49 protein-coding genes and 2 pseudogenes (2 of these 51 running past the window's edge) are annotated in these 57,671 nt (G+C 61.6%); 37 read left to right on the forward strand and 14 right to left on the reverse strand.

What is annotated here, in order from left to right; translation table 11 throughout:
- Window positions 1–1,103: the 3' portion of an AI-2E family transporter gene (locus GV035_RS01775; RefSeq protein ID WP_159832823.1), read on the forward strand. 37 nt of this gene lie to the left of the window's left edge; the window shows 1,103 of its 1,140 coding nt (coding positions 38–1,140); its start codon lies beyond the left edge, outside the window; its stop codon occupies window positions 1,101–1,103.
- Between the two features lie 172 nt (window positions 1,104–1,275).
- Here the strand turns inward: GV035_RS01775 and GV035_RS01780 are convergent, their stop codons facing one another.
- The 3 genes from GV035_RS01780 to GV035_RS01790 are packed head-to-tail and all read right to left on the reverse strand — an operon-like array spanning window position 1,276 to window position 3,946.
- A complete protein-coding gene (locus tag GV035_RS01780) occupies window positions 1,276–2,490 on the reverse strand; it encodes an acetate/propionate family kinase (protein ID WP_159832824.1) in 1,215 nt (404 codons plus the stop codon).
- A 4-nt stretch (window positions 2,491–2,494) separates the two neighbouring features.
- A complete protein-coding gene (locus GV035_RS01785; protein WP_159832825.1) occupies window positions 2,495–3,433 on the reverse strand; it encodes a phosphate acetyltransferase in 939 nt (312 codons plus the stop codon).
- A gap of 39 nt (window positions 3,434–3,472) precedes the next feature.
- Window positions 3,473–3,946 carry a DUF3141 domain-containing protein gene (locus GV035_RS01790; protein ID WP_159832826.1) on the reverse strand — a complete coding sequence of 158 codons (474 nt, stop codon included), beginning with the start codon at window positions 3,944–3,946 and terminating at the stop codon, window positions 3,473–3,475.
- 381 nt (window positions 3,947–4,327) lie between these two features.
- Between GV035_RS01790 and GV035_RS01795 the strand changes: the two genes are divergently transcribed.
- The 9 genes from GV035_RS01795 (at window position 4,328) to GV035_RS01835 (ending at window position 14,715) form a co-directional block, all read left to right on the forward strand.
- Window positions 4,328–4,870 carry a DUF4142 domain-containing protein gene (locus GV035_RS01795; RefSeq protein ID WP_159832828.1) on the forward strand — a complete coding sequence of 181 codons (543 nt, stop codon included), beginning with the start codon at window positions 4,328–4,330 and terminating at the stop codon, window positions 4,868–4,870.
- A 173-nt stretch (window positions 4,871–5,043) separates the two neighbouring features.
- The gene (gene deoC, locus GV035_RS01800) at window positions 5,044–6,051 is read left to right on the forward strand and encodes a deoxyribose-phosphate aldolase (protein WP_159832830.1); all 1,008 of its coding nucleotides are present in this window, start codon (window positions 5,044–5,046) and stop codon (window positions 6,049–6,051) included.
- A 37-nt stretch (window positions 6,052–6,088) separates the two neighbouring features.
- The gene (locus tag GV035_RS01805; protein WP_159832832.1) at window positions 6,089–8,479 is read left to right on the forward strand and encodes an aldehyde dehydrogenase family protein; all 2,391 of its coding nucleotides are present in this window, start codon (window positions 6,089–6,091) and stop codon (window positions 8,477–8,479) included.
- 75 nt (window positions 8,480–8,554) lie between these two features.
- Entirely contained in the window at window positions 8,555–9,028 is a 474-nt protein-coding gene (locus GV035_RS01810; RefSeq protein WP_159834915.1) for an RbsD/FucU family protein, read from the forward strand.
- On the forward strand, window positions 9,025–9,960 hold the full coding sequence (rbsK, locus tag GV035_RS01815; RefSeq protein ID WP_159832834.1) for a ribokinase: 936 nt from the start codon (window positions 9,025–9,027) through the stop codon (window positions 9,958–9,960). Before GV035_RS01810 ends, rbsK begins: the two co-directional genes overlap by 4 nt.
- Entirely contained in the window at window positions 9,957–11,000 is a 1,044-nt protein-coding gene (locus GV035_RS01820) for an ABC transporter permease (protein ID WP_159832836.1), read from the forward strand. The genes rbsK and GV035_RS01820 overlap by 4 nt, the downstream gene beginning before the upstream one ends.
- 65 nt (window positions 11,001–11,065) lie before the next feature.
- A complete protein-coding gene (locus GV035_RS01825; RefSeq protein WP_159832838.1) occupies window positions 11,066–12,070 on the forward strand; it encodes an autoinducer 2 ABC transporter substrate-binding protein in 1,005 nt (334 codons plus the stop codon).
- A 57-nt stretch (window positions 12,071–12,127) separates the two neighbouring features.
- On the forward strand, window positions 12,128–13,657 hold the full coding sequence (locus tag GV035_RS01830) for a sugar ABC transporter ATP-binding protein (RefSeq protein WP_159832840.1): 1,530 nt from the start codon (window positions 12,128–12,130) through the stop codon (window positions 13,655–13,657).
- Window positions 13,658–13,695: 38 nt separating this feature from the next.
- A complete protein-coding gene (locus GV035_RS01835) occupies window positions 13,696–14,715 on the forward strand; it encodes an ABC transporter permease (RefSeq protein WP_236572527.1) in 1,020 nt (339 codons plus the stop codon).
- Window positions 14,716–14,755: 40 nt separating this feature from the next.
- Here GV035_RS01835 and GV035_RS01840 read toward each other — a convergent pair whose 3' ends face one another.
- From GV035_RS01840 to GV035_RS01865, 6 genes are all read right to left on the reverse strand, one after another.
- Window positions 14,756–15,484, reverse strand: a complete 729-nt coding sequence (locus GV035_RS01840) for a DeoR/GlpR family DNA-binding transcription regulator (RefSeq protein ID WP_159832844.1) — start codon at window positions 15,482–15,484, stop codon at window positions 14,756–14,758.
- Between the two features lie 133 nt (window positions 15,485–15,617).
- Window positions 15,618–16,037 carry a hypothetical protein gene (locus GV035_RS01845; protein WP_159832846.1) on the reverse strand — a complete coding sequence of 140 codons (420 nt, stop codon included), beginning with the start codon at window positions 16,035–16,037 and terminating at the stop codon, window positions 15,618–15,620.
- 108 nt (window positions 16,038–16,145) lie between these two features.
- The gene (locus tag GV035_RS01850) at window positions 16,146–16,976 is read right to left on the reverse strand and encodes an alpha/beta fold hydrolase (protein ID WP_159832848.1); all 831 of its coding nucleotides are present in this window, start codon (window positions 16,974–16,976) and stop codon (window positions 16,146–16,148) included.
- A gap of 59 nt (window positions 16,977–17,035) precedes the next feature.
- The gene (locus GV035_RS01855) at window positions 17,036–18,298 is read right to left on the reverse strand and encodes a LysR family transcriptional regulator (RefSeq protein ID WP_159832850.1); all 1,263 of its coding nucleotides are present in this window, start codon (window positions 18,296–18,298) and stop codon (window positions 17,036–17,038) included.
- A 61-nt stretch (window positions 18,299–18,359) separates the two neighbouring features.
- Window positions 18,360–19,196, reverse strand: coding sequence for a siderophore-interacting protein (locus GV035_RS01860; RefSeq protein WP_159832852.1), 837 nt, complete (start codon window positions 19,194–19,196; stop codon window positions 18,360–18,362).
- A gap of 12 nt (window positions 19,197–19,208) precedes the next feature.
- A complete protein-coding gene (locus GV035_RS01865; protein ID WP_159832854.1) occupies window positions 19,209–19,943 on the reverse strand; it encodes a PadR family transcriptional regulator in 735 nt (244 codons plus the stop codon).
- 259 nt (window positions 19,944–20,202) lie between these two features.
- Between GV035_RS01865 and GV035_RS01870 the strand changes: the two genes are divergently transcribed.
- From GV035_RS01870 to maiA, 5 genes are read left to right on the forward strand one after another with little or no spacing between them, the layout of a single operon-like run.
- Entirely contained in the window at window positions 20,203–21,897 is a 1,695-nt protein-coding gene (locus GV035_RS01870; protein WP_159832856.1) for an FAD-dependent oxidoreductase, read from the forward strand.
- 7 nt (window positions 21,898–21,904) lie between these two features.
- On the forward strand, window positions 21,905–22,111 hold the full coding sequence (locus GV035_RS01875; RefSeq protein ID WP_159832858.1) for a DUF2783 domain-containing protein: 207 nt from the start codon (window positions 21,905–21,907) through the stop codon (window positions 22,109–22,111).
- A 27-nt stretch (window positions 22,112–22,138) separates the two neighbouring features.
- The gene (gene hmgA, locus GV035_RS01880; RefSeq protein ID WP_159832860.1) at window positions 22,139–23,467 is read left to right on the forward strand and encodes a homogentisate 1,2-dioxygenase; all 1,329 of its coding nucleotides are present in this window, start codon (window positions 22,139–22,141) and stop codon (window positions 23,465–23,467) included.
- Window positions 23,468–23,469: 2 nt separating this feature from the next.
- Window positions 23,470–24,759: a fumarylacetoacetase gene (gene fahA, locus GV035_RS01885; RefSeq protein WP_159832862.1), complete on the forward strand. Its 1,290-nt coding sequence runs from the start codon at window positions 23,470–23,472 to the stop codon at window positions 24,757–24,759.
- Window positions 24,756–25,415, forward strand: a complete 660-nt coding sequence (gene maiA, locus GV035_RS01890) for a maleylacetoacetate isomerase (RefSeq protein ID WP_159832864.1) — start codon at window positions 24,756–24,758, stop codon at window positions 25,413–25,415. Before fahA ends, maiA begins: the two co-directional genes overlap by 4 nt.
- On the opposite strand, the pseudogene GV035_RS01895 reads toward maiA, so the two are convergent.
- A pseudogene (locus GV035_RS01895) lies at window positions 25,412–27,035 on the reverse strand (IclR family transcriptional regulator). The gene maiA and the pseudogene GV035_RS01895 sit on opposite strands and share 4 nt — an antisense overlap.
- Window positions 27,036–27,206: 171 nt before the next feature.
- Here GV035_RS01895 and GV035_RS01900 point away from each other — a divergent pair.
- A complete protein-coding gene (locus tag GV035_RS01900; protein WP_159832866.1) occupies window positions 27,207–28,166 on the forward strand; it encodes an MBL fold metallo-hydrolase in 960 nt (319 codons plus the stop codon).
- A gap of 114 nt (window positions 28,167–28,280) precedes the next feature.
- Window positions 28,281–29,609 (forward strand): MFS transporter, encoded by a 1,329-nt coding sequence (locus GV035_RS01905; RefSeq protein WP_159832868.1) that lies wholly within the window; start codon window positions 28,281–28,283, stop codon window positions 29,607–29,609.
- Between the two features lie 247 nt (window positions 29,610–29,856).
- Here the strand turns inward: GV035_RS01905 and GV035_RS01910 are convergent.
- A pseudogene (locus GV035_RS01910) lies at window positions 29,857–30,494 on the reverse strand (LysE family translocator).
- A gap of 267 nt (window positions 30,495–30,761) precedes the next feature.
- On the opposite strand from GV035_RS01910, the gene GV035_RS01915 reads away from it, so the two are divergent.
- The 13 genes from GV035_RS01915 to GV035_RS01975 all read left to right on the forward strand — a co-directional run bounded on the left by GV035_RS01915 (window position 30,762) and on the right by GV035_RS01975 (window position 47,092).
- On the forward strand, window positions 30,762–32,492 hold the full coding sequence (locus GV035_RS01915) for an ATP-binding protein (RefSeq protein WP_159832870.1): 1,731 nt from the start codon (window positions 30,762–30,764) through the stop codon (window positions 32,490–32,492).
- Window positions 32,493–32,645: 153 nt separating this feature from the next.
- A complete protein-coding gene (locus GV035_RS01920) occupies window positions 32,646–33,803 on the forward strand; it encodes an MFS transporter (protein ID WP_159832872.1) in 1,158 nt (385 codons plus the stop codon).
- Between the two features lie 370 nt (window positions 33,804–34,173).
- Window positions 34,174–36,672 (forward strand): glycogen/starch/alpha-glucan phosphorylase, encoded by a 2,499-nt coding sequence (locus tag GV035_RS01925; protein ID WP_159832874.1) that lies wholly within the window; start codon window positions 34,174–34,176, stop codon window positions 36,670–36,672.
- Window positions 36,673–36,697: 25 nt separating this feature from the next.
- Window positions 36,698–38,749: a glycogen debranching protein gene (locus GV035_RS01930; protein ID WP_236572387.1), complete on the forward strand. Its 2,052-nt coding sequence runs from the start codon at window positions 36,698–36,700 to the stop codon at window positions 38,747–38,749.
- 103 nt (window positions 38,750–38,852) lie between these two features.
- A complete protein-coding gene (locus tag GV035_RS01935; protein WP_159832878.1) occupies window positions 38,853–40,442 on the forward strand; it encodes a TrkA C-terminal domain-containing protein in 1,590 nt (529 codons plus the stop codon).
- 55 nt (window positions 40,443–40,497) lie between these two features.
- Entirely contained in the window at window positions 40,498–41,493 is a 996-nt protein-coding gene (locus GV035_RS01940; protein WP_159832879.1) for a 2-hydroxyacid dehydrogenase, read from the forward strand.
- A 5-nt stretch (window positions 41,494–41,498) separates the two neighbouring features.
- Window positions 41,499–42,191 carry a hypothetical protein gene (locus tag GV035_RS01945; protein WP_159832880.1) on the forward strand — a complete coding sequence of 231 codons (693 nt, stop codon included), beginning with the start codon at window positions 41,499–41,501 and terminating at the stop codon, window positions 42,189–42,191.
- A 601-nt stretch (window positions 42,192–42,792) separates the two neighbouring features.
- Entirely contained in the window at window positions 42,793–44,016 is a 1,224-nt protein-coding gene (locus tag GV035_RS01950; RefSeq protein ID WP_236572388.1) for a DUF3300 domain-containing protein, read from the forward strand.
- 9 nt (window positions 44,017–44,025) lie between these two features.
- The gene (locus tag GV035_RS01955) at window positions 44,026–44,958 is read left to right on the forward strand and encodes a DUF2950 domain-containing protein (protein WP_236572389.1); all 933 of its coding nucleotides are present in this window, start codon (window positions 44,026–44,028) and stop codon (window positions 44,956–44,958) included.
- A gap of 62 nt (window positions 44,959–45,020) precedes the next feature.
- Window positions 45,021–45,485, forward strand: a complete 465-nt coding sequence (locus GV035_RS01960) for a glycine zipper domain-containing protein (RefSeq protein ID WP_236572528.1) — start codon at window positions 45,021–45,023, stop codon at window positions 45,483–45,485.
- Between the two features lie 43 nt (window positions 45,486–45,528).
- Window positions 45,529–46,116 carry a hypothetical protein gene (locus GV035_RS01965; RefSeq protein ID WP_159832883.1) on the forward strand — a complete coding sequence of 196 codons (588 nt, stop codon included), beginning with the start codon at window positions 45,529–45,531 and terminating at the stop codon, window positions 46,114–46,116.
- Window positions 46,117–46,167: 51 nt separating this feature from the next.
- The gene (locus tag GV035_RS01970; protein ID WP_159832884.1) at window positions 46,168–46,680 is read left to right on the forward strand and encodes a hypothetical protein; all 513 of its coding nucleotides are present in this window, start codon (window positions 46,168–46,170) and stop codon (window positions 46,678–46,680) included.
- Between the two features lie 13 nt (window positions 46,681–46,693).
- Window positions 46,694–47,092, forward strand: a complete 399-nt coding sequence (locus tag GV035_RS01975) for an RT0821/Lpp0805 family surface protein (RefSeq protein ID WP_201303886.1) — start codon at window positions 46,694–46,696, stop codon at window positions 47,090–47,092.
- 20 nt (window positions 47,093–47,112) lie between these two features.
- On the opposite strand, the gene GV035_RS01980 is transcribed toward GV035_RS01975, so the two are convergent.
- Window positions 47,113–48,105 (reverse strand): hypothetical protein, encoded by a 993-nt coding sequence (locus GV035_RS01980; RefSeq protein ID WP_236572390.1) that lies wholly within the window; start codon window positions 48,103–48,105, stop codon window positions 47,113–47,115.
- Window positions 48,106–48,349: 244 nt separating this feature from the next.
- Between GV035_RS01980 and GV035_RS01985 the strand changes: the two genes are divergently transcribed.
- From GV035_RS01985 to GV035_RS02000, 4 genes are all read left to right on the forward strand, one after another.
- Window positions 48,350–48,562, forward strand: a complete 213-nt coding sequence (locus GV035_RS01985) for a DUF2964 family protein (RefSeq protein WP_159832886.1) — start codon at window positions 48,350–48,352, stop codon at window positions 48,560–48,562.
- A 101-nt stretch (window positions 48,563–48,663) separates the two neighbouring features.
- Window positions 48,664–48,921 (forward strand): RNA recognition motif domain-containing protein, encoded by a 258-nt coding sequence (locus GV035_RS01990; RefSeq protein ID WP_159832887.1) that lies wholly within the window; start codon window positions 48,664–48,666, stop codon window positions 48,919–48,921.
- Between the two features lie 113 nt (window positions 48,922–49,034).
- On the forward strand, window positions 49,035–49,865 hold the full coding sequence (gene ppk2 / locus GV035_RS01995) for a polyphosphate kinase 2 (protein WP_159832888.1): 831 nt from the start codon (window positions 49,035–49,037) through the stop codon (window positions 49,863–49,865).
- Between the two features lie 47 nt (window positions 49,866–49,912).
- Window positions 49,913–51,634, forward strand: coding sequence for a SulP family inorganic anion transporter (locus GV035_RS02000; RefSeq protein WP_159832890.1), 1,722 nt, complete (start codon window positions 49,913–49,915; stop codon window positions 51,632–51,634).
- A gap of 32 nt (window positions 51,635–51,666) precedes the next feature.
- Here the strand turns inward: GV035_RS02000 and GV035_RS02005 are convergent, their stop codons facing one another.
- Window positions 51,667–52,257, reverse strand: a complete 591-nt coding sequence (locus GV035_RS02005; protein ID WP_159834918.1) for a BPSL1445 family SYLF domain-containing lipoprotein — start codon at window positions 52,255–52,257, stop codon at window positions 51,667–51,669.
- 640 nt (window positions 52,258–52,897) lie between these two features.
- Between GV035_RS02005 and GV035_RS02010 the strand changes: the two genes are divergently transcribed.
- Window positions 52,898–53,956: a 3-keto-5-aminohexanoate cleavage protein gene (locus GV035_RS02010; RefSeq protein ID WP_159832892.1), complete on the forward strand. Its 1,059-nt coding sequence runs from the start codon at window positions 52,898–52,900 to the stop codon at window positions 53,954–53,956.
- Window positions 53,957–54,071: 115 nt separating this feature from the next.
- Here the strand turns inward: GV035_RS02010 and GV035_RS02015 are convergent, their stop codons facing one another.
- On the reverse strand, window positions 54,072–55,073 hold the full coding sequence (locus GV035_RS02015) for an AraC family transcriptional regulator (protein ID WP_159832894.1): 1,002 nt from the start codon (window positions 55,071–55,073) through the stop codon (window positions 54,072–54,074).
- Window positions 55,074–55,363: 290 nt separating this feature from the next.
- Here GV035_RS02015 and GV035_RS02020 point away from each other — a divergent pair, with 290 nt between their 5' ends.
- Window positions 55,364–56,686, forward strand: coding sequence for an MFS transporter (locus tag GV035_RS02020; RefSeq protein WP_159832896.1), 1,323 nt, complete (start codon window positions 55,364–55,366; stop codon window positions 56,684–56,686).
- A gap of 77 nt (window positions 56,687–56,763) precedes the next feature.
- On the forward strand, window positions 56,764–57,671 hold the 5' portion of the coding sequence (locus GV035_RS02025) for a quinone oxidoreductase family protein (RefSeq protein ID WP_159832898.1). 73 nt of this gene lie beyond the right edge of the window; 908 of the gene's 981 nt are visible here — the first part of the coding sequence; its start codon is at window positions 56,764–56,766; the stop codon falls past the right edge of the window.

Genomic DNA, 57,671 nt, shown 5'->3' on the forward strand with positions numbered 1-57,671 from the left:
GGGAACTGCTCGACGTTCTGATTCGGGCAGGTCTCATCACTGTCCTTGTCGTGTTCTGCTTCCGCATTGTCGTCCCGTTTCTCGATCTCATTGTCTGGGCGCTGATTCTGGCCATCACGCTGTATCCGTTGCAACTGCTGTTGCGCAAGCCGCTCGGCAACAGGGACGGCCTCACGGCTACGCTCATCATTCTCGTCGCATTCGGCGTCATTCTCGTGCCGACGTATCTGCTGGGCGTCGCCATCGTCGATTCCATCGAGCATGCGATGACGCTGGTCAGAAGCGGCAGCTTTCGCATTCCCCCGCCGGCCGAGTCGGTTGCAGGCTGGCCGCTGATCGGCCAGCGCGTGTTCGACTTCTGGCAGCAAGCCGCGACAGATTTGACCGGTCTCGCGCAGCGGTTCTCGCCGCAACTGAAGCAAGCGGGCCTTGCGTTGCTCGGCACCGTGACCGGTCTGGGCGCCGGACTGCTTGTCTTCTTCGTCGCGCTGATCGTCGCGGGCATTCTGATGGCATATGGCGAAAGCGGGTACCGTAGCGCGCTGGAAATTGCATCGCGCATATCCGGCCCGGAGCGCGGAGTGCAGATCACCGATCTCTGCACCGCGACCATCCGCGCGGTCGCACAGGGCGTGGTCGGCATCGCGTTCATTCAGATGCTATTGATCGGCGGCGGGTTCGTCGTGATGGGCATACCGGCGGCGGGTTTGCTCGCGCTCGCGGTGCTTCTCGTCGGCATCATGCAATTGCCCGCGACGCTGATCACGCTGCCCGTGATCGCATTCGTCATGCTGACGAGAGGTGTGGGCGCCGCCACGATCGCGTTCTCGGCCTATGTGTTCGTCGCGGGTCTCGCCGATAACGTGCTCAAGCCCTTGTTGCTGGGACGCGGCGTCGCCGTGCCGATGCCCGTGGTGCTGATCGGCGCGCTCGGCGGCATGGTGACGGGCGGCGTCATCGGGCTTTTCATCGGGCCTGTCTTGCTTGCCGTCGGATACGAACTGTTCTGGAGATGGGTAAGAGACCAGCCGCAAGCCGAACGGACGGACCGGCTCGAGCAGGCCGAAGTGACCGAACCTATCAGCGTGCAGAAGCATTCCTGATGCTTCGGGACTTCTTGTCGATCAGGCGTGGCTCGTACATGTGACGGTCGTCGTTGGTCAAGCGACCGCGAGCGTCGTCGCGCCGAGTTCGCGAAACGCTTTTGCGCATCCATATGGGATCGAACGTGCGTTTTCATTGGTCTCCGATGCCACCGGCATCACCGCATGTGCTTCAGGCAGGCAGAGGCGCGGTGTCACCGGATGACGCCGTTGCGTTGATGGCCGCGAGGGTATGCTGGCCGATCATGAGTTCTTCGTCGGTCGGTATCACCCAGACCGACGCCTTGCTCGACGCCGTGCTGATGCAGGGTCCGCCCGAGACGTTTGCGGCATGATCGAGTTCCATTCCGAGCCACGCGGCATCGCGCACGACGCGCTCGCGGATGATGCTGGCGTTCTCGCCCACGCCGGCCGTGAAAACGAGTGCGTCGATGCCCTGCATCGCGGCTACGAGAGAGCCGAGTTCGCGAGCGATGCGGTACGTGTGGAGGTCGATGGCGAAGCGTGCGCGCGGCGCCTCGCTTGCGAGCAGTGCGCGCATGTCGCTCGAAATGCCCGATACGCCGAGCAGACCCGATTGCCGGTAGATCAGATCTTCGATGTCCTGCTTCTCCATCTCCAGTGCGGACATCAGGTAGAGGATCACGCCGGGGTCGAGATTGCCGCAACGCGTGCCCATCGGCAGGCCGTCGACAGCGGTGAAACCCATCGTGCTCGCGATGCTCTTGCCGCCTACCATCGCGCACATGCTCGCGCCGTTGCCCAGATGCGCAACGACCGTGCGGCCCGTTGCTGCGGCGGGCGCCATGCGCGGCAGCACGCTTGCGATGTACTCGTACGACAGACCGTGAAAGCCATAACGGCGCACGCCCTTCTCCGCGATGAAGGCCGGCAGTGCGTAGGCTTGCGCGACTTCCGGCGCCGAGCGATGAAACGCCGTATCGAAGCAGGCCACTTGCGGCAACTCCGGGCGAGTTCGCGCGATGATGCGGATCGGACTCAGGTTGTGCGGTTGATGCAACGGAGCAAGCGGCACCAGTGCTTCCAATTCGTCGAGCACCGCTTGCGTCACTCGCACCGGCCCGGCGTACGTCTGACCGCCATGCACGACACGATGACCCACGGCGATAAGCCGATGCCCTTCACCGTGATTGCGCAGAAAAGCGCCGATGTGCTCGATCGCGCCCTCGTGATCGAGGCCAGTATGGGCGCCCATGTCGTCGCTCGTCTTGTTGCCGGCGCTGTCGACGGCGCTAAAGCGTGGCGCCGTGCCGAGTCCGTCGACCTGTCCGCGCAATACGAGATGCATCGTCGTACCGTCCACGCCGAAGGCGCGGAACTTGATGCTCGACGACCCCGCGTTCAAGACCAGAATGACGTCAGCCATGGCGCTACCTCAACACGTTATTGCGCTTGCGGATTGCTTCTGCCACCAGAACGGCTACCGCGCATGAAGCGAGGCGCGTCAGCAGGGCGTCGGCGCGGCTCGTCAGGATGATCGGCACGCGTGCGCCGAGCACGATACCCGCCGCGTCCGCGTGGGCCAGAAACGACAGACTCTTCGCGAGCATGTTGCCCGCTTCGAGGTTGGGGACCATCAGCACGTTGGCGCGCCCGGCCACCTGCGAATCGATTTGCTTGATGCGCGCGGCTTCGAGATTGATCGCGTTGTCCAGCGCAAGAGGACCGTCTACCAACGCTCCCGTTACCTGGTGCCTGTCGACCATCTTGCACAGCGCGGCGGCTTCTATCGTCGAAGGCACTTTCGGATTCACGGTCTCCATCGCCGACAGAATTGCGACGCGGACTTGTTCGAAGTGCAGCGCGTGACCCAGATCGATTGCGTTTTGCAGGATGTCCATCTTCACGTCGAGCGACGGCGCGATATTGATTGCAGCGTCGGTGACGATCAGCGCATGCTCGGTCTGCGGCACATCCATGACGAAACAGTGGCTGATGCGCCGTTCGGTGCGCAAACCCGACTCGCGGTTGACGACCGCGCTCATCAGTTCGTCGGTATGCAGGCTGCCTTTCATCAGAGCTTCGGCCTTGCCTTCCCGCACGAGCTGCACGGCGGCTATTGCGGCGGCGTGACTGTGCGCGGCATCGACGAGCGGATAGTCGGCAATGGGCACGCCTGCTTGCTCGGCCGATGCTTCGATGCGGTCTTTCGGACCCACCAGTATTGGTGCAATCAGCCCCATGCGCGCCGCTTCCACAGCGCCCTGGATCGAAGTCGAATCGCACGGATGCGCGACCGCCGTTTGCATCGGAGGCAAGCCCTTGCAGAACTCGATCAGCCGTTGATACTTCGCGTGTTTGTTTTCCATCGTGACTCCCATCGAGAAGACGAGCGTAGTCGATATTTGTCAAACCATGGCCATGCCAGCGAAGCGGCGATGCGGCTGCGCGTGGGCTTCGCCGTGAGGATCTCGCGGGTGCGATCGAGTGTGGCCCGCTGCGCTTGTGTCGGGCTGTGCGTTCTTCAGAAGCGCGTAATTAACTGGCCTTTCGAACTTGCGGCCTTTAAGGACGAACGCGTAGTCGAGGTGCAGCATCGGTTTCGGTTCATGCCGGCTTCTTTCGTAGAATGCGGTGCCGCGCGTGCGCAGCGTATCCCGGAAGATGATCGAACGCTGAAACGTGTTTAGTCCGCAGGACCAGGTGTCCAAGAGAGTCGGAACATGCGGGTTCATTTCGGGCGCGGCGCAACTGCTTTTGCCGAGTGCAGCCTGCTTCCCATCGGTCAAATGCTCCTGCGCCCTTTCGATATGTCTGTTCGAGATGCGCGCAAGCTTCGCGTCGATCTTCCGTCTGCGCGACGACGCGTTTGCTGCGTCCATGGCGTGAACCTCGCGATAAGAGGGGGGCCGAAAGTCTGTCATTTCCTGTCTGTTGCATATATACCTTTTTCCGAACTCAGCAAAGAAGAAATGCGCTCGGATTTACTCGTCGGTCCAATGGTCTCTATTAGTGCATCGCTGGTTGATTGGCAAGTCGTTACCTCGGCTCGTCAGCCCCGTTGTCCCGAGGGATGGGTAACACAGTCACCCTCGTCGCTAACCTACACTTCCTAGAAGCGCGATAACGTGCGCGCGGCGCCTAAGCGTGCTTTTCTCGCCTGAACGCAGCCGCGCCCCGGAACGCATCTTGCTCGGTTCGTGTGCCTTATGTTGATGCGGTAGCGTAAGCGCAATTCATGAGGCTTCACAGGAGAAAGCGAGATGCGCCGAAACATTACCCGCGCCAGCAGGCACCATATCTACAACGTCTTTCGCGCAACGATATTTGCATTGATCGCAGCGTCGGCTCCGCTGTCACAAGCGGCGACCAGCGACAACGCCGAGAGGTTTCTCGGCGATGCGCTGCAGGATGGCCGCGCGGAAATAGAGACTTGCCAGCTTGCGCTGAAAACCTCGCATGATGCAGCGGTGCAGGCGTTCGCCAAACGCATGATTCAGGATCATCAGGCGATGGATGACCGCATCGTCGCTCTGGCGAAACAGAAAGGTTACCGCTTGCCCGACAAACTCACTGTTACTCAGCGCGCGACTTACATCGCGCTCAAGCCTCTGAGCGGCCATGCGTTCGACAGCATGTTCATGAAGCACAATGTCTCCGACCACGAGTCCGATATCAAGGTCTTCAGCGATCAGGCGGTTCATGCGAGCGATGAAGACGTGCGGGCGCTTGCCGGCGACGGAGTCGCGACTTTGCGCGAACACCTTCAGCTTGCGAAGCAAACGGACGCTGCAATCAAGAAGTGAATGCCCTCGCATCTCACGGGACTGCTTCAAAGCACATTGAACGACGAGGGCATCAATAGACGTCCCGTCTCCGCACTTTCCCTATGTTACGATCGTAACAACGATGCTATAAACTGAGATCAACTTATCACAAAGCTGTTGTGCGTCGCGCAAGAGCACAGCCAAACGATCTCATGCTGGAAACCGCATCGAAGTCCATCGTCGCGTGGCCCGGAAGGACTCAGTCGGCCATCAGTGCGCGCAATCCCGGCGTACCTTTCGATCTCGCATGGCTCGATGGGCTGCGCGTGAATCAATCCGCAGTCGAACGCCGGGCATTGAGTTTCGGCTTGCGTCGCTCCGTCAAGAAAGACGCGCAAGCGGCGTGGCTGCTCAAAGCGATTACCTGCATTGACCTCACGACGTTAAGCGGCGATGACACCGCGGCGCGCGTTCAACGTCTCTGCGCCAAGGCATGCCGCCCGCTGCGCGAAGATTTGCTCGACGCACTCGGCATGTCGGATCAGCCGATCACGACGGGCGCAGTGTGCGTCTATCACCGCTTCGTCAAGACTGCGGTCGACGCCTTGGGCGGTAGCGGCATTCCCGTCGCGGCCGTTTCCACTGGATTTCCCGCAGGTTTGAATCCGCATGGGCTAAAGCTGCGCGAAATCGAAGCATCGGTTGCGGACGGCGCTAGAGAAATCGATATCGTGGTCACGCGCGAACATGTGCTGACCGGAAACTGGCAAGCCCTCTATAACGAAATGCGCGACTTTCGCGCGGCTTGCGGCGAGGCGCACGTCAAGGCGATTCTCGGCACGGGCGACATACGCACGCTGTCCAACATCGCTAAAGCGTCGATGATCTGCATGATGGCAGGCGCCGATTTCATCAAGACATCCACGGGGAAGGAAGGCGTCAATGCGACGCTGGATGTCTCGCTCGTGATGGTGCGCATGATTCGCGAATATCTGACGCGCACTGGCGTGGCAATCGGCTTCAAGCCTGCGGGCGGCGTGTCCACGGCGAAGTCGGTTCTCCAGTATCAGATTCTTATGAAGGAAGAGCTGGGGCGCGAATGGCTCGAAGCGGACTTGTTCCGCATTGGGGCGTCGAGTCTGCTTGCCGATATCGAGCGGCAATTGGAGCATCACGTGAGCGGGCGCTATTCGGCGTTCAATCGTCACCCGGTCGCGTGAGCGTCGCCTGAATAAAGCCACTTCAAACTAAAGCCTCATGAGCGTAGCCGAATACTTTTCTTCGATGGAATACGGACCCGCACCGGAAGACGATCGCGCCGTGCGCGCATGGCTCGATCAACACGCCGGCCGCTTCGGTCATTTCATCAACGGCGCATGGCGCGATGGAGCGGACGACCTTCGCTTCGATTCGCGCGAACCGGCTACGGGCCGCGTGCTCGCGTCCATTGCGCAAGGTGCAAGCGCCGATGTCGACGCCGCCGTGCAAGCCGCGCATGACGCGCTGCAATCATGGCAAGGCATCGGCGGTGCGGGCCGCGCGCGGCATCTGTATGCGCTCTCGCGCATGGTGCAAAGGCATAGCCGCCTCTTTGCCGTGCTCGAATCGCTCGACAACGGCAAGCCGATTCGCGAATCGCGAGACATCGATATCCCCCTTGTTTCAAGGCATTTTCTGCATCATGCGGGCTGGGCGCAGTTGCAGGAACGCGAGTTCGCGGACTGGGCGCCGCTCGGTGTGATCGGCCAGATCGTGCCGTGGAATTTTCCGTTGCTGATGCTCGCCTGGAAGATCGCGCCCGCACTTGCGCTCGGAAATTGCGTCGTGCTCAAGCCGGCGGAATATACGTCGCTGACGGCATTGCTCTTTGCAGAGCTGGCGCATCGCGCCGGCTTGCCCAAAGGCGTGCTGAACGTCGTAACGGGCGATGGCCGCACGGGCGCCGCGCTCGTCGAACATCCGCGCGTCGCGAAGATTGCTTTCACAGGCTCCACTGAAGTGGGGCGCCAGATTCGCGCAACGACCGCTGGCTCGGGCAAATCGCTTACGCTGGAATTGGGCGGCAAGTCGCCCTTCATCGTATTCGACGATGCCGATATCGACTCCGCAGTCGAAGGCGTGGTCGATGCGATCTGGTTCAATCAAGGTCAAGTGTGCTGCGCGGGTTCGCGTTTGCTCGTGCAGGAAGGTATCGAAGCGCGCTTCATCGAAAAGCTCAAGCGCCGCATGGAAACGCTGCGCGTCGGGCCGTCGCTGGACAAGGGCGTCGACATGAGCGCCATTGTCGATGACGTCCAGCTCGAACGTATCCGCGCACTGGTCGCCAAGGGTGAGAGCGAAGGCTGCGAAATCCATCAGCCATCGCGTCTGACGCTGCCCGAAGGCGGGGCGTTCTTTGCACCGACACTCGTGACCAACGTCGCACCGTCTTCGACTTTGGCGCAAGAAGAAATCTTCGGACCTGTGCTCGTTTCAATGAGCTTTCGGACGCCCGACGAAGCCGTCGCGCTGGCGAACAACACGCGCTATGGCCTCGCGGCGAGCCTCTGGAGCGAAAACATCAGCCGCGCCCTGGACGTCGCGCCGCGCTTGCAATGCGGTGTCGTATGGATCAATGCGACGAATCTGTTCGATGCAGCGGTGGGCTTCGGCGGCTATCGCGAATCCGGCTTTGGACGCGAGGGCGGACGTGAGGGCATCTGCGAATATCTGAAGCCGCGCGCATGGTCCACGCTGCCGATGCGTGACCAAGCAGGCGCGCGGCCCGCCGAGCCGGAATCGCTGACCGATACCGCGATCGTCAGTGCAATCGACCGCACGGCCAAGCTCTTTATCGGCGGCAAGCAGACGCGGCCCGATAGCGGCTATTCGCGGCTCGTTCGCGCGCCGTCGGGCGAGATCGTCGGTGAAGTGGCGGAGGGGAATCGCAAGGACATTCGCAATGCGGTCGCTGCGGCGCGCGGCATGACGAAATGGGCGGCTGCGAGCGCACACAACCGTGCGCAGGTCCTCTATTACCTCGCAGAAAATTTGAGTGCACGAGCCGACGAATTCGCGCGCCAACTCATTGCGCGTGCAGGTTCGAATGAACGCGATGCAAAACGTGAAGTCGATGCGTCGATTGCGCGCTTATTCACCTATGCAGCGTGGGCCGACAAGTTCGATGGCGCCGTGCATGCGCCGCCGCTGCATGGCGTCGCGCTCGCGATGCACGAGCCGCTCGGCGTGATCGGCGTGGTGTGTCCTGACGAAGCTCCGTTGCTTGGGTTCATCTCGTTGATTGCACCCGCGCTTGCGTTTGGAAATACCGTGGTGGCGGTGCCCGGCGCGGCCTGTCCGCTCATGGCGACCGACTTCTACCAGATCGCGGATACCTCCGACGTGCCGGGCGGTGCGCTCAACATCGTCACAGGCGACGCCCATGCGCTTGCGAAAACGCTTGCGCAGCACGACGATGTCGATGCGCTCTGGTGCTTCAATGGCGCCGCGCTTTCGGCCATGGCAGAGCGCGAATCGGTCGGCAATCTCAAGCGTACGTTCGTGGATCATGGGCGCCTGTTCGACTGGCATGATGCATCGAGTGAAGGTTTGCCCTTCTTGCGGCAAGCCGTGCAAGTGAAGAATATCTGGGTGCCGTATGGAGATTGATTCACGGCACTGACAAGCTTCAGGTTCAACGGCGCAGATCTCGGAACGAGACGCGCCATGCATGGAGGAGACGCTGTGCTGAAGAACATCGATCCGCTTCTGAACGCCGACATTCTCTACGCGCTTGCCGCGATGGGACATGGCGACGAAGTCGTCATTTGCGACGCTAATTTTCCCGGCGATTCGGTGGCTCGCCAAACTGTGCTAGGCAAGCTCCTGCGTATCGATGGCGCCAATGCGCCGCGTGTCGTGCGCGCCGTGCTGTCGGTCATGCCGCTGGATACGTTCGTGGACGATCCCGCAGGCCGGATGGAAGTCGTCGGCGATGCAACAGCCTTGCCGGCCGTGCAGCGTGAAGCGCAACGCGAAGTCGATCAGGCAGAAGGCCGTGATTTGGCGTTCGCGCCAATCGAACGCTTTGCCTTCTATGAGCGCGCGAAGAAAGCCTATTGCGTGATCAGGACCGGCGAGACGCGCGGCTATGGCTGTTTCATCTTCAAGAAGGGCGTGCAACTCGCGCCGGATGCGCCGCAAGGAGACGCGCAATGAATGGCAGCGTCGTCATTCTCGGCATCTATGTGACGGACCTCGCTTTTCGCGCAGCGCGCATGCCGTTGCTCGGCGAGACAGTCGCCGGCTCGGCGTTCGCAATGGGACCGGGCGGCAAGGGTTCGAATCAGGCCGTCGCCGCCGCCCGCGCGGGCGCCGACGTCGTCTTTTGCACGCGCATTGGCAACGACGCATTCGGCAAGATCGCGCAAGCGACCTGGGAAGCCGAAGGCATCACGTCGCGAGCAAGCGTGACAGACGGTATCGCGACCGGCGCCGCGCATATTTATGTGGATGAGAATACCGGCAGCAACGCGATCATTGTCGCGTCCGGCGCGGCTGGCACGCTCGGTCCCGATGACGTCGATGCCATCGAAGGCGACATTGCGCGCGCGGCCGTATTTGTCACGCAACTGGAGCAGCCGCTTCCCGCCGCGAAACGCGGGCTCGAACTCGCGCGTAAGCACGGCGTGACGACTGTGTTTAATCCCGCGCCTGCCTTGACGCTCGACGACGACATCTTCCCGCTTTGCGACTACATCACGCCTAACGAAACGGAAGCGGCGGCATTGACCGGTATCGCGGTCAACTCTGTCGACGATGCGCGCCGCGCGGCCGACGTGTTACTGAACAAAGGCGCACGCACGGCGATCATTACCTTAGGCGAGGCAGGCGCGCTCTTGCATGGCGCACATGAATCCGTGCTCGTTCCCGCGTTCGAATGCGGGCGCGTGGTCGAAACCGCAGGCGCGGGCGATGGCTTCACCGGCGGCTTCGCGGCGGCACTCGCGCGCGGCGATAGCGCCCTCGATGCAGTGCGCTTCGCATGTGCATTGGCAAGTCTCTCGGTGACGCGGCCAGGGACTGCGCCCTCGATGCCTCGCCTCGATGAAATCAATGCGTTGTTGCGCGAAAGGAGCGTGACGCTATGAAAGCGTCGAAGTGGCTCGCTGACCGCCAGTTCAATTTTCTTGTCGGCGTGAATGTGCTGGTGGTGATCGTCGCGACGTGGCTTTCGCACGGTCAGTTTCTCGACATCGACAACCTTCAGTCGATGGGCGGCCAATTGCCAGAACTCGGCTTGCTTGCGCTCGGCATCATGCTTTCCATGGTTTCAGGCAATGGCGGTATTGACTTATCGGGCGTCGGGCTTGCGAACCTGTCTGGAATGGCAGCGGCCATGCTTCTGCCGCACATGGTTTCCGCCGACGATTCCCCCGCGCTCTATACCGCGGTATTCGTATGCATCGTCGTGGCAATGGGTTTGCTCGGCGGGCTGCTCAACGGCGTGGTGATTGCAAAGCTCAGACTGACGCCGATTCTCTGCACGCTCGGCACGCAATTGCTTTTTACGGGCATTGCCGTCGTGCTCAGCAACGGCGCATCGGTGCGCGTCGAATATGTCGATCCGCTGTCGAATATTGGCAACGGTACGTTCCTTCAAGTGCCGATTTCTCTCTGGATCTTCATCGCGGCGGTGCTCGTGCTCGGCTGGGTGCTCAAGCGCACACCATTCGGTCTGCGGCTCTATTTGATGGGCACGAATCCCAAGGCCGCGTTCTATGCGGGCATTCCGCGCGCGCGCATGCTGATTCTGACTTATGGCATGTGCGGCGTGCTGGCATCGCTAGCGGGCCTCATCAGCGCGACGCATACGTCGAGCGCCAAATGGGACTACGGCAACTCTTATCTTCTGATCGCGATCCTGATTGCGGTGATGGGCGGCGTGAATCCCGCAGGCGGCTATGGACGCATTGTCTGTGTGTTTCTCGCGGCGACTGTCCTTCAGTTCCTGTCGAGTCTTTTCAATCTGCTTGGCGTCTCGCAGTTTTTCGGCGATTGCGCGTGGGGTTTTCTGTTGCTTGCGTCGCTCGCCTTCGCGGGCGGAGAACGCGTGCGCGCGATATTTGGCATCGGCGGAGCCCGGCCCACATCCAAAGTTCCACCGCCGCCCGCATCCACGGGACGTTGAATCATGCTGTGTGCTTGCTTCAAAAGACCATCGAACGACATTCGAAACATAAAGGAGACAACACGATGAAGCTCAAGACTTTCGGCACCGCGCTCACGGCGATTGCGCTTGCTGCAGGCGCGATCATGGCGGCGCAAGCCGCGACGAACGAGACCATCGTCACGGTGGTTAAAGTGACGGGCATCAACTGGTTCAATCGCATGGATGATGGCGTCAAGGAGTTCGGCAAGGAGAACCCGAACATCAACGTCTATCAGACCGGGCCCGGCCGCGCGGATGCCGCCCAGCAATTGAAGATCATTGAAGATCTGATCGCCAAGAAAGTCACTGCCATTGCAGTGGTTCCGTATGACCCGCCGACTCTCGAGCCCGCGCTCAAAAAGGCAATGGATCGCGGCATCAAGGTGGTCACGCATGAAGCCGACAACGCAAAGAACACGATGGTCGATATCGAAGCGTTCGACAACACCGCATACGGCGCGGGCCTGAACGAACGTCTTGCGAAGTGCATGGGGCAGCAGGGCAAGTGGGCGGTGCTGGTGGGCTCTCTCGGCAGCCGCTCGCAGGTTCAGTGGGCCGACGGCGGCATTGGCAACGCCAAGGCCAAATATCCGAAGATGGATCTCGTCGAGCCGAAGCTCGAAACGAACAACGACGGCGAACGCGCGTATCAGGTGGCTAAGGAAGTGCTGCGCAAGCATCCGGACCTGACCGGCTTCCAGGGCTCGTCGTCGCTGGATGTGATCGGCATTGGACGCGCGGTCGAAGAGGCCGGCAAGGTCGGCAAGATCTGCGTGTACGGCACGGGTCTGCCGACCGAAGCGGGCAAGTTCCTCGAGAGCGGCGCAATCAATGGCATTGCTTTCTGGGACCCGAAGCTCGCCGGTATTGCGATGAACAAGGTGGCTCAGATGCTCATCGAGGGCAAGACGGTGCAGAACGGCGCAGACCTCGGTATCACCGGCTATAACAAGGTCACGGTCAGCAAAGGTCCGGGCAAGGGCGTGATCGTTCGCGGCACCGGCTGGGTGGATGTCGACAAGACGAATTACAAGCAATACCCGTTCTGATGTGAGGCTTAGCGGCGCGCGGCCTACAAAGGCGCGCGCCGCCCGGATCGATACGCCATGACCAAAGAAACACCGCTCCTCGAAGTCGTCGACATTCATAAACGCTTTACCGGCGTCTATGCGCTGCGTGGCGTGAGCCTCGCGTTTCAGCGCGGGCAGATCTATCACCTGCTCGGTGAGAATGGCTGTGGCAAAAGCACGCTCATCAAGATAATCTCGGGTGCGCAGCCGCCGGACGAGGGCGAGCTTGTGATGGAAGGCGCGCGTCATGCGCGGCTCTCGCCGCTCGAGGCATTGTCCGCCGGCATCGAGACGGTTTATCAGGACTTGTCGCTGCTACCCAATATGAGCGTCGCCGAGAACGTCGCATTGACTTCCGAACTGGCGGAGCACGCCGGCAAGCTCGCCCGCACGTTCGACCGGCGCGCATTAGCATCAACGGCGGCACGCGCGCTGGAAGCGGTTGGCTTACCCGGCGACGCGGATTTCCAGAAGACGCTAGTCGAGCAATTGCCCCTGGCGACACGCCAACTGGTTGCCATTGCCCGCGCCATTGCGAGCGAGGCGAAGTTCGTCATCATGGACGAGCCCACCACTTCGCTCACGCAGAAAGAAGTGGACAATCTCATAGCGGTGCTGGGCAGGCTGCGCGCGCAAGGCGTCGCTGTGCTTTTCGTGAGCCATAAGCTGGACGAATGCTATGCAATTGGCGGTGAAGTCATCGTGCTGCGTGACGGTCAGAAAATGGCGCAAGGTCCGATCGAAAACTATACGAAAGCGCAGATCAGCGAACTCATGACCGGCAAGCATCTTTCGACCGACCGCTATCGCGAAGGAGGCGAGGCGCGTGAATCGAAAGTCGTGCTCGACGTAAAGGAACTCGGCCGCAAGGGCCAGTTCGCCGATGTATCGTTCGCCTTGCATGAAGGCGAGATACTCGGCGTCACGGGCCTGCTCGATTCGGGCCGCAATGAACTGGCGCGCGCGCTTGCCGGCGTGGCGCCTGCGGATAGCGGCGTCGTGACACTCGACGGCATGCGTGTCCGCCTGCAAACGCCCGCGGATGCCAGGACGCAACGCATCGGCTATGTGCCTGAAGACCGCCTGAACGAAGGGCTTTTTCTCGACAAGCCGATTCGCGATAACGTCGTGACCGCGATGATCGCGAGCTTGCGCGACCGCATCGGACAGATCGATCGCAAGCGCGCGCAAGCGTTGGCCGAGCGCACCGTCAAGGACTTGCAGATCGCCACGCCCGATGTCGATAAGCCGGTGCAATCGCTTTCCGGCGGGAATCAGCAACGCGTGCTGATCGGGCGCTGGCTCGCGATCAATCCGCGCGTGTTGATTCTTCACGGGCCGACGGTGGGCGTGGACGTGGGCTCCAAGGACATCATCTATCGCATCATGCAGCGGCTGTCCAAAGAGGGCATCGGCATCATTCTCATTAGCGATGATTTGCCCGAGTTGCTGCAAAACTGCGACCGCATATTGATGATGAAGAAAGGCCGCCTGGCTGGCGAATATCGCGCCGATGGCCTGAGCGAGGCTGATCTTTATCACGCGCTACTTTCCGAGGCAGCATGAGCATGAGCGAATCCATTCGCGGCACCGCAAGCGAGACGATGCCGCAAGCAGTGAGCACCGTCGCGCCGCAAGTGCGCAAGGGAAGTCTCTATGCGCAACTGATGCGCAAGCCGGAGTGGTTCACGGTTGGCCTGATCGTGGTCACCTGTTTGATCGTGGGCAGCCTGAACCCGCGCTTCTTCCAGTTCGCCACGCTGTTCGACATGCTGCATTCCGCGACGACCGTGTCGCTCTTTGCACTCGGTACGCTCGTCGTGCTGGCGTCGGGCGGGATCGACGTATCGTTCACCGCCATTGCCGCTTTGACGATGTATTCGATCACCAAAGCGGTCTTTGCCTGGTGGCCCGACTGCCCGTTCGCGCTCATCGTGCTAGCGGGCGCACTCGGTGGTGTGCTGCTCGGCGTCATTAACGGCATGCTGGTGCATCGCCTAAAGGCGCCTTCGCTGATCGTGACCATCGGCACGCAGTATCTGTTTCGCGGACTGCTGCTGACGTTCGTCGGCACGCAGTTCTTCATGAACATTCCGCGCAGCATGGATGTATTCGGGCGCTTGCCGCTTTTCTACTATCACACCGCCGATGGCTTGCGCGCGGTGCTGCCGGTATCGGTGCTGGCGCTCGTGATCGCGGCAATCGTCACGTGGTGGCTGCTCAATCGAACGATGATGGGCCGAGGCGTCTATGCGATGGGCGGCAGTCTCGTCATCGCCGAACGCCTGGGCTATAACCTGCGCGCCATTCATCTCTTCGTGTTCGGCTACACGGGTCTGCTTGCTGGCGTCGCGGGCATTCTGCATGTATCGACGAACCGGCTCGCCAATCCGTTCGATCTCGTGGGCACGGAACTCGATGTCATTGCCGCAGTGATTCTCGGCGGCGCGCGCATTACCGGCGGCACCGGAACCGTGATCGGCACGCTGCTCGGTGTCGTGCTCGTGACGCTGATCAATAGCGTGCTGATTCTCGTGGGTGTCCCGAGCACTTGGCAGAAGGTCATTATTGGCGCGTTCATCCTGCTTGCAGGGACGCTGTTTGCCTTGGGACGCAGGCAATGACAGCGTATTGACGCTGGTCGGAGTGCTACTGACAGTCGGCCTAATCGCGTGGGTGCGTGGGCCGTTGCCCTTCCTCGGTGATGACCGAATCAAAGTCCGCAATCTGCGAGAAGCGCACGGCCTTCACCTTGCCGAACTTGCTTTCATCGACCACTAGATGCCGCTCGACGGCGCTAGCCATGGCTGCCTGCTTGATGGCGACTTCGTGAAAGTTCCAGCAAGTCACGCCACGTACTTCGTCGACGCCGCCGGCTGACATGAACGCTTTGTTGATTCCCATGCGTCTCAGCGTTTCGACGCTTTCATCGCTGGCGAACGATTCGGACGACGGCACGTAGACGCCGCCAAGCAGAATCATGCGGACGTTCGGCTTGCGCCGCAAAATCTCGGCGACGTTCAGCGAGTAGCACACGACCGTCAAATGCATGTGCGCGGGAATCTGGCGTGCCAGCGTCGTCAAGGTCGTGCCGCAGTCGATAAAGACGGTTTCGTTATTCGCGAGCAAGCGCGCTGCGTGACTCGACGCAATGGCCTTCGCTTGCGCGAAGTGGTCCTTCTCTTCTTCGATCGTGTAGCCTGCGGCATTCGGCACATCGGCCGCACTCACGATATAACCGCCCAAGTAAGTGAACTGCCCGGGATTGGCGGCCACGTCACGGCGCACGGTCATTTCAGAAACACCGAGCAGCGCGGCGGCATCGCGCAGACGCATCACGTTTTGTTTTTCTAGTGCGCTCGAAAGCGTGCGCAGGCGGTCGCTCTTGGCCATCTCTTTGCAGTGCTGTAAAGCCGTCGCCGAAGTGTTAGCTTCTAGTCTTGCGTTGATAAGATTATAACAACGCAAGGCGCGTCGGATGGCGCCTTGCGTATCGTTCGCGGGTAAATACGGACCGGCGTTCCGCTTACGCGCTTTCGTTCTCTTCGAGCATCACTGCAAGCGTGCCGGCTTCGCTTTGCACGCCTGCATCGAGGTCGATTTCGTTCGGCGTCATCTTTGCAATGGCACGCAACAGGCGAGGCGAGAAGGTTGCGCCGAATCGGGCGATGGCGTTATCGCGCTGCCTGTCGTCGGCATGCGCCAGCGCGCGCAACTCGTTTAGCGGAAGGCCGACGAACAAGTCGATAGGATAGGGAGGCGCGGCAAGCGCGGCTGCGGCTGCCGTTGCGGCGGGTGCGCGCACGCGTAGGCCGGGCTGAAGATGCTCCGCGAGTTCCATCGTGATTTCGTAGTCGGCTTCAAATTCCAGCGATGTGCGCGCTTCGCTTTGGAGGAAAGGCGCAACGGTTTCGAGACGGGCGAGTTCTTCATCGGTGAGCAGCATGGCGGTTCTCCTTTAGACGCGAACTGAATGGCTCTGGCCTTGGGATGCTTAGCTAATTACTTGCCCGGTAGTGGAACGAGCCGCAAACGAATCGGCGGAAAAAATGACTCAGGCAATACGATGAGTTTGAATGAAGGCCGCAATGGCTTCGTTGACTGCATCGGTTGCGTCGCGATGCGGCGAATGGCGGCAACGCGGCAGCTTGACGAGCTGCGCATGCGAAACCGATGCTTTGATCTTGTCGATCTGCTGCATGGATGCGTATTCGTCGTCGCAGCCTTGAATGGCGAGCAGCGGCCGGCGGATCGATTCGAGCGTCGTCGTGATATCCCAGTGACGGAACGCTGGATCGAGCCATGCATCATTCCATCCGTAGAACGCGGAATCCACGTTCTCGTGGTAGGGCTTGAGGCGCTTGCGCAACTCGCCGGTCTCGTAAGCGGCTCGCGCCTGCGTGATCGCTTCGACCGTCATCGCCTCGACGAACACATGCGGCGCAAGCACGGCCAGCCCGGCTAAAGCGTCAGGGTAGGCGCTCGCATAGAGCAAAGCGATCGAGCCGCCGTCGCTATGCCCGATCACCCACATGCGTGCGCGTTCGCTTTGACTAACGCCGATGGCTTCGAGCAGCGCAGGAAGCACGACCTGCGCTTGATGATGCAGGAAATCAGCCGCCCAGTGTTCGTCTGCGCGACGCGGCGTGGATCGTCCATAGCCTGGACGCGAATACACGAGGCCACGGCAATTCAGCCGATCACATAGCGATTGCGGCCAGTCTTTCCATAGCGCGATGGAACCGAGCCCTTCGTGCAGGAACAGTGCTATAGGTGTGTCTTTAAGCCCGGGATTGATCCATTGATATTCGATGGATAGCGGACAGGCGCCGCCCGCAATTTGCGCATACTGCACTGCGTCGATAGCGTTTGTTGCGTCGTTCATGGCCTTGGGATGTCGCACAACGAATCAGAGTCTGCCTTCAAGAGTACCAGACCACTGCTTCACGCCCTATGCTTTGTCGCCTTCGCGACGCCGGCGGAATGCGCGAATTGATCGACTGTCAAACGAATCGCATCGATTAGCGCCCGGGCAGCGGGGGAAGGCGTGCTGCCCGCACGCAACGTCAGTCCGATATCGCGCCGTGTGTTCTGCATCGCGATATCGAGCACGACGAGTTGTCTCGCCTCGCATTCGTAGTGCAACTGCTGAGCCGATACGACGGCCAGCATATCGGTGTGAGTGAGTAAGCCGCGAATCACGGCAAGGTCCGCGGTCTCGACAGTCGGCATGGGCGGTTTGAGCTTGAGCCGCTTGAACTGGGCTTCGAACATGCCGCGTGCGGGCGCGTGACTGCGCGGCAAAACCCACTGTGCCGCACTCAACTCCCTGAGCGTCAAGCCCTCCGTATCCGCGAGCGGATGATCGCGCCGCGCAATGACCACCATGTCTTCCGACATCAGGCGCTCGTTCGTGAGCCCGCTCGACGCATCGTTGTGTCTTAGCGCGCCGAGCACGAAGTCGATATCGCCGGCCCGCAAGCCCGCGACGAGCGGTTCATAGGCGCTTTCATCCGTGGCGATACGAACGCCGGGATACTGCGAGGCCACGCGCGCGATAGCGCCCGGAAGAATCAGCGTTCTGCCGAGCGGCAGTGCGCCGACAGTCACGTAGCCCTGAATGGTGCCGCGCAATGCCGCAACATCGTCGGGAATGTGGCGCAACTCGTTGAGTGCGCGGCGCACGTGAAGCACGAACGTCTCGCCCTCGCTCGTCAACAGCAAGCCGCGCGGGCTGCGATAAAACAATTGCATACCCGCACCCGTCTCCATGATGCGAATCGCGCTGCTGACGGCTGGCTGACTAATGCCGAGCGTCTGCGCGGCGCTCGGCATATGCCGATGACGTGCCAAAGCCGAGAACAACTGAAGTCGCCGCGTATTGAGCAGAAAAGCGGGCAACGCGTTGCCGTTAGCGGAACGTCGACGTGACTGCCGTGCCGTGCACCACTGCGCGAGTGCTTCGAGTTCCGTGAAGATCCGTTCGCAACGAAGAAGAACGGCTCGGCCCGCCGGCGTCGGCAACATCCCCGATGGCCGACGTTCGAGCAACGTCTCGCCTACCGCCGCTTCCAGTTCCTGTAGTGACCGCGTGACAGCGGACTGCGCGCGAAACAACGCAGCCGCAGCGCGCGTGGCGCTTCCCGTCTGAGCAACCAGCCTGAAAGCGCGCAGATAAGCCAGGTTGAGCAGTTCGCGGTTGTCCATGACTTCGCTGAGAGAGGCGGAGTCATCAGTTTAATTTATCGGGGCGTCGGTCGTGGTCTGCTTAGTCTTCGATCGTCCCATGCACGCCTTGCTCGCCGCGCTTCCAATACGCGGACGCACGGATGCGCCGCTTGTCGATGCCGCGCTCGTTACATAACAACTGGCGCACTGCGCGCATGAGTGCGGCTTCGCCTGCGGCCCACACGTAGCCGTCGCCTTCGGGCAGATAGGTTCCGCGCAACGCGAGCAACAGGTCGCCGCCCGGATACGCCGACTCGCTGCGGTAGCACCACTGCGCGTAGAGATCGGCCTGCGTATTGAATTCGATGCGTGCGGAGGGATCGGCGACTTCGAGCAGCGTCGCCACGCGCGTCCCGGGCGGAAGCTCTTCCAGGCGGCGTGCGATGGCGGGCAGGGCGGTTTCGTCGCCAATCAGCAGATGCCAGTCGAAACCCGCAGGAATGACGAACGAGCCGCGCGGCCCGCCGATGCCGAGATACTGGCCGGGCGCCGCCTTCGCTGCCCATGCGGCCGCCGGGCCGGCGTCGTGAAGCGCGAATTCAATATCCAATTCGCGCGCCGCCCGGTTGAAGCGCCGCGGTGTGAAGTCGCGCGCGATGGCTCTCGGCTTGTCTGGGTCGAACACCGGGCCGTCCGGGCCGGCCTGTGGGGTCACAGGCATGGTTTCGCCCGCGTGCGGGAAGAAGACCTTCACGTGGTCGTCGAAGGAGGCGGTTTCGAAGTCGGCGAGGGCCTCGCCCGTGAGTGTGATGCATACAAAATGCGGGTTCATCGGCTGTACCCGCTTGACCTGCAGCATGCGGAACTTCAGCGCGTGACGCACGCGCGTGACTTCCAGATCGGCGCGGCCCTGTTCCTTGACCGGGGAATCGCTCATCCTGTCGCTCCTTTACGCCTGCTTCGACGCGTTGTCCTGTTCGATTTCAGCCGTCGCGCGCGCAAGAATGGCGGCGATTTTGCGCTGCTCTTCCGGCGATGCATCGGTGCGCAGCAGTAACGCCCGTTTCAGCGCGCGTCGGGCGGCGATGAGTTCGGGCACCCAGGCGTCGTCGCCGGCATTCTCGTCTGTCTCTTCGCCTGCATACGCTCGACGCACCAGATCCATCTTGCGTGCAAAATGCAAAAGCTTCGCAAGCATCAGATCGACGCGTTCGCGATTAGCGGCGAGATACTCCCGGCCCGCATCCGATAGCGCGTATCGCTTGCGATTGCCTTCCATTTCGACGGTCGCATAGCCCAACTCTTCTAGATACGTGAGGGCCGGATACACCATGCCGGGGCTCGGCGCGTAAAAGCCGTTCGAGCGGTCGGCAAGCGCCTTGATGAGTTCATAACCGTGACGCGGCGCCTCGGCCAGCATGGCAAGCAAAAGCAATTGCAGGTCGTCGGACGAAAACTTGCGACCGCGCGGCATACCGCCCATGTCATCCGGGCCGCCGAATCCCCCCATGCCGCCGCCAAATCCTCCGCCAAAGCGCCCGCCGCCGCCATGCCGATGGCGGCCGATCATGCCCCAGCCGCGCCAGGCAAGGCGATCCAGATGCTCCAGCGCATCGAACGCAAAGTCGGACCCGAAGGCGCGCGAGCCGTCGGTGCGGCCGCCGTGAAAACAACGTGATCTCATGACATTACTCCGTTATGTCGTAAAACATATCTAAAGATATATATCGTAAGAGTGTCTGTCAAGGGACGTCGCTCGCCTTCTTGAGCCTCGCGATGCGCGCCACCGCGCGCTGTCCTGCTCCACAAGGGCAGCAAGCGTCCCACCGACACACTAGGGTTAACACAGCTTCTCAACCCGCAGCCACGCCCTACAATGACATCAATTCACGTATAGCAAGCGACGTTGCTATAGATAAATTGAAATTGTCAGGAGACGCGCCATGCAGATCGATTATCAGAAGTTGCGGTTCGACTACTTGCGGCCGGCCGAACTCGACGCGCCATCGGGCGCGGTGCATCCGGTCGTGATCGTCGGAGCGGGGCCGGTCGGGCTCTCGACCGCGATCGATCTCGCGCAACAAGGCGTCAAGGTCGTGCTCGTCGATAACGACGACACGCTGTCCTCCGGCTCGCGCGCCATCTGCTTCGCCAAGCGCACGCTCGAAATATTCGATCGCCTCGGCTGCGGCGAACGCATGGTGGAAAAAGGCGTGAGCTGGAACGTCGGCAAGGTGTTTCTTCAGGACGAACTGATCTACACGTTCAATCTGCTGCCGGAAACGGGCCATGCGCGACCCGCGTTCATCAACCTTCAGCAGTACTACGTCGAGGGCTACCTCGCAGAGCGCGCCATGCAGCTCGACAACCTGCAGATTCGCTGGAAGAGCAGCGTCGCGGGCCTGACGCAGCGCGACGATCATGTGCAGTTGCAGATCGAGACGCCTGACGGCACCTATCCGCTCTGCGCGCGATATGTCGTCGCGGCCGATGGCGCCCGCAGTGCCCTGCGCAATCTGCTCGGTCTGGACAGCCGAGGCCGTACGTTCAAGGACCGCTTCCTGATCGCCGATGTGAAGATGAAGGCATCGTTTCCGACCGAACGCTGGTTCTGGTTCGATCCGCCGTTTCACCGCAACCAGTCGGTGCTGCTGCACCGGCAGCCGGATAACGTCTGGCGCATCGACTTCCAGCTCGGCTGGGACGCGGACCCCGTCGCGGAGAAAGCGCCCGAGCGCGTGATTCCGCGCGTGAAGGCGCTGCTGGGCGAGGACGTCGAATTCGAACTGGAATGGCTGAGCGTCTATACGTTCTCGTGTCTGCGCATGGATTCGTTCCGTCACGAGCGCGTGCTCTTCGCGGGCGATTCCGCGCACGGCGTGTCGCCGTTCGGTGCGCGAGGCGCCAATAGCGGCGTCCAGGATGCCGACAATCTCGCCTGGAAGCTGCGGCTCGTCGTCAACGGCGACGCGCCGTCCGCGCTGCTCGACACGTACGCGTCCGAGCGCGAATTCGCCGCCGATGAAAACATCCTCAACTCGACCCGCGCCACGGATTTCATCACGCCCAAAAGCGCGGTGTCGCGGCTCTTTCGCGATGCGACGCTCAAGCTCGCGAAGGATTGCGCGTTTGCACGGCGCATCGTGAACAGCGGACGTTTGTCGGTGCCGGCGGTGCTGTCGAACTCGCCGCTCAACACACCCGACGATCCCGCCGATTCATTCTCCTGCGCCATGGTGCCGGGCTCCGTCTGCACGGATGCGCCCGTCGTCGCGGAAGGGAAGGACGCGTGGTTCCTGCATCAACTGTCCGGGGGCGATTTCAGAGGCGTCTATTTCTGCGGCCTGCATGACGACATCGGTGAGACGGCCGAGCGGCTCGCGGCGCTCGCGCATCTGCCCGTGGCGGTGCGTCCGCTGATCGTCGCGCCGCGTGGCGTGAACGTTCCGCCGATGGCCGACGTGAAAGTGGTCGGGGATGTCGAAGGCATCGTCACGCATCGCTTCGATGCGCGTCCCGGCACCTTCTACCTCGTGCGCCCGGACCAGCATGTCTGCGCACGCTGGCGTGCGCTCGACGTCGCCTCGATTTCCGCGGCCGTGAACCGCGCCACCTGCAACGCCCAACTGAACGGATGAGCGGACCATGAGCCACCTGATTCTCGAACCCAATATCGCGGACATGGACGCCTTCTACGAGCGTCTGATCGACACCCACAACGGCCTTTCCGATGCCGACAGCCAGATGGTCAACGCCAAGCTCGTGCTGCTGCTCGCCAACCATATCGGCGACATGGACGTGCTCATCGAAGCCTTCGCCAAGGCGCGTTCAGGTGTGACCAGCATTCAGTGAACCGAACATCCACTCAACGGAACGATCATGTCTGATACCCATCACGGCCTGACGCTCGCGCCGGGCGCGGCTTACCAATCGGGCTTCGGCAATGAGTTCGCCACGGAGGCCGTCGCGGACGCGCTGCCCGTCGGACGCAATTCGCCGCAGCGCGTGGCGAAAGGGCTCTACGCCGAGCAGTTGTCCGGCACCGCGTTCACCGCGCCGCGCGCGCACAATCGGCGCTCGTGGCTGTATCGCATCCGGCCGGCGGCGGTGCATCGTCCGTTCAGCGCAATCGAAAACGATCGCCTCGTCGGCGACTTTTCGACCGTGCCAAAAACGCCGCCCGACCAGTTGCGCTGGAATCCGCTGCCGTTTCCGGACGCGCCGGTCGATTTCGTCGATTCGCTGATTACGATGGCCGGCAACGGCTCGGCGTCGTCGATGGCCGGCTGCGCGGTCCATCTGTACGCCGCGACGCGCTCGATGCAGAACCGCTTCTTCTATTCGGCCGATGGCGAACTGCTCATCGTGCCGCAAGAAGGACGCCTCACGCTCGCGACCGAACTCGGCGTGCTCGATGTCGAACCGCAGGAAATCGCGGTGATTCCGCGCGGCGTGCGCTTCACGGTCGCGCTGCCCGACGGCCGTGCGCGCGGCTATGTCTGCGAGAACTTCGGCGCGTTGCTCGAATTGCCCGACTTGGGGCCGATTGGCGCGAATGGCCTTGCAAATCCGCGCGATTTTCTGACGCCTGTCGCCGCGTTCGAGGATCGCGAGGGCGACTTCGAACTCGTCGCGAAGTTCGGCGGCCATCTCTGGCGCGCGGACATCGACCATTCGCCGCTCGATGTCGTCGCCTGGCACGGCAACTATGCGCCGTACAAATACGACCTTCGGCGCTTCAATACCATCGGCTCGATCAGCTTCGATCATCCCGATCCGTCGATTTTTCTCGTGCTGCAATCGCCGAGCGACACCGAAGGCGTCCACGCGCTCGACTTCGTGATCTTCCCGCCGCGCTGGCTCGTCGGCGAGAACACGTTCCGTCCGCCGTGGTTCCATCGCAATGTCGCGAGCGAATTCATGGGCCTGATTCACGGCGCGTACGACGCGAAAGAGGAAGGTTTCGTGCCGGGCGGCGCGAGCCTGCACAACTGCATGTCGGGCCATGGTCCCGACGCCGACACGTTCCGCAAGGCTTCCGACAGCGATACCAGCAAACCGCACAAGGTCGGCGACACGATGGCGTTCATGTTCGAAACACCGCTCGTCATTCGTCCGACCGGGTACGCGCTCAAGACCTCGGAATTGCAGGCGGAATATTTCGAGTGCTGGCAGGGACTGAAAAACAACTTCGCGAAGGAACAGTAATCATGGATTGGCACCAGACCAACGACCCGAAGCTCAAAAGCTGGGTCGAGTCGGCGAACGCGGCCGACAGCGATTTCCCGATTCAAAACCTGCCGTTCGGCGTGTTCAGCGATGCGTCGAACACGGCGCCGCGCGTGGGCGTCGCGATAGGCGATGCGGTGCTCGACCTGAGCGTGCTCGCGCGTGAAGGGCTGATCGAACAGGACGCGGCGCTCTTCGCGCAAGCGTCGCTCAACGCGTTCATCGCGACGGGCAGGGCGCAATGGCGTGCGTTGCGCGTGCGTCTGTCATCGCTACTCAATGCCGAAAACGCCGAGTTGCGCGACAACGCGGCGCTGCGCGAACAGGCGTTCGTCGCTCGGAAGGATGCGCGCTTGCATCTGCCGGTCGACATTCCCGGCTATACCGACTTCTATTCGTCGCGCGAGCACGCGACCAACGTCGGTTCCATGTTCCGCGATCCGAAGAACGCGCTCCTGCCGAACTGGCTGGAAATTCCCATCGGCTATAACGGGCGGGCGTCGTCGGTGATCGTGAGCGGCACGCCGGTGCGCCGGCCGAACGGGCAGATCAAGCTGCCCGATGCGGAACGCCCGATCTTCGGCGCGTGCCGCAAGCTGGATATCGAACTGGAGATGGGTTTCATCATCGGCGCTCCGAGTGAGCTTGGCGATGCGATTGCGTGCGAGGACGCCGAAGCGCATATCTTCGGCATGGTGATGCTCAACGACTGGAGCGCGCGCGACATTCAGCAGTGGGAATACGTGCCGCTCGGGCCGTTCAATGCGAAGGGCTTCGCCACGACGATCTCGCCGTGGATCGTCACGCTCGATGCGCTCGAGCCGTTCCGCGTCCAGCAGCCCGAGCAGGCGCCGCAGCCGTTGGAATATCTGCGTCACGCGGGCGAACACGCGTTCGACATCGCGCTGGAAGTCGATCTGCGCGCGGCGGGCGACGAGCTTGCGCAGACCATTTCGCGCACCAACTTCCGCCACATGTACTGGACGATGGCGCAGCAACTCGCGCATCACACGAGCGGCGGATGCAACGTGCGCGTCGGCGATCTGATGGGCTCGGGCACGATTAGCGGACCGACGCCGGATTCCTGCGGCTCGCTGCTGGAATCGACGTGGAACGGGCAGCGTCCGTTGCAGCTTGCGTCGGGCCAGACGCGTACCTTCATTCAGGACGGCGACGAACTGACGTTGCGCGGATGGTGCCAGGGCGATGGTTATCGCGTCGGCTTCGGCGCGTGCGGGGGAACGATCCTTCCGGCGAGAGACACCGCATGAGCGCGTTCATGCTGCACGGCTACTTTCGCAGTTCGGCGTCGTTTCGTGTGCGGATTGCGCTGAATCTCAAGAGCATTTCCTACGATCAGGCGCCGGTGCATCTCGTGCGCGATGGCGGCGAGCAGCTTCAGGCGTCGTATCGCGCAATCAACCCGGACGGTCTCGTGCCGTCGCTCACCTGCGATGACGGCAGCGTGCTGACGCAGTCGCTTGCGATCATCGAATATATCGACGAGTGTTTTCCGACGCCCGCGCTGCTGCCTGCCTCGGCGCTGGATCGCGCGTTTGTGCGTTCGGTGGCGTTGCAGATTGCATGCGACATTCATCCGATCGCCAATCTGCGCGTGCTGAAGTATTTGCGCGGCGAAATTGGCGCGTCGGAGGCGCAGAAGGACGCGTGGTACCGGCACTGGATCGACCTCGGTTTCGCGTCGCTGGAAGCGAAGCTGGCGTCGGACGCGCGCACCGGACGCTACGTTTTCGGCGATACGCCCACGCTCGCGGACATCTGCCTCGTGCCGCAAGTGTGGAACGCGCGCCGCTTCTCGATTCCGCTCGACGCCTATCCGACGATCCGGCGCATCGCCGATCACGCGATGCAGCACGAAGCGTTCGCCGCTGCCGACCCTGCGCGGCAGCCGGACGCCAGCGTTTAAACTCCGCTCGCGCCGAAGCGCCACGACAGGCGCTGCGTCGCGGCGACGAGCGCACGCGCGACCGGGCCGTCGTCGTCGCGCTCCATGCCGCGCGACGAGCCGATCACCGCGATCACCAGCCGGATGCTGCGCGTGTGGTCGAAGATCGGCGCGGCGAACGTGCCGACGCCGGGAACGGGCGTGTCGAACGCATCGTCGATGCCGCGCTCGCGGATACGGTTCAGCCGCTCGCGATAATCGGGGTCCAGTGGCAACTTCGCGGCGACGCCGGCAAGCCTGATCGATTCCTGCGCGAGCAATCCTTCCAGCACGTCTTCCGGGATATGCGCGGCGAACACGCGCCCGATCGCAGTATTGACGAGCGACATCACGGTGCCGACGCGCAGGCTGATGTGCTGCGGCCGCGCCGATTCTTCCAGACGGATGATCGTCGGCCCGAGCGGTCCGAGCGTGGCCGCCGCGACGCTCAGCTGCGTGGTCGCGGCGAGGGAGACGATTTCAGGCTCGGCATCGCGTGTCGGCGAAAGGCGTTGCAGCGCGATCAGCCCGAGTTCGAAGCCGAGCGCGCCAGCGGTGAAACAGCCGTCGTCATCGCGTGAAAGCAGCCCGATTTTCTGCAGGCTGACAAGGTGCGGAAACGCCTTCGCGGGCGGCATGCCGGCCGCGGCGGCAAGATCGCGCAGGTTCATCGGCTGGCTGGCCGAGGCGAGCGCATTCAGCAGTTCGCCCGTGCTGTCGAGCGCATTGATGCCGCGCTGCGCCTTCGCTTCGGATGAGGCTGCGTCGTTCGGATTCGCGGTGAGATCAGAGGGCATGAGCGGACGATGATTGAGTGAGCGCGTCGGAGATGCGCTGCGCGGCGTCGCGCAGTTCGCGTGCAGTGTCGCCGGTCCAGGTCACGTCCATCGCGCCGGAGGGCCCGATGACCGTCAGCGCGAGTTGCAGGCGGCCGTCCGCGTCGCGCACGGGCACGCTCAGGCTGCTGATGCCGGGACTCGGCATATCGACGCTGCGCGCCATGCCGCGCTTTCGCGTGTCGTCAATGTTCGCCTGCCAGACGGCGTGGTCGGGCGCGGCTGTATCGTTCGCGTCGATGCCGATGCGCGGCCGGTCGATGCCTTGACCTTCCATCATCGCCGCCAGTTGGCTGGGATCGAGAAACGCGCTGAAGACGCGCCCGGTGGACGTGGTTTGCAGCGACATCACGGTGCCGACGTGGAGGTTCACGTGCAGCGGATAGCCGCCGCGTTCGTATCGGACGATGGTCGGCCCTTGCGCGCCCGCCACGCATACCGCGACGCTATGGCCGATGCGCTCGGCGAGTCCCGCCGCATACGACGCGGCCACGCGATACGCCTCCTGCTGCTCGACGAACATGAGCCCGAGACGCAGCGAGAGCGGGCCGGGCTCGTAGTAGCCGGTGAGCGCATCGCGCTTGACGAGGCCGAGCCGCGTCAGGCTGACGAGATACGTGTGCGCCTGCGCCGTCGACAGCGCGGCGGCGCTCGCCAGTTCGCTCAGCGCGACCGGCTCCCGGCGTTTCGCCAGCGCATCGAGAATGCGCCCGGCGACTTCCACGCTCTGTATGCCTCGTTGCGGCTTGTCTGTGACTTCTTTCAAGGGTGCTTCGCTCCTGCGGCGGTCCAATCGTCCGATGCTAGCGCATCCGGCCACCACATCCTATAACCGGGGTTTTCCCGTAGTTCAACTATAGCAAGGTGATTTGCTATTGACAAATATCAGCCGCGACGCGACCATGCATCATCCCCCGCCGAACGAACGGAGACAGACATGGCAAAGGCATTCGCATCGCAGGCCGACCTGGAAGAAAAGAAGGTCACCTTCACGCAACTTTCCGAAAACGCATGGGCCTACACGGCCGAGGGCGATCCGAATTCGGGCGTCATCATCGGCGACGACGGCGTATTGATCGTCGATACGACCGCGACGCCCGCGATGGCGCAGGATCTCATCGCGAAGATCCGCAGCGTCACCGACAAGCCCATCAAATACGTCGTGCTGTCGCACTATCACGCGGTGCGCGTGCTGGGCGCATCGGCGTATTTCGGGGAAGGCGCGCAGCAGGTCATCGCGAGCCGCGGCACGTACGAAATGATCGTCGAGCGCGGCGAGCAGGACATGAAGTCGGAAATCGAGCGTTTCCCGCGTCTTTTCGCGGGCGTCGAAACGGTGCCGGGCCTGACGTGGCCGACGCTCGTGTTCGAGAAGGAAATCACGCTGTGGCTCGGCAAGCTCGAAGTGAAGATCGCGCATCTGGGCTCGGGTCACACCAAGGGCGATACGGTCGTGTGGCTGCCGTCGCAGAAAGTGCTGTTCTCGGGCGATCTGGTGGAGTACGACGCGGCCTGCTATTGCGGCGATGCGCAACTCGAAGAATGGCCCGCGACGCTCGAGGCGCTGCGCAAGCTCGAGCCGCACAAGCTCGTGCCGGGACGCGGTCCCGCGCTGCTCAATCCGGTTGAAGTGGACAAGGGCATCGACTATACGAAGGACTTCGTGACGACGCTGCTCCAGGCGGGTCGCGATGCCGTCGCGCAAAAGCTCGACCTGAAGGGCGCGATGGCGCTCGCGCGCAAGTCGATGGACCCGAAGTTCGGCCAGGTGTTCATCTATGAGCACTGCCTGCCGTTCGATGTGTCGCGCGCCTATGACGAAGCGAGCGGCATCAAGCATCCGCGCGTCTGGACGGCAGAGCGCGACAAGGAAATGTGGACCGCGCTGCAGGACTGATCGATTACGCGAGGGCCGCATTCGGCCCTCTTCCTCTTTTGCTGCAAGGACGCGCAAGACGTCCGGGCAACCCGCTTCGTTCATTGACAAAAGCGGCCGCCGTGGAGCGAGACAATGCAGAACTCCGTCGAAATCGAATCATCAGGACTCGCAACGAATTTAACGGACGATGATTGCATCATCGCGAAAGTCGCGTGGCGCATCATTCCGTTCCTGTTCCTCTGTTATGTCGTGTCCTTTCTGGACCGCATCAACATCGGCTTCGCGCAGTTGCAGATGAAGCACGACCTGGGCTTCTCCGACGCCATGTACGGACTCGGCGCGGCTGTGTTCTATATCGGCTATGTGCTCTGTGAAGTGCCGAGCAACATGCTGCTTGCGAAGTTCGGCGCGCGCCGCACGTTCACGCGGATCATGCTCTTGTGGGGACTTGCATCGGTCGGCATGATGTTCGTCAGTAAGCCCGCGCATTTCTATGTGCTGCGCTTCATGCTGGGCGTGTTCGAAGCCGGCTTCTTCCCCGGCATCGTGCTCTATCTGACGTACTGGTTCCCGGCGAATCGCCGCGCGGCGGTGATGTCGGTGTTCTTCGCTGGCGTGGCCGTCGCAGGCGTGCTGGGCGGACTCTTCTCCGGCTGGATCATGCGCGACATGGGCGGCGTCCACGGGCTGTTCGGCTGGCAATGGATGTTCGCGATCGAAGGCGCGCCCGCCGTGTTGCTCGCGTTCGTCGCGCTGTTCTATCTGGTGGACAAGCCCGAACATGCGCGGTGGCTCTCCGATGAAGAAAAGTCGCGCCTGATTGCACTTTGCGCGCAAGATCGCACCGACAAGCAGAGCCATCATGCTCGCAGCTTCGTCGCTGCGCTCACGGATCCGCGCGTGTATCTCTTTGCGTTCATCTACTTCTCGCTGACGTGCGCGTCGCTCACGCTCAACTTCTGGATGCCGCTGATGATTCGCGACTTCGGCATCAAGGACGTCGTGCAGGTGAGTCTCTTCACGGTGATACCGAATGCGATCGGTGCCGTCGGTCTCGTGCTCATCGCGCGCCGGTCCGATCGAACGGGCGAGCGGCGCAAGCACTTTGCGTTCTGCACCATCGGAGGCGGCATTGCGCTTGCGGCACTGACGCTGCATCTACACAGCTTCCCCGCGATGCTCGCGATTCTCTCCACTGCCGCCGTGCTCATCTTCGCCGCGCTGCCGATTTTCTGGGCTGTGCCACCGAGCTATCTCTCGGGCAATGCGGCGGCGGCGGGCATCGCGCTGATCAGCAGCATCGGCATCACGAGCGGCATCGTGAGTCCGTGGGTCATCGGCATGATTCGCACGAGCACCGGCAGCATGGATCTCGCGGTGTATCTGCTGGCGGGATTGCTCGCGATGAGCGGCATCGCATTGCTCGCGGGCGTGCGCGGCAGCGATTCGAGGGCGCGCTGATACGCTGGCAGGGGCGCTTGCCGCAGAGCTGGAAGTTCGTCGAAGGCGCGCGCTGCATCGGCGCACTTTCATCGCGGCTTCGATCCGCGCAACTTCGCGACCGGGGGGCAGGAGAGCAGCGAACGCTACATGCTGCTTATGCTTATCAACGCCGCGGAAGCGGCTTTGTTGCCGGAGCGGCTCTTTGCCAGCGATAAGGCGTTTGCATGCTGCATGACGCATGCAGCATCCACGCGCCTGTACACCTTCAAACGCGCGATGTCAGTAACCGGATGCCCGCTGCGCTGAACACGAGCGCGAGACACGCATCGAAATAACGCTGGATTCGCGCATAAATGCGGCGGGCCGATGCCATTGAGAAGAGCGCCGCGTAGCCGCCGAACACGCTCAGGCCGATGCACAGGCAGCCCGCAACGACGGTCAACATATGCATTTGTCCTTGACCGGTGGACGAGCCGAGCGCGGCGACGGACATCCATACGAGGATGGCCTTCGGATTGGTCAAATGCAGAAGAGCGCCGCGCGCATAGAGCCTTCGCATGCCCGGCTCCGACCCATTTACTGATGATGCGCGTACCGGCGGACGCCATGCCGAGCGGGCCGATTTGAACGCGAGCCACAGAAGATAGACACCACCGCAGATTTTCACTGCGATGAGAAAGCTCGAATATGCCGTTAGTGCGGCAGACAGGCCGAGCGAAGCGAGCATCGCCCAGAAGAACGAGCCGGACATCACGCCCGCCGCGAATGCCAACGCTGCGCGCCTTCCTGATTGCTCGCGATGGACATGATCGCCAGATTACTCGGGCCGGGGCTCGCGGTACCGACGAAGTAAGCCGACCAGGCGAGCAGGACGTTAGCGTTCAGAAAGGCGTGTGCTGTCATCGTGGTTTGAGGGTATGAATCGCCATGCGCAATTATCATGTCGAAACTACGCTGCGAACAGGGACGCTTCTCGTCGTCTTATCCAGCTCACTTCAATATCTGAGAGTTACTACCGACGGGCGTAGTGGCAGCTCGGCTGCGTGGCTCTAGCGCAGCATCGCATCAATATGGCGTTAGCAACAATACGCCGAGGCACGGACACTGCTAGCAGACGCCGAATAGGCGTGCGCGCCACGCATTCACGATGGCCCCGGAGGACGCTCACACATGAACACCGATCGCGACTTGCCGGCAGACGCGTACCGGATCGTTTTCAGGCTGCTTCCCAGTCCGTGTCTGCTTCTGTCTCCCGGCGACGGATACACGATTCTCGATGCAAACGATGCCTTCCTGCGCGAAACGCTCAGCGACCGCCCCGATCTGATCGGCCGCCCGGTTTTCGATGCCTTTCCGGACAATCCTGCCGATCAGAAGACGCAGGCGACGAAAATTCTCGGCGAATCGCTTGATCGCGTAATCCGGTTGCGCCGCACCGACGCGATGGCGTTGCAACGCTATGACGTTCCCGATCGCTCGAGCGATGCGGGCAGGTTCATCGTGCGCTACTGGAGTCCGATCAACATTCCCCTGCTGAACGTGGACGGCTCGGTCGCGTTCATCATTCATCGTGTCGAGAACGTCACCGACTTCGTGGCGGAAGTCCATCAGCGCACGCCCGCGCAACATGAAGAAGAGAAGCGCGGGATGAGGTACGTGGAAACCGAGTCCGAGTTGATTCGGCGGAGCCGACAGCTATCGAATTCCAATCAGGAACTACGCAGGCTGAGCGAAGAGGCATTCGCGCTTGCTGCCCGGCTCAAGGACGAGAGCATCAGGAAGGATGAGTTCTTGGCGATGCTCGGGCACGAGCTTCGCAATCCGCTCGCGGGACTGGCATCGGCGTTCCAACTCATCGACCTGAGCGATGCCGCGAAAGACATGCACGAAGAAATGGGCTCGCTGATCAATCGGCAGATCGCCACGCTGACCCGGCTCGTCGATGATCTGCTCGATGCATCGCGTGTTTCACGCGGGGCCATTCGGCTTCATCGGGAACTGATCGATTTGCGCATGGTCATCGAAACGGCCGCGTACTCGGTAAGGAGAGAGTTCGAAAGCAAAGCGCATTCTCTCGTCATCGACCTTGCGCCCGGCGAATACGCGATGAACGGAGACGCCACGCGCTTGCAGCAGGTGGTCGCCAACCTGCTTTCGAACGCCGTCAAGTTCACGGACCGCGGTGGAAACATTCGAATGCGTTTATTCGCGAGTACAGTCGGCGCGGAACGTAGGGCCGTTTTCACGATCGAAGACAATGGACGCGGAATTCCGCCGCGTTATCTGGAGTCGATCTTCGATTTGTTCGCTCAAGTGAATACGACGCTCGACCGCGCAGAGGGCGGTCTGGGTATCGGTCTAAATCTTGCGCGCAGATTGGTGGAGCTGCACGGCGGCACGCTCGTGGCGCGGTCTGAGGGCGAGGGCAAAGGCAGTCAGTTTATCGTCGAGCTTCCTCTCCCGATTGCGGCTGCCGAGCGGCCCGCGCCGGTGACCGATCACTTCCCGCTTGCCGCGGACCAGGGCATCTCCATTCTGCTGGTGGAGGACAATGACGACGTGCGAGCGGCGACTGCGGCGATGCTCCATTCGCTCGGATACGAAGTCGCGACGGCGCCCGACGGCATGAGCGGCGTGGATTCGATGGTGGCGCGGACGCCCAAGGTGGCCATCGTTGATATCGGCTTGCCTGGCATCGATGGCTTCGAAGTCGCGCGGCGGGCCAGAGACCTTCTCGGCGAAAAGCGACCGCATTTGATCGCACTAAGCGGATACAGTGGCTCCGAAGTGAGCGAGCGCGCCATCGAGAGCGGCTTCGATGATGTATTCGTCAAACCGATCGACATTGGACTGCTTCAGCGATCGATTCAGAACGTCAGAGCGCAGGAACCGACCGGGTGACATGCCGGACGACGCGCTTCTGTTCTTTTCCGCAGTCGCATGAGTCGACGGCACTGCCCGTTCCAGCCCATTGCGCACACTTCAAGCTAACCACGCAGCCCGCGCACGAAGTCTGCTAATGGATCGGCATCCTTATCAATAGATGGACTTTGCATGCCGGCATATCTTGCAGTCGCACTGGTGTTCTCGATCAACATGGCAGGCACGACGCTGCCCACGGCGATCTATCACGACTATCAGACAACGTTCGGCTTCAGTCCGGCGACGATCACAGTGATTTTCGCGTCGTATGCGCTCGGCGTGCTCGGCGCTTTGTTGGTCATGGGCAACTGGTCGGATCAGCTCGGTCGCAAGCGCATGCTGACGGCCGGTCTCACGGCTTCCGCCATTTCTGCATTGACGTTTCTTTTCGCGAATGGCCTCGCCATGCTCTTGCTGGGCCGGCTAATCTCGGGTATCTCGGCGGGCATCTTTACCGGCACGGCGACCGTTGCGGTCATCGAATCGAGTCCGACGCAATCGCGTGCAAAAGCGATGCTCGCTGCAACGTCATCGAACATGCTTGGGTTGGGTTTAGGGCCTGTGCTGAGTGGTGCGCTTGTCGAGTTCGCGCCTTGGCCGATGCGCCTCGCGTACGTCGCGCATATCGCGTTGTTGCTGCTTGCTCTTCTTTTGCTGCGCCGTGCGCCCGAGACCGTGCGCGTGGCGGAGCACCCGGAATTGCGGATGCAGCGAATCGCGCTGCCGCGTGAGGTTCGTACCGCGTTCATACCGGCGGCCTTGTCGGGATTCGCGGGATTCGTCGTCGTCGGATTCTTCACTGCTGTCTCGCCTCAACTCATGCGCAACGTGCTCGGATACCGCAGCGGTTTGCTGATCGGGCTCGCGGTGTTTCTCATCTTCTTCTGCTCGGCGATCGGGCAAGCGGTCGAAAAGCGCATCGCCAAAAAGTGGCGGCAGCGGGTTGGCGGCATGGCGCTTGTCGTCGGTTTGATTCAACTCGCGCTGTGCGCGTGGCAGCGATCGTCCGTCGCGTTCGTGGTCGGAACGATACTGTGCGGGATCGGGCAGGGCATCAGTTTCCGGGCGGCACTGGGTGAGCTGTCGAACCGCAGCCCCGCCGAGCGCAAAGCCGAAGTGACATCGGCGTTCTTCGTGGTGCTTTACGTCGCCATATCGCTGCCGGTGATCGGCATTGGTGTTGCGGTGCAAGGGCTAGGCATCGCCCACGCGACGATGACATTCGCCGCGATCACAGTCGTTATCGTCCTGTTATCGCTCGCGCTACTGTTGCGCGTTGAGAGTGAGTAACCTCGCCGACTGAGTGCGGTCATCGTTTTGGAACAAGATGCCGTGTCTATTATCGATGACGCGATCGCAATAGCCTCCGTGTTCCAGTGATTCTTCGACCTCCGCAAGTTCCGTGCAAAAGCTTCTCCGTTGTCGGAGCATCGGACAGACTACCGGAACCTACGACACGACGGCGAGCAGCACGTCGGTCACTTGCGCTCGAGGTCAGAAATCAATTCGAAGCGCCGCTGCATCGCCAAGCCCACGGCGTCTGCAAGGCGATGTTGTAAGCGCATTGAGAATCGTGCGCTAAACGCGGTCATCGCTTAGGTGCTTGAAATATTCGGCTCCTAACATATCCTTGCAGCGTATCGAACGCGAGGAAGCGACCATGAACGATGCTCCCGTAGCAGACGCAGCCTCCCGCAATCAAACGACAGCGAGTGACGTTGCCGGCCATTCGCTGCAGCGTGACGTCGTCAGGAATCTGATCTGTCGGCAAGCGCGCTATCCCGACATCGCCACCGCGCAGGATTGGTACATGGCGCTTGCCTTCAGCGTCAGAGACCGAATGCTGGCGCGCTGGGCCGCATCGACAAGAATGTATGCCGCAAAAGATGTCAAAGTCGCCTGCTATCTGTCGGCGGAATTCCTGATCGGTCCGCAACTCGGTAATAACCTGCTTAGTCTGGGCATGCAGGACGAAGCCCGCGAAGCGATGGATGCGCTCGGTCAGAACCTCGACGCCCTGCTGTCGACCGAAGAAGAGCCGGGGCTTGGCAATGGCGGACTGGGACGCCTTGCCGCCTGCTACATGGATTCCCTTGCGACGCTGGAAATACCGGCACTCGGTTATGGCATCCGCTACGAGTTCGGCATCTTTGATCAGCAGATACGCGAAGGCTGGCAGGTCGAAGTCACCGACAAGTGGCTCCAGAACGGCAATCCGTGGGAGATCGTGCGGCCAGACGTCTGTCACTACGTTGGCTTTGGCGGACACACCAAACAGCAAACGGACGAGCAGGGCCGCTTGCGCGTGAACTGGATGCCGGCGCGGCAAATAAAGGGCGTCGCGTGCGATTTCCCGGTGCAAGGCTATCGTGTAGGCACCTGCAATCTGCTGCGATTGTGGAAGAGCGAAGCAGTCGAGTCATTCGACTTTCAGGACTTCAACGCCGGCCAGTACTACGAGGCGGTGCAGGAAAAAGTCTTGTCCGAAACCCTGTCGAAGGTGCTGTATCCGAACGACGAACCCGAAGCGGGGAAGCGTCTGCGGCTGGCGCAGCAGTATTTCTTCGTTTCCTGTTCGCTGCAGGACATGTTGCGGCTGATGACACTCAAAGGCACGTCGATCGAGCAATTCGCCGATCTCTTCGCCGCGCAACTGAACGATACGCATCCGTCGATCGCGGTAGCCGAGCTGATGCGTCTGCTGCTGGACGTGCACGGGCTGGATTGGGATACGGCATGGGATATCACGCAGCGCACTTTCGCCTATACGAACCACACCTTGTTGCCTGAAGCGCTGGAAACGTGGGGCTTGCCGCTTTTTCAGAGCTTGCTGCCGCGCCCGCTCGAAATCATCTATGAGATTAACAGCCGTTTCCTGTCCGATGTGCGGCGCGCTTTTCCGGGCGACGACGCACGCGTTGCGCGCATGTCGCTTATCGACGAAACAGGCGAGAAGAAAGTACGCATGGCGCATCTGGCCACGGTCGGCAGTCACGCGGTCAACGGCGTCGCCGCACTGCATTCGGATCTCCTTAAACAGACGGTAATGCGCGACTTCGCCGAAATGTTTCCGGAACGTTTCCTTAACGTGACGAACGGTGTGACACCGCGCCGGTTCCTGATGCTGAGCAATCCCGGTCTCACACGTCTTCTCGATGCGACCATCGGCGAAGGATGGGCCACAGATCCTTCAAGACTTCATGCGCTCGCGGCGCTCGCCGACGATAGCGAACTACATGCTTCATGCCGTGCGATACGGCGCGCGAACAAAGCGGCGCTCGCTGACCGCATCCGGAACGTGACGGGCATCGTTGTCGATCCCGACGCGCTCTTCGATATCCAGGTGAAGCGAATACATGAATACAAGCGTCAGCATCTGAATGCGCTCTACATCATCAGCTTGTACCGCCGGTTGTGCGCCAACCCGGATCTGGCATGCGCGCCGCGCTGCTTCATTTTTGGTGGAAAGGCCGCGCCGGGCTATGCAATGGCCAAACTCATTATCCGGTTGATCACTGGCATTGCAGACGTCGTGAACAATGACGCCAACATAAGAGGCCGCCTGAAGGTGGTTTTCTATCCGGATTTCAACGTAAAGAACGGACATTGGATTTATCCGGCGGCCGACCTGTCGGAGCAGATATCCACGGCAGGAAAAGAAGCATCTGGAACCGGCAACATGAAGTTCATGATGAACGGTTCGGTGACGATCGGCACTCTGGATGGGGCCAACGTGGAAATTCGCGAAGAGGCGGGCGCGGAAAACTTCTTCCTTTTCGGGCTCACTGCTCAAGAGGTGCAGGAGGCAAAGCGCGCAGGCTATCGTCCGGCAGATTACATCGATTCGAACGACGAGTTACGTGATGCGTTAGACCAGATCGCGCAAGGGCGCTTCTCGGGCGGCGACCCGAATGTGTTCAGGCCGCTGATCGATAACTTGACTCAGTCTGACCCATTCCTCGTGCTCGCCGACTTTGCGGATTACGTTGCTTGCCAGGAGCGCGTGAGCGATGCATGGCGCGATGTACGGCGATGGACTCGCATGTCGATCATGAACACGGCGCAGTCGGGCAAGTTCTCGTCGGATCGGGCGATCAACGAATACTGTGAGCGCATCTGGAACACGCCGGCAGTGAGAATCGACCTTGCTCAAGGCTAACGTTGAAAGCGCACAACGCTACCGCGTGAAACCGGGTTCCCGGTTTCCGGTCGGCGCGACCGTCACGCCGGATGGCGTCAATTTCTGCCTGTTCTGCCGGCATGCAACGGGCGTGGACCTGCTTCTTTACGCATCCGCGGACAGCGTCGAGCCGTTTCAGATCATCTCACTCGCCTCGGATGAGAATCGGACGTTCTACTTCTGGCATGTCTTCGTCGAGGATCTTCCTGGTCACTGTTGTTACACGTGGCGTTCCTACGGTCCGCACGGCGTGCCGCAAATGGACGACGAAGCCGCTAGCCAGAAGGAACTGCTCGATCCGAACGCGCGCGCGGTGAGCGAGCGGTTCTGGAACCGCCAACTGGCTTGCGAGGCGCAAGGGCCTGCGCACGCATCCATGAGGGCGATCGTCGCGGAACCACTTCAGACGCGCGAGGACGTCGAAATTCGCACGCTCGACGACGCCATCATCTACGAGTTACACGTAGGCGGTTTTACGCGGCATGTGTCGAGCGGTGTCCGTCATCCCGGCACCTTCCTTGGTCTGATCGAAAAGATCCCCTATTTAAAGGAGCTTGGTGTCACGCACGTCGAGCTGCTTCCCGTGATGGCCTTCGACGAGCAGGACGTTCCCCGGACCGTAGCCGCCAGAGGACTCACGAACTACTGGGGCTACAGCACGCACAGTTTCTATAGTCCTCATTCTCGATACTGCGTGGAACCGGCGCGGGCGCCTCAGGAATTCCGCGCGCTCGTCGACGCCATGCATGCGGCCGGCATTCGCGTATTGCTCGACGTAGTGTTCAATCACACGGCGGAGGCCGGCTTAACGGGGCCGGTGATTAACTTCAAGGTACTCGCGAACGAAATCTTCTATCACGTCGATGCCGCCGATGGCGGGCGTTATCGCGACTACACGGGCTGCGGCAACACGATCAACTGCAATCATCCGCTGGTATCCGCGTTCATCCTGCGTTGCCTCGAGTACTGGGTGCGTGACCTCGACGTCGATGGCTTCCGGTTCGATCTCGCGAGCGTCTTCACGCGCGGCGAGGGCGGCGCGCGGCTGACCACGCCGCCGTTGCCCTGGGCGATGGAATCGTCGGAGGTTCTCTCTCGTGTGCCTCTGATTGCCGAGGCATGGGATGCGGCGGGCCTTTATCACGTCGGCGCGTTTCCTGGCATGGCGTGGGCGGAGTGGAACGGTCGCTACCGTGACGTGGTTCGACGCTTCGTGCGCGGCGATAGGGGACTCGTTGGACAACTATGCACGTGCATGGCGGGAAGCGCGGACCTCTACGAAGCAGATGGCAGGCTCCCCGCGAACACCATCAACTTCGTGACCTGTCACGACGGCTTTACATTGCACGATCTCCTCAGCTATGACACGAAGCACAATGAGGAAAACGGCGAGGACAATCGCGACGGCAGCAACGACAACCTTTCGTGGAATTGCGGCGCAGAAGGTGCGACGCAAGATCCGTCGATCATACGTTTGCGATTGAGGCAGGCGCGCAATGTCATGGCCATCCTGCTTCTGAGTCAAGGCGTACCCATGATTCTCGCGGGCGACGAGATGTTGCGTACTCAGCGCGGCAACAACAACGCGTTCTGCCAGGACAACGCGGTTTCGTGGATCGATTGGCGCATGACGAGCGATGGGCGCGACATGTCACGCTTCGTCCGGGAATTTATCGCACTTCGCAAACGTCACGCGAGCCTGCGCCGTCGCCGATTCTTCACTGGTCGGCCCGGGAAGGACGGCTCGCATCCAGACGTCGCGTGGCATGGTGAGCGGCTCGGCGAACCTCCGTGGCATGACCCTGGCGCGCGCCTGATCGCATTCACGCTCGCGGGCCAGTCGCCGGGCGAAGCGATGCTGCACATCGTCCTCAACATGAATGACGATGCGCGTGTCGTCGCGGTTCCTGTTCTCGGCCACGAACGTTGGCGCCGCATCGTCGATACGTGGGCCGCTTCGCCGCTCGATATTGTTTCGAATACCGAAACAGCGCGGACTGAACGCGACACATGCCGCATCGAACCGCGCAGTGTAGTCGTCCTCGAATCGTGCTGAGACGCGGCTTAACCCGGTTCTTCAAACACCGCTGGACTGCTTGGCTCAAAGCGCCTTTAATGTTCGTGTAGTGCCGTGTCCTGTTTCAGTCACAGGAGGCCGCATGGAGGCGTTCAGAACCTTCCTCGAGAATCAGTCGCTTTTCGCGCTCTTTCTGACCATCGCGCTGGGCTATCTGATTGGCGAGATCACGATCAAAGGCGTGGCCTTGGGCTCCGGGGCCGTGCTATTCGTCGGACTGGCAATCGGCGCGTTCGCTCCGAAGTCGGCGCCGCCCGCGTTGCTCGGCACACTCGGTTTGCTGCTCTTCTTGTACGGAATCGGCATTCAGTACGGCGCACAGTTTTTCAGAGGGCTCACGAGCCGCGAAGGAGCCAAGGCAAACGCGGCTGCGTGTCTCGGCGTGATTGCGGCGGGCCTGGTTTCATGCTTCTTTATCCGATTCGGCATCAAGCTTTCGGATGCGCTCGGCATGTTCGCGGGAAGCGGGACGAGCACGGCGAGCTTGCAGGTTGCCATTGCGTCGATGAAAAGCAACGATGCCGCCGTGGCCTATAGCGTTGCGTATCCGTTTGGCGTGGCCGGTCCTATTCTCTTTCTCTATGCGCTTAACGTGCTCCTGAAAGTCTCCATTCCGAAGCCGTCAGCCAAGGTATTAGAGACGGCGGAAATTGCGCTGAAGAACGAGAGTTTCTTTGGCCTGCGATTATCGGAACTCTTGAGCCGCTTGCCTTTGGGCGTGTCGATCGCGGCTGTGCGGCGAGAGCATCGCAATCAGTTGCCCGCCGACGACTTCGTCGTGCGATCCGACGATGTGCTGCTTGTCACTGCCACTGACCGGCGTCTGCTCGACGAAGCGACCACGCTGTGCGGCGAGTCGCAGCCGGGTCGAATCGCGAGCGATCGTGAAGATATCGACTATATGCGGGTGTTCGCATCGAACTCGTCGGTGGTCGGCATGCCGCTCGGCAAGCTTCGCTTTCCCGGTGGCGTGAACTGTTCGATTGCGCATGTGCGTCGCGGCGACGCGGATCTCATCTCCACGCCGGATCTCATTCTCGAAGCCGGCGACCGTGTAGGCGTGCTCGTCAATCGCGCGCATCGCGCGACCATTCGCGCCTTTTTCGGTGATTCGATTAAAGGCACAGCGGACCTCAGCTTCATTTGCCTTGGAATCGGCGCGGCAGCGGGGCTGCTGCTGGGCGCGGTTCCGCTGCGCGTGCCTGGACTGGGAAGCTTCAGCCTCGGTCTCGCCGCGCTGCTGCTGCTTGCGTTGTGCCTCGGAAAGGCACGGCGTAACGGTCCTTTCGTGTGGGTCATGCCGCTGTCGGCTAATCTCGTCTTGCGCAATCTCGGCCTCACGATTTTCCTTGCGCAGGTCGGCATTTCGTGCGGACCGAAATTCGTGGCAACGGTCGGCACAGCCGGGCCGCTGCTTTTGCTCTATGGCGTGATCACGCTGCTCGTGCTCGTGGGCGTCACGGCCGTATGCTGCCTGTGGCTTTTCAAGCTGCCCTTCGATACGTCGGCGGGCGTCGTGTGCGGCGCGACCGGCAACCCCGCCATTCTCGCGTTCGCCAACCGCATTGCGCCGACCGATCAACCCGACGTGATGTACGCCATGATTTTTCCGTCGATGACCATCGTCAAAGTGCTGTTCGTGCAGATCGCGATATCGCTGGCAGGCGGCTAGCCCACGGTTCGTCCGGCATCGCCGCACATAGATTCACCCATTGGAGAATGAAACCATGGACGTGGCGATATTCAGTTCGACGCCTTATGAGCGCCAGTTTCTGGACCAAGCGAATGAGAGCGCGCATCACAAGCTTAAATACATCGACGTCTCGTTGAATCGCGATACGGTCGGCGAGGCAACGGGGTTCGGCGCGGTGTGCATATTCGTCAACGACAAAGCCGATGCCGCCGTTCTGGAGGCGCTCAAACAGGGCGGCACGAAGCTGCTTGCGCTGCGCTGCACAGGGTTCAACAACGTCGACCTGGAAGCTGCGGCGCGCCTCGGTCTCAAGGTGGTGCGCGTCGTCACGTATTCGCCCAATTCGGTGGCCGAACATGCGGTCGCGCTGCTGCTTGCCATCAATCGCAAAGTGCATCGCGCCTACAACCGCACGCGCGATTCGAACTTCTCCCTCGACGGGCTTATCGGCTTCGATCTTTGCGGCAAGACGGTGGCGGTAGTGGGGACGGGGAAAATCGGCTGCGTCTTTGCGAAGATCATGCTCGGCTTCGGGTGCAATGTCATCGGCTACGATCCGTTTCCCTCGGCGGAGTTCGAGGCGCTGGGACTGCGCTATGCAGAGCCGGGCGAGATCGGCGAAAGGGCCGACGTCATCTCGCTGCACTGTCCGTTGACGCCTGCGACGCATCACATCATCAATGCCGAAACGCTCAAGCGCGCGAAGCCGGGCGCCTTGCTCATCAACACGAGCCGCGGCGCGCTGATCGATACGGAGGCTGTCATCGCCGCACTGAAGAGCGGGCAACTCGGCGGGCTTGCGATCGACGTCTACGAGCAAGAAGCGAATCTGTTCTTTCGTGATCTCTCTAGTGAAATCATTTCGGACGACATCATTCAGCGGCTCGTGTCTTTTCCGAATGTGATCGTGACCGGGCATCAGGCTTATTTGACGCGCGAAGCCTTGACGACCATTTGCGAGACCACGCTTGCGAGCATCACCGCCTTTGAGAAGAATGAACCGCTGTTGAACGAAGTCAAGGCCGGGTGACTTTCATGCCGTCCAATACGACTGCCGATACAGCGCCCGGCGAGCCGCGCGTCGACACGCGAGCGCCCGTGCTCGACACGGTGGACCGTGTATCCGAGCTCTGCTTTGGCTTGTTCATGGCGTTGACGTTCGTCGGCACCGTGTCGGCTGCAACCAGCGGAGAAGATGCGGGCCGCAAGATGTTATATACGGCGCTCGGGTGCAACCTCGCGTGGGGGCTCGCCGACGCCGTGATGTATTTGCTGCGGACCATCGTGAATCGGGGGCGACGGCAGACACTTGCCCTTGCCATCAAGCGTCAGCTCGACGCCGCAGCGGGCGTACGCGAATTGCGCGCAAGGCTGCCCGCATTTCTCGCGCCTTTCTTTTCCGACGCTGATCTCGAATCGATTCGCAAGCGCATCGCGCTATACGATGCTTTGCCCACGCGCCCCGCTCTTGAGCGCGACGATTGGCTCGGCGCGCTTGGAATATTCGTCATCATCGTCCTCTCCACATTTCCGGTCGCGGCTCCGTTCGTCATCATCCGGCATGTGCCGACGGCCTTGCTCGTGTCGCGCGTGCTCACGCTCGTCATGTTATTCGGATGCGGCGTGGCATTGGGTTCCCATGCAGGATGGGGCGGCTTGAGAGCGGGACTCGCGATGGTGACGTTAGGCGTGCTTCTGACGATGGCCATCATCGCGCTAGGTGGGTAAATTGAATCGACGGGTCCGCACATCATAAGGTTGAAGTCGAGAGATGAATGCGCCTCCGTTCTTGAATTCGCTGTAAGGTTCGCATATCTTTTATTAACTAACCTGTGCTCATGGCCGCGCTCTTTGGCCGGTGATGCTACAAACGGCAGAATCAACGAGTGACGACGCTTTTCGAAAGTCATGGAACGTCATCGGCCGCCTTTGCGTTGCTAGCGGTCGCCGCGCACGAGTACATGAACGCAGCGCAGGCCGATCAATCTGCCGTATAAGGCAAGCATGGCGACGAACTCGTAACGAGAAGAAGAAAGAATTGCGGCGGCTAATCGAGCGTACGACATGGAATGGCAGCGTCAAGGAAAGTACTCGAATAGAGAAAGGCCGAATCCGCGAAGCTACGCAAGGCAGCCATTCTCACCGCCGATCATGGCGCGGCTCGTTGAACGTACTCATGCATCCTTAAGCATCTAATAAGCATTGAATGAAGCGATCGTCTCACTGCATTGAATGATGGGCGATAGACCGGATGCGCTTGGTTCAGCCTCCACCTCGGGGCGGATACGCTGCACAGGCGCGAGACGGCCACCTCCGTGATAGGGACATAATGCCTAAGTTCATTAGCGTGCTTCTCGTCACGTCCGCACTGGCCTGCGGCACTCACGTGCTTGCTCAGGCTCCGGCGGCGAGCGCCCCGCCTCCCGCGGCAATGAGTTCCGCGGAGCTGGACAAGCTCGTCGGTCCCATTGCGCTCTATCCGGACGACCTCGTGGCGATCATTCTCCCAGCCTCGACGTATCCGGTCGAAGTGATACAGGCGGACCGCTTTCTCGAACGCAGAAAGGCCGATAAAAATCTCCCGGTCGATGAAAGCTGGCAAGACTCGGTGAAGGCGCTGCTCAACTATCCGGAAATCGTGAAGAAGATGAGCACGGATCTCGACTGGACGGTCGCGCTCGGAGAAGCAGTCGTCACGGATCAGAACGCGGTCTTGCAGGCAGTGCAGCGTTTTCGCCGGCAGACGCAATCGGTGGGCAACCTCAAGAGCGATGACAAGCAGACCGTGGTGGTCGAGAAGGAAGTAATCAAGATCGTGCCGTCGAATCCCGAAGTGATCTACGTGCCGCAATACAACCCGTCCACGGTGGTGGTAAGCAGCCCGACGCCGGTCTATAGCTATGCGCCCGCGCCTTATCCCGTCTATTACTATCCGTATGCGCCGGGCGCGGCGTTCGCGACGGGCATGATCTGGGGCGCAGCGATAACGGCAGCGTGGAATGGCGGGCACTACGAAACCAACTATAACGGCGGCAATAACACGATCAACGTCAATCGCGAGCAGAACGTCAATCGCACCGATGTGAAGAACAACATGAGCAATCGCGCGGCTAACCGCTCAGGAACGGGTGCATCGGCACAGTCAACTGCATGGCGTTCGGAGAAGAAACCAGGACAGGTCTCCGGCAGCGGTGGGCGTTCTTCGACGCAGCGCGTGGGCGATGCGCCTTCGCGCGCAGGCGGAACGAGTCGCGCCGCATCCGGCGGCGCCCAGCGCGCTCCTGCGCGGGCGCAGACGCAGACGCAGACGGCCATGCAGAATACGCCGCGCGCGCAGGGATCATCGAATTTTCAGGCACGCGGCGGCGATGCATTGAGCGGCTATGGCTCGGGTCAGAGCGCGCGGGCCGATAGCGCACGCGGGGCCGCGAGCCGGCAGTCGATGTCAGGCGGACACGGTGGCCGCAGCTTTCAGGGCGGCGGTGGCGGATTCTCGGGCGGTGGTGGTCGCAGCAGCTTCGGTGGAGGCGGCGGCCGTGGCGGTCGTCGCTAGGAGACGCCTATGAACAGTTATCGAGCCTACGGCCTGTTGACGCGTCTTGTCATCGGGCTTGCGACGATCGCGATGTATCTCGCGCCTTTGAGCGTGCGCGCCGCAAACGATCAGCAGACGTTCGCGACGCCCGATGAAGCCGTGAACGCACTCGTGCAGGCGCTCAAGTCCAACGACGATGCCGCGCTCATCGGCATTTTCGGCAGCGCGCACAAGCGACTGATCGTGACATCCGATGAAGCCGAGAATCGCCAGTTACGCGCCGATGCGCTTGCGGAATTCGAGGCGTTTCACAGGCTCGAAGAAGCTTCGCCCGACCGCCGCATTCTCGTGATCGGCGACGATGCGTGGCCCATGCCGATTCCGCTCGTGCGCGAAAACGGCGTGTGGCGCTTCGCCACGGAAGAGGGCGAGCAGGAAATACTCGACCGGCGCATCGGCGCGAACGAGCGAGAGGCGATCAAGGTGCTGCGCGCCTATCTCGACGCGCAACGCGAGTATGCGTCGCGTGATCGCATGGGCGACGGCGTGCTGCAATACGCGCGCAAGCTCGGCAGTTCGCCGGGCCGGCACGACGGACTGTACTGGCCGGCGGATGCAAGCCAGGGCGAGGAAGAGAGTCCCTTCGGTCCGCTGATCGCGGCAAGCTCGACGTATTTCAAGGATCGCAACGCGGGGGATGCGTACCACGGCTATCACTTTCGCATTCTCACGCGGCAGGGCAAGAACGCGCCGGGCGGCGCATTCAGCTACCTCATCAACGGGCGCATGCTCGCCGGCTTCGCGATGGTGGCGTACCCCGCCGAATACGGCGCGAGCGGCGTCATGACGTTCATCGTGAACAACAATGGCGTCGTGTATCAGAAGAACCTCGGTGCGTCCGCGCAACCGCTGACGGAGTTCGACCCGGACGCATCGTGGACGCGCGTGAATGAGCCATGAACGATCCAACGATCAGCGGCCGCATGTGAACGCCGACAACCAAAGGAGTCGCCATGAGTGCAATGAGATGGCATGCGGGCGGTGCGCTTGTGATCGCCGCGCTGAGCTTGAATGCGCTTGCGCAAAGCAAGCCGATCGCTTATCCGTCGAAAGGACAAAGCGCGCAACAGCAGCAGAAAGATGACGGTGCGTGCTACAGCTGGGCCAAGAGCAACACGGGCATCGATCCCGCGACGGCGTCCACCGCGCCGCCGCCGCAGTCCGGTCCCGCAGTGGGCGGCGGTGAGCGCGTCGGCGGTGCCGCGCGAGGCGCGGCAGGGGGCGCGGTCATCGGCGCGATCGCGGGCGATGCCGGCAAGGGCGCGGCCATCGGCGCGACGGCCGGGACCATGGCGGGCGGCGTGAGAGCGCGCCAGAACCGGCGCGCGCAGCAAGCCAACGCGCAAGCTCAAAGCCAGGGCGCGATGGACACCTACAACCGGGCGTGGGCCGCGTGCATGCAAGGGCGCGGCTATTCGATTCAGTAGCGATCCTCCGCATTGCGGCCTTTATTCGAAGAGGAGCATTGAAATGAAGCGTGTGAGCCTGGTCGTCATGTCGTGCCTTGCACTGTCCGGACCCGCCTTGGCTGCGGAGCCCGAAACCGACGCGAGCATCACACGAGACGCGAATAGCGCGACCGTGCAAGGCGTGTCGAAGATCACTGCCACGATTGTCGGCATCGATCCGGCCACGCGCACCGTGACGCTCAAGACGGCGGCCGGCAAGGTGATGGAACTGGAAGTGACGAACGAGGCGCGCAACTTCGATCAGCTTGCGGTGGGCGATGTCGTGACCACGCAGTATCGCGAATCGCTGACGCTGAGTCTCGTCGGCAAGAAGACGGAAGCCTCGGCCTCCGAGACGCACACCGCCGAACGCGCGCCGATGGGCGCGAAGCCGGGCGGCGAAATCGGCCGCGAAGTGACGATCATCGCCGACGTCGTGGCCGTCGACCGGCATGCGAAAACCGTAACGCTGCGCGGTCCGCGGGGCGACACGATGGACTTGCATGTGGAAGACCCGGACCGATTGAAGCGCGTCAAGAAGGGCGATCAGGTGAAGGCGGTCTACACCGAGGCGCTCGCGATATCCGTCGAGCCCGCCAAAAAGAAATAGCAGCGAGCCACACAAGAGGTATCGCAGTCGCGGCATAGTGGAGAGGCACTCATGCAAGAACGCATGTCAGTAGCGTTGATGCGCGGCGCGTGCGTCGCCGTGCTGGCGCTCGCGGGCTGCGCGCAGCCGCACCAGCAGATCGAGCCGGGCATGGATCAACAGGCGATCGTCTCACGCCTGGGTGCGCCCAAAGAAAGCTATGACTTGCCGGACGGCGGCAAGCGGCTCATGTGGCCCACGCAGCCGATGGGCAGCACGACGACGGCCGTCGATCTCGACGCATCGGGCAAGGTCGTCGGTGTCCGGCAAGTGCTTCAGGAGAATGAGTTCTACCGGGCCGAAGTCGGCAAATGGACGCGCGATGACGTATTGATGAATTTCGGCCGCCCGTTCGAGACGGCGCATTTCAAGCGCATGAATCGCGACGTATGGTCTTATCGGTACATGGAAAGCAATATCGACCACATGATCTTCAATTTCTACTTCGATGAACAGGGCGTCTTGCGGCAAACGCAGAAGCAACCCGACCCGAAGTACGATCCGAGCCAACGGAATGTGTTATGAAGGATGCCGAACCATGAGTCCGACCTCGCACGGTTTCGCTTACACGCTCGTCCGATGCAGCCTCATTGCGGCGCTCTCGATGTCATTCGTCTGTGCGTCCGCCAACAACCTGAATTTCTTGCGCGACACGCCGATCAGCTACATGAAACCGGCAGACCGTCAGGCGCTCAACCGGGCCGCGCAACATGCGCTGGAGACGCAGAAGGACGGCGAATCGGTGGCATGGAGCAATGAAGGCACGGGCAATCCGGTTCATATCGAAGGAACGGTCACGCCGCGCGATACGCTTCAAAGCGGCGGCGAAACATGCCGCAACGTGACGCTCGTTGCCGTCGCGAAAGGACAGACCCAGAGCTGGACGCCGGTCGCATGCAAGACGGCAAGCGGCGAATGGCGAATCAAGAAGCGATGACGTCGGCGCTGCGCGCGTGACTAGAAACTCACGGCGAAACCGAACGACACGCCATGCACGTTGTGTCCGAACACGTAGCGCACCATGGCGCGCGTGCGTGTGATGACAATGGGATATCTGCTGCTGTCGAGTTCGAGGCCCACGCCGAGCGAGGTCAGGTCGTTGAAGCCGAGGGCGCCCGCACTGTCACCGAAATAGTGCGAATACGCGGTTTCGAGCACATAGCGCACCGGCCTGTCGAGCGCGACCATGCCGGTTGGCGCGCGCCAGCGTGCCCACAGACTGAACTGCTGCGCGGTCGCCGAGCCCTGCACGGCATCGGACGACGATCCGAAGCTGCGTAAATAGATATCGGTTGCGCGGAGTTCGACATCGACCTCATAGTGCTCGCGATAATGCTCCAGATCGAGCATGAGCGATCCGCCGACGCCATAAGCGTTGAGCACGCCGTCCTGAAGGAACTGAAGGTTCGTGCCGGCCACATGATTGAAGACCGTTTGCGCGATACGCAGGTCGCTCGCCACACGACCGACCATGCCGTTCACGATCGGCCTCAAGCGCAGTTCGTCGGTGATCGGGAAGTCCCAGCCGATGCCCACCGTCGTGCTGGCGGTATTCCATTTCGTCGGCACGGGACGCTCCTGAGTGCCGTCGGTGGCGACGAAGGTCGGATCGTAGCGGCTATAGGCGATCGTGCCTTCGAGATAGAGCGGGAATGACTTGCTGAGCGTGAAGCCGCCGCCGAGCTGCGTTTGACCGAATCCCGGATTGCCGGTCGCCCCGCTATTGATGGACAGCGAACTCGTGGTCACGTCCGGCACCGTGGTGTACGACATGATGGCGAGCACCGCATCCGCGTACTGTTTGACGTTAGCCCCGACAATGGTGCGGGTCTGCGGCGGCGGTTGCGTGGTTTGAGCCTGTGTCCGTTCTGTCGGCAGGAATAGAACAAGCAACAACAACGCAGCCATGAATGCGTGCAATCGGCCCCGCTTTAAGATCGCGTTCGGCATGTTTTAACGTCTGTTGATGATGAGATGCACAGCTAATTGGTCTTATGCCTGCATCTTCTGCGCCGCACGCGGCGCTCGCAGGGCCTGCAAAGTGGCTCGATTTTAGTGGCTACAGGCTAGGTACGCTGCGAAATTTAGCCTAATGCGCGAGGCGCGCCAAGTCGATTGCAGTAAGTGCGTCCACAGGACCGGCCAGAATTTCCTAAACTGAAGTATCCGTACGCATCGCATCGCGGGGGCATGGATGAGACGAAACGAGCTTCGAACGGTGTGTGCCGCAATCGGCGTCTTCATCTGGCTGGGCGGACTGTATGCCACGATCCATGGCCTTCTTTATGACACGACACCCGAGTTTCGCTATGGAATGATGGCGCTTGCACTCGGCATCGTGATGTTCGTGAGCGCGCTCAATCCGCTGGCGCAACGCAAGTCGAAAACCCGAGACGAAGGCGGCTGATTCGTTAAGCGCATGACACAACCGACGCGCGAAAGAAAACATAAAGGCGGCTCGTCGGGCTCTCCGTGGTTCGAATCGGTGTATTCAAGGAGGACATCGCGATGAGTGATCTCTGGCTAGGCAATGTCGAACCGAACACGACGGACGAAGAAATCCGCGAGTTTCTTTGCAAGTATGGATTTCCTTCATTCGATGCCATCGAGCGAGTTCCCGGCACCGGAGGGCGGCCCGCCGCGGTCGTGAGTTTTCATTCGCTGGAGCCGCATACGCTGCGCACATTTCAACCGCGTATCCACAACATGTACTGGAAGGACCGGACGCTCGTCGTGCAGGTCATGCCCGAGCGCAACGAAACATAACGCGCCTTGGCATCTGGTAGAACGAGCGCCGCGCGCATGGCCGGGATGCCGGCTTTCGCGGCGCGCATGCGTGCTGCATGAGTCCGCGTCGAAGATCGAGGAGAGCCGCCGTGATGGAAGACAAGGTTGCCGGGCAGTCGGACAGTGCGCGCGGGGGCGCGAAGACGGGCGATCGTTTAAGCACCAAGCAGTACGAAAAGGAACTGGCGCGCCTGCATGTGGAGTTGGTGAGGCTGCAGCAGTGGACCGTCCAGACCGGCGCGAAAATCTGCGTGATATTCGAGGGACGCGACGGCGCAGGCAAGGGCGGGACGATCAAGGCGCTCACCGAGCGCGTGAGCCCGCGCATTTTTCGCGTGATCGCGCTGCCCGCGCCCACGGAGCGCGAGAAGACGCAGATGTACTTTCAGCGTTATATGCCGCACTTGCCTGCTGCCGGCGAAATCGCGCTGTTCGACCGGAGCTGGTACAACCGCGCGGGCGTCGAGCGTGTCATGGGCTTCTGCACGTCGGAGCAGGTTGAGACGTTCCTGAAGGGCGTGCCGCTCGTCGAGCGTGCGATCATCGATTCCGGGGTGATCCTGCTGAAGTATTGGCTCGAAGTGAGCGAGGACGAGCAGACGCGCCGTCTGGAAGCGCGCATCCACGATGAGCGCAAGATCTGGAAGCTCTCGCCGATGGATCTGCGCTCCTACAGCCGCTGGTACGACTATTCGCGTGCGCGCGACGACATGTTCGCCGCAACGGACACCGACGATGCGCCGTGGTACGTGGTGCGCTCGGACGACAAGCGGCGCGCGCGGCTGAACGTCATCAGCCATCTGCTTTCAAACATCCCGTACACGGCGCTGCCGAGAGAGAAGGTGAAGCTGCCGAAACGGCAGAAGCCGGACGGTTATCACGAGAGCGATCGCCGGCTCAGATACGTGCCCGAGCGATTCTGACGCTGGCGTAGTCCACGCCGCGCCGCCTGCTCACGGAGGAAGCCGCCATGCGTGACCGCGCATCCGCCGCTCGCGCCAGCCGCTTTGCCGTCGTTCCGGACTGGCTGTCCCGCTACGAGAAGCAGTGGGCGCAAGCCGACCTGATCGCGGGAGCGACCGCTGCGGCAGTCGTCATTCCCAAGGCGCTCGCATATGCGACCATCGCAGGTCTGCCGGTCCAGGTGGGCCTCTATACGGCTTGCGTGCCGATGATCATCTATGCGCTCACGGGCGCGTCGCGCACGCTCAGCGTCAGCACGACGACCACGCTCGCCATCCTCGCCGGCGATACGCTCGCGATGATCGCGACTCGCGACGATCCACAGACGCTCGCGGCCGTGAACGCCACGCTGACCGCTCTCGTCGGCGGAATGCTCGTCGCGGCGGCCGTGTTGCGCATGGGCTTCGTCGCGGACTTCATATCGGAGCCGGTGCTCGTTGGGTTCAAGGCGGGCGTGGCCGTCGTGATCGTCGTCGATCAGTTGCCGAAGCTATTTGGCATTCACTTTCCGAAAGCGTCGTTCTTTCATAACGTGGGTTCGCTCATCGGCAACCTGCCGCATGCGTCGCCCGTCACGATGCTGCTCGCGTTTTCGAGCATTGCCGCGCTGGTTGCGCTCGAGCGGTTCGCGCCACGCGCGCCCGCGCCGCTCGTCGTGATTGGGGCGGCGATTGCCGCCGTCGCCGTATTCGATCTGCGCGCGCATGGCGTGGAAACCGTGGGCGCCGTTCCGGCGGGGTTGCCATCGTGGGTGAAGCCGGACGCGTCGCTCGCGCTGGTGCTGTGGCCGCACGCATTGGGAATCGCGCTGATGAGTTTCACCGAAAGCATCGCGGCGGGCCGCGCGTTCGCACGCGACGACGAGCCCGCGCCTAACGCCAACCGCGAACTCTTCGCGACCGGTATCGCGAACCTCGGAAGCGCGCTTGTCGGCGGAATGGTGGCCGGTGGCGGCACGAGTCAGACGGCGGTCAACCGGCAGGCCGGCGCGCGCACGCAAGTCGCGGGAATCGTCACGGCAATACTCGCGCTCGCCGTGATGCTGGTTTTCGCGCCGTTGATGGCGCTGATGCCGCACCCCACGCTCGCCGCAGTGGTCGTGTTCTATTCGGTCGGCCTTTTCAGCGTGGCCGAATTCCGCGCGATTCTCAAAGTCCGCCGGACCGAATTTGTCTGGGCGGTGGTCGCGTGCGTGGGCGTCGTATTGCTCGGAACGCTTGCGGGCATTGTCGTGGCGATTGTGGTCTCGCTGCTGACGCTCGCGCATCAGGTGTCGAATCCGCCGCTGTACGTACTCAAGCGTATACCTGGGACCAATGTGTTTCGCGCTGCCTCGCCGAGACATCCCGATGACGAAGCGTTTCCCGGCATGCTGCTGCTGCGACCCGAAGGGCGGATTTTCTTCGTCAACGCACAGCGGGTGGCGGACAAAATCCGTCCGATCGTTCAGGAGGCCGAAGCGAATATCGTGGTGCTGGATCTGAGCCGCGTATTCGATCTCGAATACACGGCACTCAAGATGCTGGCGGAAGCCGACGAACGCCTGCGTGCCAACGGTATGGTGCTTTGGCTGGCGGGACTCAATCCGAGTGTGCTCGACAGCGTGCGCCGCTCGCCGCTCGGCGCGTCGCTAGGCGAGGCGCGCATGTTCTATAACCTCGAGCATGTGGTGGCGAAGTATCGCGATACGGTTGCGACGAGTGCGGCAGCCGACCCTGCGCCGCGGTAGCGTCGGCTGCGTTCGTCACGGGCATCGCGCATTCACTCGGTCAGGCGGCTGATTTTCGTGCCCTGAAGCGACGCATCCGCCATCAGCCCGGCGTTCGTCAGTACGATGGCAGTGACCGGCTTCGTGGCGGTAGTCGTGTCAATTGTGCCGTTCGCGCCCATTTTGAGCACCGCCACCGAAGCGTCCGCACCCGCCGACCAGCCGTTCGAATTGCGAAACTTGTCGAGCGCGTCCTCCGTCATGAACAGGAAGATCAGCGCCTTGGATTGCGCACCGGCTTGCAGGCCGAATGAGCCGGACGTCGTGCTGTAGTACCCCACGGTGCGGCCGCCGACGCGAAGCGCACCCTTGCCGTATTCGGCGCCGACCACGAACCCGGCCTGCAGCACGGACGGAAAGACGAGCACACCGCGCGCCTTGCTGACCAATTCGCGCGAACCGGGAACGCTCGAATAGAGCCGTTGAATCGTGCTGTCTACATCGGCGTCGATGGATCGCCGCTGATCGGTGGCGCCCGCCGCCTGTTCGGTGCCGGCGTTTCGGTTGGTAGTGCAGCCATCCAGCGCGAGGCAACCCAGCGCGAGGACCGCGGTGGATGCCGTCACGAGTATTCGTCTTTGCATCATGATTTCCACCGTCTCGTTGAATGAAGCATTGGATCGGGGCAGGAGGTGCAAAGAAAGTTATAGCACATGAACATGGAAGCGCGACCCTCGCTTGTCCGTAGAGCGGTTCGAGTCTCGTTGTGCATGAGGGGCAGTCGGGCATCCGTCTGCGGCGCGACTGGTTGATGCCGAACTGATAGCGATTCCCGCGTGCACTAGTGCGCGCGGACGCGGCGGTTATCGTTGCGTCGCTGCTAGTTCGTCGGAAGACTAGCCGTGTCGGCGACTGGATGCCATCGACAGCCTTGGCGCAGATCGCAAAGTGAGCCGAATCATCGCGGCCGCTCAACATAGTCGAAGAGAAGCACGGTAAAGCGATATCGATTCGACAGTGAAGCGTCAACATCGCAACAAGTCAGTGTTAACGCTTATTGGCATCGAAGCCTAAATATTTGGCGTTCAGAGCTAAATGCGGACTTCAGCCAGGCTGTACCTTTAGCTCGCGGTTCCGTTTGTCGCGCCTGACACCGGCAAACGCTTCGATCATTCACGCTGGAGCCGGGACAAGCTGCGCCGGACGACAACTCAGTCCGCGCCGCGCTATGACAGCGCGATGACTCTTGCCCTTCGGCTTACAGCCGCCCTATGAGACCATGCCATGAATTTCCTTGACGGTTCGCTTTACACCGAAAACCAGCAACCCCTGATCATCACGGCCGCGCCTTATGCGCCGGCCTGGGTGCCCTCCGACTTTCCGGAAGATATTCCGGTCACCATGGAACAGCAGATTCAAAAGGCGGTGGATTGTTATAACGCCGGCGCCACCGTGCTGCATCTGCACGTGCGCGAACTCGACGGCAAGGGCAGCAAGCGCCTGTCGAAGTTCAACGAACTCATCGCTGGCGTGCGCAATGCAGTGCCCGAGATGATCATTCAGGTTGGCGGCTCGATCAGCTTCGCCCCGGAAAACGAAGGCGCTGCGGCCAAGTGGTTGAGCGACGATACGCGGCATATGCTGGCCGAACTCGATCCGAAGCCCGATCAGGTCACGGTCACGATCAATACTTCACAGATGAACGTCGTCGAGCATTGGGAGGATGAAGACGTCAAGGGAACCTCGATGGAAGACCCCGATGTCTACAACGCCTATAAGGAGATGACCGTGCCGTCCCAGCCGGGATGGGCCGAAGAACATATCCGCCGCCTCAACGCAGCGGGCATTCAGAGCGCGTTTCAGTGCTACAACATCAACAGCTTCGAGTCGGTCGAGCGATTGATTCGGCGCGGCGTGTATAAAGGCCCGCTGGTGATGAACTGGGTGGCGATCGGTGGCGGCATGGACGCGCCGAATATCTACAACCTCGCGAACTTCCTGCGCGCGACGCCGGATGGGGCAGTGCTGACAGTGGAAAGCTCGATGCGCAATGTGTTGCCGGTCAACATGATGGGTATTGCAATGGGGCTGCACGTTCGCTGCGGCATCGAGGACAACCTGTGGAACCAGTCGCGCACGCGCCGCATGAGTTCCGTCGAACAGATCGAACAACTGGTTCGCATGTCACGCGAATTTGGCCGTGATATCGCCACTGCCGAGGAAGCGCGAGCGATCAGCAAGATCGGGGTGTTCTACGACACGGTGGAGGAGACGCTGCTCGCCAACGGTTTTGCGCCCAACCGCAACGGCGGCACGCAAGGTTTCCTGCGCAAGGCCGTCTAAAGGCGAAGGCAGCACGCACGGGCGGGTCCGCGAGCCGACAGACTCAGTGACGAGGCGTATTCATCGTTGCTCGAGCCATCGACGCCTCGAGCGCGGGTGCAGCAGCCCGCTTCCGTCATTTCGGCTGGCTGCTGCGCCAGTCACGCGGCGTCATGCCGAAGCGTGACGTGAACCAGTTCGTGAACGATCCCTGCTGGCTATAGCCCAGCAGCGCCGCTACGCGTCCTATTGGATAGCGCGGGTTGCTCATATAGCGCACGGCGAGTTCGCGGCGCACTTCATCGACGAGTTCCGAGAAGCTCGTGCTCGCGAGTTCCAGTTGCCGCTGCATCGTGCGCACGCTCAGACCCAATTGCCGGGCAACCGGCTCGACCGTGCCTTGCTCGAGCGGCAGCAGCAGGTATATCGCCTTGCGTACCTCCAGCGCGACCGAGTCGCCGCCGGTCTGCTTGAGCGGCTCGGCGAGGCTCTCGGCGTAGCGGACCAGTTCCGGGTCCGCAGCCGGATTCGGATAGTCGAGGTCGGCGGCAGCGCATACGAAGCCGTTGAAGTCGCTTCCGAAGTTCAAGGGGCAGCCGAAGAAGCGGCGATGAAATGTCAGGTCTGCGGGACCAGCGTGCGTGAAATGCACGCTGCGCGGCTTCCAGTGATCGCCTAACAGCGCACTGGAATGGCGCGCGAGAACCCCGAGCGCCAGTTCGATCGCCTGGCTCGTCGGCGTGCCAGGTGCGACCACGAGCTCCTCGCGGATAGTGACCGTCGCACCGGCGTCTTCGACATACATCGCGAGGGCTTCGTTAAGCAGATGCCGATACTCGGCGGCGGCGAGCAGCACCTCGCGCAGCGTGCGCTTGTGGGCGAGCAGCATGTTGACTACGCCCGTGCCGAACTTGTGCCGGGTTTCGGCCATTTGCAATGCAAGAGTCGGGCACGACGCCTCTTCTGCCGTCAGTTCCAGAAGACGGCAGCAGGCGGCGGCCGGAATGCGATTGTCCGGGTTAGCCAGCGCGGAGAGATCCAAGCCGACGCGCTGCGCCATGTCGATCGCGCTGATGCCGAGCCGCCGCGTGACGTCGAAATAACCGCTCATCGCGATCGATCGAAGCATTGTCTCCATGGCTCTTCCTTCGGTGCGCCGTGCGCTTTTTTGTCCATTGCGATGTGCCGAATGTTGAGCGTCGGTATTTTCACTGAGTGGCACGAATACATAAAAGAATGGCGCTCATCACGAAATTCTAGTCTGCCGTTCCCGTATCGTGCAATGACGGCGCGGTTGCATTTAGATAGCTTCTAACGCGACCTGCGGGCATAAGAAGCTATGGGACCGCGCTCTTGCCGTGCACGGCCCGACGAACGATAGTTGCCTTGTAACGACCGCTAATGAGTCAGACGCGGAGGAGACAAATAATGCTTGTTCAGCATGCGCAGCCCACGACGGGCGATGTATCGAAATCGGAAGCGGATGTGCCTGGCTACGCCTGGGTGGTCTTCGCGTTGACGGTCGGACTGCTGCTTTCCGATTACATGTCGAGGCAGGTCCTCAACGCCGTGTTTCCTCTGCTCAAGGCGACCTGGGCCTTGTCCGACACGCGGCTCGGTTCGCTCAGTAGCGTCGTCGCGTTGATGGTCGGCGTGCTGACCTTCCCGCTATCGGTGCTCGCCGACCGGTGGGGGCGCGTGAAAAGCATTGTCCTGATGGCGGCGATGTGGAGCCTCGCGACGCTGGGATGCGCGCTTGCCACGAACTATGGCGAGATGCTCATCGCGCGTGCATTCGTCGGAATCGGTGAGGCGGCCTACGGCAGCGTCGGTATTGCCGTCGTGCTGAGCATCTTTCCGGCGCGGCTACGCTCGACGCTCACCGGCACGTTCATGGCGGGCGGCGCGTTCGGTTCAGTGCTCGGCATGGCGATTGGCGGCACTGTGGCGGCTCATCTCGGCTGGCGCTCCGCATTCGGCGCGATGGCCGCCCTGGGGCTCGTGCTGGTCGTCGTCTACTGGTTCGCCGTGACCGAGAAGCGGCTCGTGCCGCTTCAGCCCGCAAGCGTGAGCAGACGCCCGCGAGAAATAAGTGTGCGGATCAGTTTGCGCGCGCTTTTGAAGGGGCTTTTCTCCACGAAGTCGGTGGTGTGTGCGTACGTCGGCAGCGGCATCCATCTGCTCGCTCCCGCAGCATTGTGGGCCTGGATGCCGAGTTTCCTGAACCGCTACTACGGCCTGCCGATCGGCAAGGCTGCAATGGGCGCCGCCGTTTTCGTGCTCCTGACCGGCCTGGGCATGGTGGTATGCGGGAACATCGCCGACCGGCTGAGCCGACAGTCACGCGAACGAAAGTGGGCCGCCGCGATCGCCTTCTGTCTGACCTGTGCCGTGCTGCTCGCCATCGGCTTGCGCATACCGGCAGGGCCGTTGCAGCTTCTGGTCATCGGCGTGGGTATGTTCTTCAGCGCAGGTGCAAGCGGTCCCGCCGGCGCGATGGTGGCCAATCTCACGCCGCCGTCGATTCACGCGTCGGCATTCGCGACGCTGACGCTCGCCAATAACCTGCTGGGCCTCGCGCCCGCCGCCATTCTGACCGGCATCATCGCCGATCGGATCGGGCTGCTTGGGGCGCTACAGCTTGTGCCCTTTGCGCCGCTCATCGCGGGCATTGCGTTCTTCATCGGCAAGCGGAACTATGCTGTCGATCTGGATCGCCTGGACACGCTGCGCGATGAAGCCGTGCGCTGAATGAAGCCGCTGGCATCGACAGCGAAACTTAATAGCAGTTGCGTATTCGATACGACGCAAACGATAGGAGATTGAACATGGCTAAAGCGATTCGCTTCCATGAAACAGGTGGTCCCGAAGTCATGCACTACGAAACGGTCGAAGTGGGCGATCCCGGCCCCGGACAGGTCCGTTTGCGCCACGAGGCAGTGGGCCTGAATTTCGCCGACACCTATTTTCGCAGTGGTCTTTACCCGGTTCCGCTGCCGTCGGGCATGGGCGTCGAAGCCGCAGGCGTGGTCGAGGCCGTGGGCCCGGACGTGACGAACGTCGCGCCCGGCGATCGAGTGACCTATACGGGCTTCGTCAATACACTCGGCGCCTACAGCACCGAGCGGCTGATCGCCGCCGCGCCGCTCATCAAACTGCCCGATGCCATTTCCTTCGAAACGGCTGCCGGCATGACCATGCGCGGTCTGACATGCGCCTACCTGATGCGCCGCATCCACGACTTCAGGACAGGCGACACGCTTCTGCTCCATGCGGCGGCTGGCGGTGTCGGTCTGATCGTCTCGCAGTGGGCCAAGCTGCTGGGGCTCACCGTCATCGGCACCGTGTCGACGGAAGCTAAAGGCGAGGTGGCGCGCGCCCATGGCTGCGATCACATCATCGACTACAGCCGGGAAGATGTGGCCAAGCGCGTGCGCGAGCTGACCGACGGCGTGGGCGTGAATGTCGTGTTCGACAGTGTCGGCAAGGACACATTCGAAGCATCGCTCGATTCGCTCAAGCGCCGCGGCCTGATGGTCTGCGTCGGCACGGCGTCAGGCCCAGTCCCGCCGTTCAACCCGCAAGTCCTCGCGATGAAGGGTTCGCTCTACCTGACACGTCCCGCGCTCGCGGACTACATTGCCGACCCTGAGGAAAAGAACGCGCTCGCCGCCGAGGTTTTCGGGCACGTAGCCGCGGGTCGTATCAGGATCGAACTCAACCAGCGTTACGCGCT

It is taken from the genome of Burkholderia sp. 8Y, from assembly GCF_902506145.1.
GTDB lineage: Bacteria > Pseudomonadota > Gammaproteobacteria > Burkholderiales > Burkholderiaceae > Caballeronia.

What these genes read in the sequence shown, in the direction of transcription:
- GV035_RS01780 (WP_159832824.1), bottom strand. Translation starts at nt 2,490, where the DNA reads ATGGCTGACGTCATTCTGGTCTTGAACGCGGGGTCGTCGAGCATCAAG.
- GV035_RS01785 (WP_159832825.1), bottom strand. Translation starts at nt 3,433, where the DNA reads ATGGAAAACAAACACGCGAAGTATCAACGGCTGATCGAGTTCTGCAAG.
- GV035_RS01790 (WP_159832826.1), bottom strand. Translation starts at nt 3,946, where the DNA reads ATGGACGCAGCAAACGCGTCGTCGCGCAGACGGAAGATCGACGCGAAG.
- GV035_RS01795 (WP_159832828.1), top strand. Translation starts at nt 4,328, where the DNA reads ATGCGCCGAAACATTACCCGCGCCAGCAGGCACCATATCTACAACGTC.
- deoC (WP_159832830.1), top strand. Translation starts at nt 5,044, where the DNA reads ATGCTGGAAACCGCATCGAAGTCCATCGTCGCGTGGCCCGGAAGGACT.
- GV035_RS01805 (WP_159832832.1), top strand. Translation starts at nt 6,089, where the DNA reads ATGAGCGTAGCCGAATACTTTTCTTCGATGGAATACGGACCCGCACCG.
- rbsK (WP_159832834.1), top strand. Translation starts at nt 9,025, where the DNA reads ATGAATGGCAGCGTCGTCATTCTCGGCATCTATGTGACGGACCTCGCT.
- GV035_RS01820 (WP_159832836.1), top strand. Translation starts at nt 9,957, where the DNA reads ATGAAAGCGTCGAAGTGGCTCGCTGACCGCCAGTTCAATTTTCTTGTC.
- GV035_RS01825 (WP_159832838.1), top strand. Translation starts at nt 11,066, where the DNA reads ATGAAGCTCAAGACTTTCGGCACCGCGCTCACGGCGATTGCGCTTGCT.
- GV035_RS01830 (WP_159832840.1), top strand. Translation starts at nt 12,128, where the DNA reads ATGACCAAAGAAACACCGCTCCTCGAAGTCGTCGACATTCATAAACGC.
- GV035_RS01835 (WP_236572527.1), top strand. Translation starts at nt 13,696, where the DNA reads ATGCCGCAAGCAGTGAGCACCGTCGCGCCGCAAGTGCGCAAGGGAAGT.
- GV035_RS01840 (WP_159832844.1), bottom strand. Translation starts at nt 15,484, where the DNA reads ATGGCCAAGAGCGACCGCCTGCGCACGCTTTCGAGCGCACTAGAAAAA.
- GV035_RS01845 (WP_159832846.1), bottom strand. Translation starts at nt 16,037, where the DNA reads ATGCTGCTCACCGATGAAGAACTCGCCCGTCTCGAAACCGTTGCGCCT.
- GV035_RS01850 (WP_159832848.1), bottom strand. Translation starts at nt 16,976, where the DNA reads ATGAACGACGCAACAAACGCTATCGACGCAGTGCAGTATGCGCAAATT.
- GV035_RS01855 (WP_159832850.1), bottom strand. Translation starts at nt 18,298, where the DNA reads ATGGACAACCGCGAACTGCTCAACCTGGCTTATCTGCGCGCTTTCAGG.
- GV035_RS01860 (WP_159832852.1), bottom strand. Translation starts at nt 19,196, where the DNA reads ATGAGCGATTCCCCGGTCAAGGAACAGGGCCGCGCCGATCTGGAAGTC.
- GV035_RS01865 (WP_159832854.1), bottom strand. Translation starts at nt 19,943, where the DNA reads ATGAGATCACGTTGTTTTCACGGCGGCCGCACCGACGGCTCGCGCGCC.
- GV035_RS01870 (WP_159832856.1), top strand. Translation starts at nt 20,203, where the DNA reads ATGCAGATCGATTATCAGAAGTTGCGGTTCGACTACTTGCGGCCGGCC.
- GV035_RS01875 (WP_159832858.1), top strand. Translation starts at nt 21,905, where the DNA reads ATGAGCCACCTGATTCTCGAACCCAATATCGCGGACATGGACGCCTTC.
- hmgA (WP_159832860.1), top strand. Translation starts at nt 22,139, where the DNA reads ATGTCTGATACCCATCACGGCCTGACGCTCGCGCCGGGCGCGGCTTAC.
- fahA (WP_159832862.1), top strand. Translation starts at nt 23,470, where the DNA reads ATGGATTGGCACCAGACCAACGACCCGAAGCTCAAAAGCTGGGTCGAG.
- maiA (WP_159832864.1), top strand. Translation starts at nt 24,756, where the DNA reads ATGAGCGCGTTCATGCTGCACGGCTACTTTCGCAGTTCGGCGTCGTTT.
- GV035_RS01900 (WP_159832866.1), top strand. Translation starts at nt 27,207, where the DNA reads ATGGCAAAGGCATTCGCATCGCAGGCCGACCTGGAAGAAAAGAAGGTC.
- GV035_RS01905 (WP_159832868.1), top strand. Translation starts at nt 28,281, where the DNA reads ATGCAGAACTCCGTCGAAATCGAATCATCAGGACTCGCAACGAATTTA.
- GV035_RS01915 (WP_159832870.1), top strand. Translation starts at nt 30,762, where the DNA reads ATGAACACCGATCGCGACTTGCCGGCAGACGCGTACCGGATCGTTTTC.
- GV035_RS01920 (WP_159832872.1), top strand. Translation starts at nt 32,646, where the DNA reads ATGCCGGCATATCTTGCAGTCGCACTGGTGTTCTCGATCAACATGGCA.
- GV035_RS01925 (WP_159832874.1), top strand. Translation starts at nt 34,174, where the DNA reads ATGAACGATGCTCCCGTAGCAGACGCAGCCTCCCGCAATCAAACGACA.
- GV035_RS01935 (WP_159832878.1), top strand. Translation starts at nt 38,853, where the DNA reads ATGGAGGCGTTCAGAACCTTCCTCGAGAATCAGTCGCTTTTCGCGCTC.
- GV035_RS01940 (WP_159832879.1), top strand. Translation starts at nt 40,498, where the DNA reads ATGGACGTGGCGATATTCAGTTCGACGCCTTATGAGCGCCAGTTTCTG.
- GV035_RS01945 (WP_159832880.1), top strand. Translation starts at nt 41,499, where the DNA reads ATGCCGTCCAATACGACTGCCGATACAGCGCCCGGCGAGCCGCGCGTC.
- GV035_RS01950 (WP_236572388.1), top strand. Translation starts at nt 42,793, where the DNA reads ATGCCTAAGTTCATTAGCGTGCTTCTCGTCACGTCCGCACTGGCCTGC.
- GV035_RS01955 (WP_236572389.1), top strand. Translation starts at nt 44,026, where the DNA reads ATGAACAGTTATCGAGCCTACGGCCTGTTGACGCGTCTTGTCATCGGG.
- GV035_RS01960 (WP_236572528.1), top strand. Translation starts at nt 45,021, where the DNA reads ATGAGATGGCATGCGGGCGGTGCGCTTGTGATCGCCGCGCTGAGCTTG.
- GV035_RS01965 (WP_159832883.1), top strand. Translation starts at nt 45,529, where the DNA reads ATGAAGCGTGTGAGCCTGGTCGTCATGTCGTGCCTTGCACTGTCCGGA.
- GV035_RS01970 (WP_159832884.1), top strand. Translation starts at nt 46,168, where the DNA reads ATGCAAGAACGCATGTCAGTAGCGTTGATGCGCGGCGCGTGCGTCGCC.
- GV035_RS01975 (WP_201303886.1), top strand. Translation starts at nt 46,694, where the DNA reads ATGAGTCCGACCTCGCACGGTTTCGCTTACACGCTCGTCCGATGCAGC.
- GV035_RS01980 (WP_236572390.1), bottom strand. Translation starts at nt 48,105, where the DNA reads ATGCCGAACGCGATCTTAAAGCGGGGCCGATTGCACGCATTCATGGCT.
- GV035_RS01985 (WP_159832886.1), top strand. Translation starts at nt 48,350, where the DNA reads ATGAGACGAAACGAGCTTCGAACGGTGTGTGCCGCAATCGGCGTCTTC.
- GV035_RS01990 (WP_159832887.1), top strand. Translation starts at nt 48,664, where the DNA reads ATGAGTGATCTCTGGCTAGGCAATGTCGAACCGAACACGACGGACGAA.
- ppk2 (WP_159832888.1), top strand. Translation starts at nt 49,035, where the DNA reads ATGGAAGACAAGGTTGCCGGGCAGTCGGACAGTGCGCGCGGGGGCGCG.
- GV035_RS02000 (WP_159832890.1), top strand. Translation starts at nt 49,913, where the DNA reads ATGCGTGACCGCGCATCCGCCGCTCGCGCCAGCCGCTTTGCCGTCGTT.
- GV035_RS02005 (WP_159834918.1), bottom strand. Translation starts at nt 52,257, where the DNA reads ATGCAAAGACGAATACTCGTGACGGCATCCACCGCGGTCCTCGCGCTG.
- GV035_RS02010 (WP_159832892.1), top strand. Translation starts at nt 52,898, where the DNA reads ATGAATTTCCTTGACGGTTCGCTTTACACCGAAAACCAGCAACCCCTG.
- GV035_RS02015 (WP_159832894.1), bottom strand. Translation starts at nt 55,073, where the DNA reads ATGGAGACAATGCTTCGATCGATCGCGATGAGCGGTTATTTCGACGTC.
- GV035_RS02020 (WP_159832896.1), top strand. Translation starts at nt 55,364, where the DNA reads ATGCTTGTTCAGCATGCGCAGCCCACGACGGGCGATGTATCGAAATCG.